The organism is Veillonella sp. KGMB01456 (assembly GCF_023051165.1).
Taxonomy (GTDB): Bacteria; Bacillota; Negativicutes; order Veillonellales; family Veillonellaceae; genus Veillonella_A.
In genome coordinates this window covers 1-54786 of sequence record NZ_JALKIG010000013.1, presented here as the reverse complement: position 1 = coordinate 54786, position 54786 = coordinate 1, and the positions used below count along the sequence as shown (strand labels likewise).

Below are 54786 nucleotides of genomic sequence, written 5' to 3'. Positions count from 1 at the left end.
AGAGGACACGCAACTAGCGTTTCTCTTTAGCGCCCCAAAATAAATTATAGAACCTGTTTTTGTTTATTCTTTTTCGTTCATCTGGGATTCGCCCCAATCATATATGGATTGGAGGGCGGGCATCAATAGCTTGCCCCGTTCCGCAATTGAATACTCAACGGTTGGTGGAATGGTATTGTACTGTTTTCTTGATATCAGCCTATCTTGTTCCAATTCGCGCAAACATTTGGTTAGCATTGTGGCGGTAATGCCGACAACTTTTCGCTCCAGTTCCTTATAGCGAAGTGTTTGGTTTTCGGCGTCGCATATATACCAAAGAATGGGAAGTTTCCATTTTTGGCCGATTATCTCCATGGCATACAGGATGGGACAATCGGTGTCGTAAATGTTTTTATCTTTAGGTAGTGGTTTTTGTGTCATAGAGCCTCCATAGTATACTTTTTATATTGACGAAGAAAAAACATCCTTCTTGTTTTTATGTTGTAAATAATTATAATGTAGATATAGAGAAAAATCAATGTGATTTAATATAATTCATAATACTAAGGAGTGTGAAATTAATGAAAAGTCTTTTTAATACAATTGAATTAAAAAATTTGAAAGCAAAAAATCGTTTGGTTCGTTCCGCTACTTGGGAAGGTTTAGCTAATCGCGACGGCAGTGTGACGGAAAAAGCGTATGAGATTTATGATGAGTTGGCCAAAGGTGGTGTTGGTATCATTATTACCGGGTTTACCAGCGTGGCCGCCAATGATTACTATTTTGACGGGATGATGCGGTTATCCGATGATGCCTTGATTCCGCAATATAAGACACTTACCGACGTAATCCATGCCCAAGATGTGCCGGTGATTACCCAGTTAGCCCTTGGTGCCTATTATCGTGAAACGAACGGTCGCTTTGAGCAGGTTGAACCGGATAATATGACGATAGAAGAGATTCATATGGTGCGCGACCAATTTATTGAAGCCGGTGTCCGTGCGGCTAAAGCGGGCTTTGACGGTGTGCAAATTCATGTGGCCCATTTCTTCTTTTTGAGTCGTTTTGTATCGCCTGCTGTCAATCACAGAACGGATGAATATGGTGGCAGTATTGCCAATCGTACCCGCTTGGTGGTGGAAATCATTAACGGTATTCGTGAAAAAGCGCCACAATTGCATATTACGGCAAAAATTAACAGCAGTGACTTTACCTATGGCGGTTTGGATGAAGCTGAAAGCTTGGTTATGTGCCGCTTACTGGCCGACGCCGGTATCGATTCTATCGAGGTAAGTGGTAATGGTACGTCCGTGGCCGGTATTCGACCACATAAAAACGAAGCCTATTTCTTGAAATTTGCCGATACATTGGCCAAATCCGTGGATACGCCGATTATTTTGGTCGGTGGTTTACGAAGCCTCGATACAATGGAAGAGATACTAAATAAAACTAAAATAGAAATGATTTCTTTGTCTCGCCCCCTTTTGCGAGAACCGGATTTACCCAATAAAATGAAAAGCGGTGAAGCTCTAGAGGCGAAGTGTATTTCCTGTAATGCTTGTTACGCCTCATCCTTCCATCAGTGTATTTTTAGAAAGAGTGATAATGTATGAAGTTTCGTTTGGATGTGCCGACGAAGCGCGGTGTGGTTCTAAACGGCGTTCTTTTCCGTCAAGAAGAGAAGCGGACGTCAGATACTGTGATGATTGCCATCACAGGTATTCACGGTAATTTTTATTCCAATCCGTTTTATTATAATATCGGGGATACCCTTAATAGTGGAAACATTGATTTTATCTATGCCCAGACAAATGATGCATTCGGTGAAATTCCTACCGTCAATGTGAAGACGGGCAAAGAGGAACTTATCGGCTCGTGGAATGAGCGTTTTGCCTATCCGGATGAAGATATTGATGCTTATCTGACCTTTGCGGAGAACGCCGGTTATAAGCATATCATTTTGGCCGGCCACTCCTTGGGAGCCAATAAGGTTATCTATTATCTGTCGCGCCATCATGATGAGCGCGTAGAACGGTTCTTTTTACTGTCGCCCGCTAACCTGACGTATATGATGTCGGGTGTTACAGACTATGAAAAACGATTGATTAAAGACCAAGTTGAGCGTGGTGATGGAGATAAACGATTGCCGTTTCCGTTTATGGGCTGGGTAGAATGTATCGCTCATACGGCGTGGGATTGGCAATTTTCAGGATTACTCAATAATGTGCATACCTCGCCGAAGGGTGATTTTTCACAAGCCGCGAAGCTTACTCATACGGGGGCGTTACTTGTGGGCACCTATGATAATTTTACGGATGGCGATCCGTCGGAGTTTTTACGCAATTTGAATAATCATATGCCAACGGCTGCAGAAAATAAGTTGATTTTTATTGAAAAAACCGGTCATACCTATCAGATGAAACATCAGGAAGTTGCCGACCGTATTCTGGAACAGCTACAAGAATGGAGGGAGCAGTAATGCCGTTTGTAATGGCGAAAGTTAATACACCTGTCAGTCGTGAACAGGAGACAGTTATTAAATCGCGCATGGGCAAAGCTATTGAGCGTGTGCCGGGGTTGAATGAAAATTACTTATTGTTTGGTCTCGAAGCCAATCAGTCACTTTATCTTCGCGGTGACGGACAGCAGAAAATTGCCTATATAGAAGCCAGCCTTTTCGGTAATGAAGCTTATGTCGGCTTTAGTGACTTCGGCGCCGAGATGACGGCTGCCTTTCAGGACGTTCTCGATATTCCGACAGAAAATATTTATATAAAATTTTATGATATTAAGGCGTGGTCGGTGGGTGGTCAGTTTATTGACCGTAACCGATACTGATGAATACTATGAAAAAGATTATCCTTATAACTTTTACGGATCCGATGATGGGTCTTTCCTATGAGCAAGAGCCGGTTTATGAAAAATTGGCTAACCATTTCGGCGAAGAGCTTGTTTTTAAGTATGTAATGAGTGGGCTGGTGCGCGATGTGGCCGATTTTATGTTGCCGCAAGAATTGGCGTTGCCGGCTGAAGACGGGATTCGCGTATATAATAAGCGGTTGGCACAGATTTATAAAAGCGAGGAAAGCATTGGTGGGCTACCCATTAATATGGAGGGGTTTCACCTCTTTGATGCGGACCACCGGTCATCCTATCCGCTGTGCATTGCCTACAAGGCCGCTCAGCTTTGTGACCCCGTGAAGGCTGATGAGTTTTTGCTTCGCTTGCGACGGGCGACGATTGTCGAGACCCGACAGACTACGCGAATCGATGAGTTAGTAGCGGTAGCTAAGGCGTCCGATTTAGATACAGATGAATTTCTTCGCTATTTTGAAAACGGCAGTGCCGCCAAGGCCTTTGAAGAAGATCTCCGCTTGCGACACGCTTTGAATATTCACAGTTTGCCAACCTGTCTTATTGAATATGGTGAAAAGGCGGCACTTGTGAATGGGCTTGCCAATTATGAAGAATTTGTAAATATCATAGAACGCATGAAAGCGTGATTGAATATAAAATGCTAAATGCCGCATCGGGTTCGATGCGGCATTTTTGATGCATAAAATTAAATTTTTATCTGTCTATTGGTCTTCTTCCGGCAATTCTTTAATTACACGAGCCGGTACACCGCCGGCTACGGTATTAGACGGCACGTCTTTGGTTACTACGGCTCCGGCGGCGATGACAGCTTTATCGCCGATAGTTACACCGGGAAGAAATGTTACATTACCACCAATCCATACATCATTACCGATGGTTACCGGTGTGGCCACAGCCATGTGATTGCGTCGTTCTTTGGCGTTTAAGGGATGATTGACCGTGGTAATAAGCGTGTTTGGGCCAATCATGACATTATCACCGATAGTTACCGGCGCAATATCGAGGATAACGCCGTTAAAGTTAATTAGAAAGTTATTGCCTACAGAAATATTTTTACCGTTATCACAAATAAAACGAGGCAATATGACAGGATTTTGGCCGACTTTGCGGAATAATTTGCGAATTACGGTATCCCGTGCTCCATAGTCGGCGGCACTGAGTGCATTGAGTTCTTCACAACCTTTTACGGCATTTAGTTTCAGTGCGTCTACTTCGGGATCCATAAAATTATAAGGCAAACCGGCGTTTAATTTTTCTAATTCAGTCATATGTCCTCCTTTTGTTGTTAGTCAGCATTGGAAATTAACGATAGGATTTTTCAAAAATAGTTAGATAATCTTCGGCGGAGAGTGGTAAAGGATCGGCTGTAACCACAGTATAATCGGCTTTAAAATTACTGACGACGGTAAAACGTAAGATATATAGTGGCAAATCTTAAGATTGATGATATACTAAAAAGAAGCTTATGAAGAACTAGAAAGGTATTAGGCAGCTGATATGGCAAAAAAGCGTAAAGATAAGGATAAATTGAAGAAAGCGAAAAAGAAGCTTTCCAAGAAAACAGAATTGAAAAAGAAGAAAAAATCGAAGAAGAAGCAAAATAAAAAAATTCAGGATAAGAAGCAAAAAAAGGCTAAAAAGAAATTAAACCTACAGCAAACGGATATAGCTATAAAAGGGGAGTCGGCTATGGCGACGGTGGTGAAGGAAGCATCGAAAAGTGAATCGGGAGCAGTACTGACGGCTATGGCAAAAGATGATGCGGCAGTGGCAGTCAAACAAGAGCCCCCTGAATCAATAAAGGGAGAATCAACTACTATGGCTGAAGAGACGATTTCCCCGGAACAGCAAGAACTCAATGAAGCACTTACTCAGTTGGGGGCTGCCTTCATTACAGAACACTGGCCGAAGCTTAGATCATCCGGGGATACTCATCCGGAACGAGCTTATCAATGGCCGGGTAAGGCTGACGAAACCATCATGATTTGCGTTTTTAAAGGTCAGCATATTGAAGAGGCCTTTCATCGTCATGATTTCTTTTTCTTGAATTTTGCCTATCAAGGTGATTATGGGGCGCTCAGTTATACACAGGATAACTATATAAAAGTTAAGGAAAATGAGTGCTATATCGGGCAACCCTATACGGGCTATGCGCTTCAAGGGGGTAGCAAAGAGAAGATCATTATTCTTGGCGTTTTAATTCAAAAAGAGGCGTTCTTTAAGACGTTCTTCCCCATTTTGGCAGCGGATAAAAAGGTGTTTAATTTCTTCTTGGAGCCGCAGAATAATGAATTTTCGGAAAATTTTATCCATCTTCATTTTGAAAAGCCACACTATGTGCGCCGTCTCTTGGAGTTGATGGTGCTTGAATATGCGACGCCGCAAGAGGATACACAGGCAATTTTGCAATCGTTGGTGGCCGCCTTGTTAATGAGCGTGGCGCGGGAGCAAAAATCTCAGCAACAGAGTGCGGAACCAAGTAGCTTAATTGAGCAAATTATGCAATACATCAGTACTCATGTAGATTCGGTGTCTTTAAAGCAGATGGCAGCGGATTTGGCCTACCATCCGAATTATATTTCCAATTTGATTCGTCAAGAAACGGGGCAATCCTTTAGTGAAATCGTGACGGCTCATCGTATGGATAGAGCGGCGTCATTGCTTAAAGGAACTGATTTATCCATTGAAATGATTGCCGGTATGCTGGGCTACAGTAATACCAGTAATTTTTACAAGGCATTTAAAAAACATTTTAATACATCGCCGCGAAGTTATAGTTCAGTAGAATAAAATTCAGGTATGAAAAAACGAGGCTCATAACGAGCCTCGTTTTACTTTGTTATTTTTTAACTTTTTTCAACTTATATGTTACATACAAGAACAGAATCCAGAACGGAATTGCGATTACCGATGGTCGGAAGCTGTCCATTTGATACATAACGACTACAACTACCAACAGGAATAAAATACATAAGTAGTTGATGACCGGATAGAGCGGCGATTTGAATTTCAATTCATCAAGACGGCCTTCTCGAATGAAAGTGCTACGGAATTTCATGTGCGTAGCGATGATGACGAACCAGCTGATTACAAGACCGGCTACTACGAGTGCCAAGAGATGCATGAACACTTCACCAGCTTGCGGATAGAGGTAGGTTGTCAAAACGATAATTAACGCTAACCCGGATGAGAATAAGGTACTGGCCAATGGCACACCGTGAACCGTCAAATAACTGAAAATCTTAGGTGCATTACCTGCTTGTGCCAAACCGTACAACATACGGGAGTTACTGTATAAAATACTGTTGAATACAGATAAAGCCGCTACAAGTACTACGAGGTTCAAAATGTTGGAAGCCGCGGGAATACCGATTTCTTCAAAGATTTGAACGAATGGGCTGGCTTCAAGACCAACTTTATCCCAAGGTGCCAAAGACATAAGTACAACCATGGTGCCAATGTAGAAAATTAAGATACGTAATAATAATTCATTAATTGCGGTTGGTAAGCTTTTTTCAGGATTCTCCGCTTCGCCCGCCGTAATACCGATAAGATCGACACCGCCGAAGGAGAACATAACAACGGCCAAGGAGCAAAGGAAGCCCCAAGAACCATTCGGGAAGAAACCACCGTTATCCCATAAGTTATGGAAGTTATGAGGGAAGGAACCCATGGTGGTGAAAATCAGGTAGAAACCGAATAAAATCATGCTGACGATAGCGCCGATTTTGATGAAGGACGCCCAGAACTCAACTTCGCCGTAGGCCTTAACGTTGATTAAGTTAATGGCCGTGATAGTCACAAGGCATATGAGCGTAGTCAGCCAATGCGGAATGTCCGGGAACCAATAGGCGAGGTACACGGCGATGGCCGCCAGTTCCGCCATGCCGGCGAGCATAAATAAGGTCCAATAATTCCAGCCGGCCAAGTAACCCATAAAACCGTTCCAATATTTGTTGGCAAAATGACTGAATGAACCCGATACCGGTTCGCGTACGGCCATTTCACCGAGCATGCGCATAACGAAGAAAATAAAAAGGCCTGCCAATGCATAGGATGCAATAATACCCGGTCCTACCAATTTGATCGTCGGCGCCGAGCCGTAAAACAGGCCGGTACCTACCGATGCGCCTAAGGCAATCATCTGCATGTGACGGTTTTTGAGACCACGTTTCATACTATGGTCGTGACCTTGATTTGATTTTTCACTCATAAAAAATCCCCCTTTATGTTCGGCTCTTCAAAAATACTCAACTACCGTGTTACGCTGCCGAACCTCTTATATATATTCTCTAATGTTACGTTATATAGTCGTTTTTGGCAAGCTGTTTGCACAATTTTAGGGGACAATTTTAAAAAAATTACTATAATTTCGAAAAATGTATAATAAATATAAAGGAATTTCATATGGTCGCATCGAATACATACAGTAAATTGCGTTTCTGCGCTTTAAAGGAGGCGGTTCATATGAAAGAATATGCTAGTGATTTAATTCGTAATGTGGCTGTTGTATCTCACGATGGTGCGGGCAAAACAGCATTGGTAGAATCTTTGCTTTTAGCTTGCGGCGCTGTTCAATCCGTCGGTAAAGGGCAAGACAACAAACATATTATGGATTTTGAACCTGAAGAAATTAAACGTAATGTTACTATTCAGCTTGGTATGGCACCATGTGAATGGAAAAATTATAAAATTAATTTCATTGATACGCCGGGTTATTCCGAATTCCATGGTGAAGTGCGCGCCGCATTGCGTGCTTCCGACGGCATGCTTATGGTACTCTCCGCTACATCGGGTGTAGAAGTGGACACCATTCGCGCTTGGGATTACGGGGTAGAATTGCAGATGCCGCGCATGGCTTTTATTAACAAAATGGATATGGAAGGGGCCGACTTCTTCGGCACTCTTGAAAAAATGCACGACTTATTCGGCAAAGCCATCATGCCACTGCAGATTCCAATCGGCGAAGGTCCTGATTTTAAAGGTGTTGTTGACGTAGCAAAACGTACGGCTTATGTGTATGAAAACGGCAAGGTTACCGAAGTGCCGGTACCGGCAGAATTGTCTGCCAAAGTAGAAGAAATCCGTGAATTAACGGTAGAATCCGCTGCTGAAGGTGACGATACCTTATTGGAAAAATATTTAGACGGTCAAGAGCTTACTTTGGAAGAAATTCGTCAAGGCCTTCGCGAAGGTATGTTGACCGGTCGCGTATGTGCCGTTATGTGCGGCAGTGCCACTAATAATATCGGCATGGACCAAGTACTCGATCGTATGATTCGCTACATGCCGGATGCGTCTAAACGAGTTATGACTGCTGAAGATGTTGAGACAGGCGAAGAACGCGTTGTTCATGTGGATAAACCGTTTACCGGTTTTGTATTTAAGACCGTTTTAGATCCGTTTGCCGGCAAACAGAGCTTTGTGCGTGTGTTCTCCGGTGAATTAAAAGAAGGGGATAAACTCCTTAATATGAACCAAGGCGTGGAAGAAAAATGGGGTAAAATGTATACCCTCATCGGTAAGCAACAGGTTCCTGTTACGGAAGCTCGCGCCGGTGATATCGTTGTTATTCCTAAATTGGCTGTAACTAAGACCGGTGATACTTTTGCAACGCCTGCGTTCAAAGTTAAATATCGTCAGATTCGCTTCCCACAACCGCTCCATACGGTAGCAATGGTTCCTGAAAAGAAAGGGGAAGAAGAAAAATTAGCCGGCGCATTACAGCGCATTTCGGAAGAAGACCCGACTTGTGTAGTTGTTAAAGACGTAGAAGGGCGTCAGATGCAAGTTCGTTGTATGGGCGAAGTCCATTTGGATCATATCCTCACTAAGATGGAACGTAAATATGGCGTAAAAGCTAAATTGGAAAAACCGTATATTCCATATCGTGAAACGGTTCGCGGCCATGTAGAAGTAGAAGGCAAGCATAAGAAACAAAGCGGCGGTCATGGTCAGTATGGTCATGTTAAAATTGCTATTGAGCCATCCACGGAAAGTGATTTTGAATTTGTAGATAAAATCTTCGGTGGTGCGGTACCTAAGCAGTATATTCCGGCTGTAGAAAAAGGTGCCCGAGAAACATTGGAAAAAGGCTTATTGGCCGGCTATCCTATGATTGGTGTGAAGGTAACCTTATTAGACGGTTCTTACCATGCTGTTGACTCCTCGGAATTAGCATTCAAGGTAGCCGCGGCGCAAGCCTTGAAGAAAGGCGTGCCACAGGCTAAACCGGTACTCTTAGAACCTGTTTACAATGTAAACGTGTTTGCACCGGATGCTTTCATGGGTGATATTATGGGCGATTTGAATAGTCGTCGCGGTCGTGTGCTCGGCATGGAACAGGGTGAACGTGAAGGCATTACTGTGGTAAAAGCACAGGTGCCGTTTGCTGAAATGCTCGATTATGTAACTGTATTGCGCTCCATGACGCAAGGGCAAGGCGTTTTCAACATGGAATTCAACTCCTATGAAGAAGTGCCTCATAAAACAGCGGAAGCAATCATTGCTAAATTTGATGGTACCGCTGATGAAGAATAAAATACTATGTGATTTATAAATAAATGTTTGATTAATAAATAAATGTTCAATACATAAATGGAAGCTTAGCAGTAGCCGAGCTTCCATTTATAGACATTAATTTACAGCTGATTAGTAATAAGAAGGCGTTTAAACAGATAAGAAGGGACATATTGTGATATTTGGTAATGTAAATGTAAATTATAACGGTCTCGGGTATTCGCCCGTGTTGGTACGCGTACTCGATTGGTTGAAGTCTACGGATTTTAAGCAGCTGCCATTGGGGCGTCATGACATTGACGGTGACAATATTTTTGCCATGCTGCAAGAAGTGACGACTAAAAAAATAGCAGATACGCGACCTGAATCACATAAGGACTATTTAGATGTTCAGTTCGTCATCGATGGGCAAGAAAAAATGGGCTTCTTACCGGATTATGGTATTGAAAAGGTAACTGAAGCACATCCGGACAGAGATTTATATTTTTATGCTTCGGAAGTGACCGATGAAGGCTTTGTATTAGCCACACCGGGGACATATGTTATTTTCTACCCGGAAGACATTCATCGACCATGTTGCGCCGTTAATGATGAGCCTGCCAAAGTATTAAAAATTGTTGTCAAAGTAGCTATGAAGTTATTGGCTTGATAAGCTATTTGTGATTGTAGTCACCAACTTATTGGCTTGATAAGCAATTGGCGATTTGTTACAATAGCAGTAAATGAAGGACGACCGGCTTATGGCCGGTCGTTTTTAGTACTTTACTTCGAAGGATGAAAATATGGATAGAAAGTTTTTAATCGGTATCGGTCTGACGCTCATGGGCGGTATTTTATGGGGGTTATCGGGCGCCTCATCACAATTTTTACAACAACAGCGCGGCATCACGCCGGAATGGTTATTGGTCGTACGCTTATTAATCTCCGGTGTTGTCACCGTTATAGCCGCATATTGGCAAGGGCACGGTAAGATTTTTGAAGTGTTTAAAACGCCAAAAGATGTGATTGGTGTTCTGGTGTTCGGTTTGCTCGGCATGGCCTTATGCCAATACGCCTACTTCCGCTCGATTTATTATGCCGGTGCGGGCATTGCCACCGTGTTACAGTACTTAGCGCCGATTATTATTGTACTCTATATGGCTATTCGGTATCTGAAATTGCCTACTTGGGGCGAAGCCATAAGCATCGTGTTGGCCACCATAGGGACGGCTATGATTGCATTACAGGGTAAGTTATCGTTGGCCGGTATTGATGAAAAAGTCCTCTTTTGGGGATTGCTTTCAGCCGTGGCGGTAGCTATCTACAGCGTTCAGCCGGTTTCATTGTTGCGCCGTTACGGCACGGGTCCGATTGTCGGTTTTGCCATGTTGTTTTCGGGCATTATCATAACTCCCTGGGCTAAGCCGCTTGTTGTACCCGGTGAATGGGATATGTGGACCTATATTGCTTTTTTTAATGTGGTTGTGTTAGGCACGATTATTTCCTTCAATGCCTATTTGGAAGGGGTACGCCGCATTGGTGCCGTAAAAGGCTCTGTATTATCTTCGGTAGAGCCGATTTCGGCAGCCCTACTAGGATGGGCTTTATTGGGCAGTGAATTTTTAACTACTGATATTATCGGCTTTGTTCTTATTCTATCGACAATATTTATTTTGGCTCGAGAGAAGAGCAAATAGTATTGAGTGGATAGTTTCAGATTAAATCATTTTATCCTGACGACAGTAAATCGAAATACTTAGGTAATGTATATTGACATATCTCAAAATTAAGATATAATAAAATTATGAGTAATAAAGAATTACAAGATATTTTTAAAGCGCTATCTAATGAAAGCCGCCTAAAAATTTTACAATGGTTAAAAGAACCGTCGAAGCACTTCCCGCCCCAGGGATTTCATATGCCTGAGGAAGACGCGTTTAAAGGAGGAGTCTGTGTAGGGAGTATTCAAGAAAAATTAGGCATTTCGCAATCGGCCGTGTCCCATTACTTAGACCTTATGCAACGGGCTGGGTTATTAGAGTCCGCTCGCTTTGGCAAATGGACATATTATCGCCGTAATGAAAAAGTGATAGAAAGTTTTAAGGCCGAAATTAATAGTACGCTTTAGATAAAAGGCAGTGTTCGCTGCTTTTTATTTTTCATAACATATCTATAATTCGATATATGATGATTTGGTAAAGAAAGCAGGTAAAATAGTATGCAATTTAGTGGCCCTATTGTAAGACCGGCAACCGATGCCGATAGTGTGTTTATTGAAGTAACCGTTGGTTGTACTCATGACGCTTGTACGTTTTGCAATTTTTATAAAGGCTATCCCTTCCGCGTAGTGGATATTGAAAAAATAGAAGGCGATTTACAGGAAGCATCTCGTCTTTATCCGCATGCGAAACGTGCTTGGGCATCCGGTGGTAATCCGTTAGCTCTTTCCATGGATCGTTTGACAGAGATTGGCAAATTATTCAAAAAATATTTGCCAGAAGCTAATATTGCAACTTATGGGCGTATTAATGATTTTTATCAAAAATCGGTAGAAGATTTACGCCAATTAAAAGAATTGGGCTTTAATGATATTGTTATCGGTATTGAAAGTGGTGATGATGAAGTTCTTGAAGCGGTGAATAAGGGCTATACGGCCGAAGATATTGTGCGTGAGTGTAAAAAAATAGAGGAAGCCGGTATGGACTATCGCGTTATTTACTTAGGCGGTTTGGCCGGCCTAGGTAAAGCTGTGATCAGCGCTAAACGGAGTGCCGAAATATGGAATCAAATTCATCCGCATTATATGTATTTAACGACGGTTTCTGTTTTACCGGATACTGAATTGTATGAAGAAATGAAAGCCGGCAAATTTACGGAAGAAACGGAACTAGAACGCATTCAGGAGTTCCGCGAGTTTTTACGTAACCTGAACAATAAAATTACGGTTGATGCGGTGACATCCACAAATGGCGTGACATTCCGTGCTAGATTACCGGAAGAAAAAAATAAACTCATCCAAGAATTGGACAAGTTTATTTTGAATTATTCCAAAGAATATGAAGAAGCCATGCAATGGCGTCGCAGTGTGACTCGTACGGTATAAACTGACGCTTTGGTTAATTGAGTGGAGAAAGTATTTTTAGTATAGATAGGATTGTAATTTAATTCAGAGTTTAAAGCATTTAGTTAATTCACAGGATAAAGCATATAGTTAATTCACAGGATAAAGTATATTTACAATCTTAACTTAAAGTACACCCACACGGCATTGGCTAAGAATAGCAGACCACTGGCCCAGAAGAGGGCGGTAAAGCCGAATTGCCCCATGAAGAGTGCACCGCCGACGGAACCGAGGAAATACCCCAAGAACTGAGTCGTCTGGGTATAGGAAAAGACTTGGCCGGAAACGGTTTTAGGTGCATGAGTGGAAATATACGTGTTGAGTGACGGTAATAGGCCGGCGAGCCCGAGGCCGGTTAAAAAGCGCAAAACGCCAAGTTCCAAGGCCGAAGTGACATAGGCCTGTGGTATGGTAACGAGGGCTACATAAATTAACGAACCGATGAGGATAGGCCGCGGACCGATGTGGTCTATCCATTTGCCTATATAGGAACTGCTCAGCATTTGCGCAAAACCGGTTGAGGCAAAGACGAGCCCTGCCAATAAGGCCAGTTGCGGTGTATCAGGCGGTACAATTTCACTTAAGTACACCGTGATAATCGGCTGCAAGCTCATCAGAGAGAGTGCATAAATAAAAGTAGAGGCCGCTACAATTAACAGCTCGTGGAAGTTCGGTAATTGTTGACGCAACTCTTTAAAATTGTGTGCCACCTTGTTTGGATCCGGTGTAAAGGACTCGTGAACAAAGAAAAACACAAGTAAAAAGGCGGCGCCTAAGAAGCAGGCAATGATGAAAAAGGAGAAACGGACGCCAAACATATCGGCTAAGTAACCGCCGATTAAGGGACCGATGAGTGAACCGGCCAAATTGGATGAGGCCAGCACCGACAGAGCCCAACCCGTTTTTTCTTCCGGTGTTTCCGATGCCACCAGAATGATGGAAGCGGAGAAAAAGCCGGAAACAAGGCCGTGTATAAATCGGACGAACACAAGTTGCAATGGCGATTGTACAAAGCACATGAGCAGATTGCAGAGCATCATCCCAAAACTGGCTCGTAATAAGGATATTTTACGACCTTTACGGTCGGCTAAACGACCCCAATAGGGAGAAACTAATGCGACGACTAAATATGTGATACCCATCGCCAAGCCTGACCAATAGGCTGTTTCGTTTGTTGTGGTGACTCCCAGTTCGTTCATATAAATCGGCAAGAGCGGCGCCAATTGGCTAAGCCCCAAGGCCGATAAGAACGCACCGAAGAAACAAATGTATACAGTACGTTGCCAAGCAAGCATATAAATCCTCCTTTTGAATTTGTTAGTAGATGTTTTAATTATACACTTTTTTTACAAAAAGTGTATATGAAATGACTTGACAAAATGGAGGTACTTCTCTATACTCTAGCTAAGGCAAAATACCATAGCATCTCGCTATGGATATTTTAGTTATAAGAAAATGTTTTATACATATGATAGAATGCGATGACAAAGACGGTTATTTCGGGTAATTCTCAGCGAGCTGACAGATGGTGCGAGGTCAGTGAATGAAGAAATAACGAATCACTTGGGAGCATATAAAGTTTTAACTTTATCGGTGAGCACCGTTATATGCGTGAGTGGCTCTTTATGAGTCAGTAGGGTGGTACCACGGACTATCGCGTTCGTCCCTTCGGGGATGAGCGCTTTTTTTATTAGTTGAGAGGAGAGTATTTATGGATTACGGTAAAACTTTGCATTTGCCTGCAACGGAATTTCCTATGCGCGGCAACTTGCCAAAACGCGAACCTGAGTATTTAAAATTTTGGGAAGACAATAAAATCTACGAAAAACGTTTGGAATTAAGAAAAGGCAACAAGAGCTTTGTGTTGCATGACGGACCTCCGTATGCAAACGGCAAACTTCATATCGGCCATGCCCTTAACAAAACGTTAAAAGATATCATCATGAAATACAAAACCATGCAAGGTTTTTACACTCCATATATTCCCGGTTGGGATACGCATGGTTTGCCAATCGAACATGCCATCATCAAAAACACCGGCCTTAACCGTCATGAAATGAGTCCTTTGGATCTTCGCGCTAAATGTAAAGAATATGCCTTACAGTGCGTGGAAGAACAGAAAAAAGACTTCATCCGTTTCGGTGTGCTCGGCCGTTTTGAAGATCCGTATTTGACATTAAAACCTGCGTTTGAAGTTAAACAGCTTGGTATCTTCGGTGAAATGGCGAAACGCGGTTACATCTACAAAGGTCTTAAAACTGTTTACTGGTGTACGCACTGTGAAACAGCGTTGGCTGAAGCGGAAATCGAATACCATGAAAAGAAATCCTTCTCTATCTATGTAAAATATGCGTATGTAGACGAAGTAAAACGTACGTTACCGGAAGGTGTGGATCCGGCTAAAGCATATGCCGTAATCTGGACAACCACACCTTGGACATTACCTGCATCCCAGGCCATCTCCGTAAACCCTGACCTTGAGTATGCATGGGTACAGGTTGGCGATGAATACTACTTGATGGCCGTAGAACTTGTTGAATCGGCTATGAAAGATGCTCAGGTTGAAGACTACAAAGTAGTTAAAACCTTCCCAGGTTCCGACTTGGAATTGGCTACGTTCAAGCATCCGTTCATTGACCGCGAAGTTAGAGTATTATTGGGCGACCATGTAACACTTGAAGCCGGTACCGGCTGCGTTCATACCGCGCCTGCACACGGCGAAGAAGACTTTGGGATTTTCCAAAAATATAATAAAGAAGGCAAAATCAACACTGAAATTCTTTCCTTCGTTAATGCGACCGGTAACTATGTGGCCGCTGTAGATAACGATCGTTACGGCGATACGGAAGAACCGTTGGCCGGCAAAGAAATTCACGAAGCCGAAGTGCCTATCTTGAAAATTGTAGCTCATAACGGTGCTTTATTACATAAAGGTACGTTGCGTCACCAATATGCACACTGCTGGCGTTGTAAAAACCCGGTAATCTACCGTGCCACCGAACAGTGGTTCTCTTCCGTTGACGGTTACCGCAAAGCAGCTCTTGATGTTATCGACAATCAAGTACAGTGGATTCCTAAATGGGGTCATGACCGCATCTACAATATGATTGCGGACCGCGGGGACTGGGTAATCTCCCGTCAACGTGTATGGGGCGTGCCAATCCCTGTATTCTACTGCGATTCTTGCGGTGATTATGTAGTTAACGACGACACTATCAAATCCGTTCAGGCTTGGGTTGCCAAAGAAGGCTCCGACGCTTGGTGGAATCATACAGCGAAAGAACTATTACCTGAAGGCTTCACTTGCCCTCATTGCGGCCATGGCGAATTCCACAAAGAAACTGACATCATGGACGTTTGGTTCGATAGCGGTTCCTCTTGGGCCGGTGTTTTGGAAAACGAAGGTCTTGAAGTGCCATGCGCTATGTACCTTGAAGGTTCTGACCAGCATCGCGGTTGGTTCAACTCTTCCTTGCTTACGGCAGTGGCCACAACCGGTAAGGCCCCTTACAATTCCGTATTGACTCACGGTTTCGTAGTTGACGGTGAAGGCCGTAAAATGTCTAAATCCGTAGGTAATACGGTAGCACCTTCCGATATCATCGATGTATACGGCGCCGACGTAATGCGTCTTTGGGTATCCTCCGCGGATTACCAGGGCGACGTTCGTTTGTCCAAAGATATCGTTAAACAGTTGTCTGAAGTATATCGTAAGATTCGTAACACATTCCGCTTCTTATTGGGCAACTTGGACGACTTCAATCCGAATACGGATAAAGTGGCTTATGAAAACTTGTCTGAAATCGATAAATGGGCACTCCTTCGTTTGGAAGAAGTTCGCCGCAAAGTTACGGAAGCCTATGAAAACTACGAATTCCATATCTTATATCATACAATCCACAACTTCTGCACCGTTGATTTGAGCTCCTTCTACTTGGATGTAATGAAGGATACCATGTATGCTGAAAAAGCGACTGCACAGGCTCGTCGCAGTGCTCAGACTGCTATGTATGAAATCGTAGCAACCTTGGTACGTATGGTAGCACCGGTTCTATCCTTCACCGCTGAAGAAGTATGGCAGTACATGCCAAAAGAAGACGGTATGCGTGAAAGTGTAATGCTTGAAGATTGGCCTACCGGCAAAGAAGTTCATTATGACGAAGCTTTGGCTGAAAAATGGAGTAAGCTCTTGGCTCTTCGTTCCGAACTTACCAAAGCTTTGGAAACGGCTCGTCAGAACAAAGAAATCGGTCACTCCTTGGATGCATCCATCACAGTATATGCTGACGGTGATGTATTCAAACGCTTGAATGAAGTTAAAGATCAGTTGGCTGTTTTACTCATCGTAAGTGAAGCTCATTTGGTAGAAGGTCGCGATTCGGCTCCGGCTGAAGCGGTGGCTACCGAAGAAGGTCACTTGAGCGTGGTTGTAAAACCAAGTGAATTTGAAAAATGTGAACGCTGCTGGATCCATCGTGAAACAGTAGGGCAGAATGCAGAACACCCTACATTATGCCATCGTTGCGTAGAGGTATTAACTAAATAATTTTCGAGCCTTTGTGCTCGTTAGATGAAAAGGAGACTATGCTCTTCCTTGCTCCCAGCCTACAGCTTCGCTGATAGGAAAGGTCGCATCGGAAGACATAGTCTCCTTTTCTGCTCAGAGTACGATAGCACCGTGGGCTCGGAAATTATTTAGTCAAGGGAAGGCGGGAGGAGATATAGCTTCGCTGATAGGAAAGGTCGCGGCAGAAGGGGTCTTCTGTCTTTCTACTCAGAGAACGCTAGCGGCTTTGCTCAGAAATTATTTAGGAGCGGGGAGAGAAAGAGGTGGAAGCGCTCCCTGCCTGCAGCTATGCTGCAGGCAGGGGGCGCTTTGGAGGATGGTTTATTTTTTTCTCATGGAACGATAGCGCCGTACGCTCGGGAATTATTTAGGCGTAGCCCGCTTTGCTTCGCTCGTTACGGATGTGTTTTTTAGGTGGAGTTTCTTGAAGTATATAAAATAAATATATATCTGTGAGAAATTTTTGTAGTATAATTGAAATAATTATAAGTGATGATATAGAGTGTGGGGAATAGGGGGCGTAAAATGAGATATTTGCGTGTTTGCTTAGCTGTATTTTTATTGCTGGGGATTTTATCGATAGGGAATATTTCGTCTGCCGCCGATTGGTATTATGTTGGTCAAAGTGCTAATAAAGATACTTTTTTAATCGATAATGAAAGTCTTGAAAAGACGAGTTTACAGGCTAAGTTATGGGTTCGAAAAGGTAGTGCTGACGGTACGACTATTTATTATTTGATGGGGATGGATCGGGAGTCGCGCACGGTGAAAGTTATTTCGCGGATTAAGTACGGTGCGTCCGGTGAGGTTTTAGAAGCGGGGGCTGTCAATAGTGAATGGCTTGCTATTGTGCCGGATTCGCCGATGGAATGGGTTTATTCGTTATTGTGGTAAATGTTAAGGTGTGAATTTTGATATACGATTGTTATAGTTGTATGCTAGCTGGCGGAGATTAATACCATGAGATTAATGCGTATATTTTTTATATTTTTTTGTTTATTAGGGCTATTCGGTTTAAACAGTACTTCATTGGCTGTTAATTGGGATTATATTGGCAAGAATGTTAAAGGCACGATGCTGTTTGTTGATACGGATAGTGCTGAAATAAATGCTGAACATGCCAGGGTATGGGTTAAGATGGAGTATCCGGATGGGGCGTCAGATATTTTTCTTGTTGTCATGGCTCGTCGGGCAAAGATTATAAAATATTTCTCTTATGCTGTTTATGATAAAAATGGCGTAATTACCAGTGCCGGAGATTTCTATGACGGGTGGAAACATATAGTGCCGGAGTCGGGCATGGAGGCGGTGTATAAATCGATTTGGCCGTTTTACTAAATAGCGTCTGAGCCGTTATGGGCTCTGGGGAAAAGAAGCATATATCTTCCTCGCTCTCTGCCTACAGCTTCGCTGATAGGAAAGGTCGCTTCGGAAGATATATGCTTCTTTTTGGTGACCGGAGTACGATAGCGCCGTTTCTCAGAGGTTATTTAGTTGCAGTGGCCGAATCGCTTTATACGGGGGAAGGGAGTGTGGAGGTTATTTAGGGCTTCTCCGCATTGCTTCGCTCACTACGGGGGATGTGGTTTTGTATTAGTGCAATGAGCAGTGGTGGCGTGGCTCAGGTGTTATTTAGGGGCTTTCCGCATTGCTTCGCTCGCTGCGGGGGATGTGGTTTTGTATTAGTGCAATGAGCGGTGGTGGCGTGACTCAGGTGTTATTTAGGTGTTCTCCGCATTGCTTCGCTCGCTACGGGGAGTGTGATGGTTTTTAGCGTAATGAGCGGTGGTGGCGTGGCTCAGGTGTTATTTAGGGGCTTTCCGCATTGCTTCGCTCGCTACGGAGTAGTTATCACACACACGCCCCCCTTATCATATCTTAAGTTTGCCGGACTAAATAATTCTAAAAAAGGCTAATGTACTCTGAGTAGAAAAGGAGGCCTATACCTTTCGATGCGACTTTTCCTATCAGCGAAGCTGTAGGCTAGGAGCAAGAAAGGTATAGGCCCCTTTTTTATTAAAGGACTTTGTTTAAGAATTATTTAGTCGGAAGGCACATTAAGATATGCTATAATAAAATTTAAAGGTACTAAGATAAAAAGTAGTTAATAAAGGGATTAAACACTTAATAAGTGTATTTATAAGAAAGAAATTAGAGGAGGTTTTGCATGGCGACGGATATTACAACTTTTGATAAGAGTTTTTTGAAAAAGCCGATTAAGTTGATTGTTTCGGATGTGGACGGAACGCTTGTTGATACGGATAAGCATGTCAGTGATGTGACGGTGCAGGCTATGAAGGAAGCGATGGCTGAGGGTATTACGGTGGCGGTAGCCAGCGGTCGTGCGTTCGGTGAGATGGGCGAGGTGTTGCATCGTTTACCGGAGATTGAGGAATATATTTGCAGTAACGGGGCTGTAGTTGTAGAGCAGAAGAATGGCGAGTCCAAAGTGATTTTCCATCAGTCTTTCAGTAATGAAGAAGGGCTGCGGTTATTGGATGAGTTGTTGCCGTTTGATGTGTATATTGAAGCGTATGGCGGTAAGAATATTTTCGGCACGGCCAATGAGATGGAGGAATTTGCCGCTAATTTATCGCCGCATTTGGTTCCGCTCATGAAGGCCAGTCGTACAATGGTGCCGAATTTGCGCGATTATATTGTGGAAACGGGCATGGATTTGGAAAAAATCCAGTTGTTCTACGGTACGGAAGAGAAAAAGCAGGCTATTCTGAAGCATTTTGAAGGGGACGATCATTTTACGATTATTCAGTCCAGTGAAGGTAATTTGGAGTTTGTACAACCCGGCATCAGCAAAGGCCGTGCGGTGGAAGCGTTGGCTAATAAGTTGGGGATTACGGCCGATGAGGTAATGACTATCGGGGACAGTAACAATGATTTGACGATGCTCGCGTATGCAGGCGTATCGTTTGCCATGGCCAATGGTGAGGCTACGACGAAAGCAACGGCCAAATATTTGGCGCCGACTAATGATGAAGATGGTGTGGCTCAAGTGGTGCGTGCTGTTGTAGCGGCGTCTAAAGAATTGGTGAAATAATGAACAGTAAGGAAGAACTGCCGACCGAACTTAAGGATGCGGTAAGTTGGCGTTTCGTGGTGAATGGTGAGCGATGCGTTAAATGCGGAGCCTGTGCCATGGATTGCCCGGTGCAGATTATCGTGGAAGAACCGCAGCAGTTTTTTATCGGCAGCGGCTGCATCGGTTGCGGCGATTGTTATGAGATTTGTCCCGTTGGTGCTATTGAACGTATCAAAGTTGATAGAGACTAGTATGGTGAATATTTAGTTGAAGTACAAGTTAATATGGATTAGGCGATTAGTAGTGATTTTTAGGGCTTTCGTAAGGTAAATAAGCTTTGCGTGGGAACCTGAGATATGATGCTAATCGCTTTTATTTTTGAGGGGCGTTTTTAGGCATATAGGAGAACGTGTTGGTTTTATAACCGGTGTATTTTCACAGAATACATCGGTTTTTCTTTGTGATAATTATTGTCGGAATGGAGCTTATTTAAATTACTGAGTAGTAATTCAAGAGTTGTTATCTTAATTTTTGAAGTGAAGGTTTACAAACTTAATGATAATGAGATGAAGTTGAATTTTAATTCCTCTTAAGTTGAAGGGTAATTTTGAAAAATAAGATTATATATAGTGTTTTAAAGGAAGTTTTCATGAGTTAGTATTGACAGTTACTATCATTTTATATAAAATAATGTATGCAATAGAAGAATTTTTTCTCAATTCTATAAATTTTAATACATAATAAACGAATGCTAAGTAGCATAGGACAATGTAATATTTGTAGCCAAAAATTTGGCCTCTTTCGACAAGGTTAGCACTGCGCGACGATTTCAGTTGGCTTGAGTAAGCCGATATGTAATAGTACCTCATATTTTCAGGTAAGTGTTATTGGAATCAGGGACGTATACTGTTGACCTGTTTTTATGTCATAACGAAATGAGGGTAGTTGATGAACGATGTCGAATTAATGACACGTCAAGAACGCCTGCAAGAGTTACAGACCGCTACGAAGCATCGAACTGAAACATTGGGCAGTTGGGCCGTACCGGTTCTGACTGCCTTTTTATTATGCGCAATTATAGCCGCAGTAGCCTTGGGCAGTGTAACTATCTCGGCAGAGCAAGTAATGACGGTAATAAGTGCAAAATTAACGGGGAGCGTGGTGCCTGAGTCGGTGCCACCCGCCATGACGGATATTATTTGGGATATTCGCATACCTCGTGTCATATTGGCCGCATTAGTCGGTGCCGGACTGGCTTTATCCGGTGCGATTATGCAGGCGTCGGTGCAAAATCCGCTGGCGGAACCATTTATTTTGGGGATTGCGTCCGGTGCCTCGGTGGGGGCAGTTGTAGCGATTCTGTTAGGTCATTTATTAGGAGCCGCTAATGTAGGGGTGCCGCTGTGGGCTTTTGGCGGTGCCATCGTGGCAACTCTGGCAGTACTTGCTTTGGCCGGTATGGGGCGACGCAGCTCGACGGTCAAGCTCGTCTTGGCCGGTGCGGTTGTGAGTGCCTTATGTACGGCTTTGTCCAATTTTATTATCTACATGGCCGGTGATGCGGAAGGCATGCAAAGTGCCGCGTTTTGGACAATGGGTTCGCTAGCCGATGCGAAATGGTCCATGCTTGGTTGGCCGGCTCTCGTGGTCGGTTGTATGACTGTTTACTTTTTATCCCAGGTGCGTGCCTTGGACGCCTTACTACTGGGCGAAGAAATGGCGGTTACACTGGGGATTAATGCGACGCGTAAACGGTACATCTATATGGCTTGTATGGCGCTTTTAACGGGTGTGCTCGTCTCGCAGTGCGGTATTATCGGGTTTGTGGGGCTCGTTATTCCTCACATGTCGCGTGCCTTTGTAGGTGTCGGTCATAAGCGGTTGCTGCCCGTAGTTGTGTTGGGTGGTGCCATTTTCCTTGTGTTGGCCGATTTACTGTCTCGTGTGCTGTTGCCGGCCGGCGATTTGCCAATCGGCATTTTGACAGCCTTAATGGGGGCGCCGCTCTTTATGAAACTTCTCTTTGGTTCAAGTCGGAATTTTGGCGGTTAGGAGGCTGGTATGAAAGAAATTGTAGTAAAAAATCTTAGCTACCGTGCCGGTAACAATCAAATTCTAAATGATTTATCACTCACCATTCCGGGCGATAAATTTGTAGGACTTATGGGGCCGAATGGGTGCGGCAAGTCGACCTTATTGAAACATTTATACCGAGTCCTTCCCATTCAGCAGGGTGAAATAACCTTTGACGGTACGCCATTGGCGGCGATTCCGCTTCGCGAAGCGGCTCAGCAAATCGGTGTGATGGGACAGTTTCATGCGGTCAACTTTGATTTTACGGTGTGGCAAATTGTAATGATGGGTCGTACGCCATATAAAAAAGGTTTTGACGATGACACGGAAGAAGACGCACAGCTTGCCATGGAGGCCCTCCGAAAGGTTGGAATGTGGGACCGAGCTAAACGAAGCTTTGCTTCGTTATCCGGCGGTGAGCAGCAACGTGTCATGTTGGCTCGTGTGCTTTGCCAACAACCGTCGTACTTAATTTTAGATGAGCCGACGAACCATCTGGATATAACCTATCAATTGGAACTGTTGGAAGTGATTAAAGGTCTTGGTGTTGGCGTCATTGCCGCACTTCATGATTTGAACTTGGCTTCGCTCTTTTGTGATGAGATTTTTATCATGAAAAAAGGACGTCTCGTGAATCACGGTTCCCCGGCAGAACTTATCAGCGAAGAGCTGATTCGTGATGTGTATGATGTGAAAGGGATTGTGTCGGCCCATGACGACGGCACGCCGATTGTGACGTATCGTAGGCAGAGCATGATTGGGAATTCGGGTGATTCGCCATGATGTCCCGGTGGGAGCGATGGAGTCGGCGCTTAATCGGCTTGGTAGCGCTTAGTGCCTTAGTATTAGTCGTGTGGTTTGCGTATACTAACGGTCGCTGGCAACCTGTTGGTGAGGTAAGTGCCAATCAAGGCGGTATCGTTATTCGAAATTTTGACAGTGACGGAAATCCAATGAGTTTTGAATATGAAGAACCGCCGAGTCGTGTGATTATTACGTATCCCGGTGCGACGGAATTACTCATTGATTTGGGCCTCGAGAACCGAATTGTCGGTACGGTAGAGCCTTACGGTGAAGAACCGGAGCGATACCGCGAGACCTATAGTCGTTTGCCTTTGGTAACGAATAGTTATGTGCCCAGCCGTGAACAGGTTATGGCGTTGCAGCCTGACTTACTTATGGGCTGGTCACATCATTTTACGCCGGCCGCACTGGGTGATGTGCGGCAGTGGTATGAACGAAATATCGGTGTATATATTGTGCCTGCTACGATTCGTAAGAATCAGCCGACTATGGAGAGTACAGTATATCCCTTTATTGATGATATGGGACAGCTTTTTCAGGTCCCGGAGCGGGCAAGTGCCTATAAAGAACAATTACAAAAGCGAGTGCAAAAAGTGACTGAACAAGTAAATCAACGGAACTATAAGCCAAATGTCATTATTTTACAAGCCCATGGGCATAGTACTTATAGCTTATACGGACCGGTTTATCTTGTGGATGACATTGTCAAAAAAGCGGGCGGTCATAACCTGACCGACCGACAGATTTCAGTTGTGGGGCCGGAACGTGTGTTGGCGTTCGACCCGGATGTAATTGTGTTTGTGACCGTAAGTCAAGGTAATCGTACGCCAAGTGCTGAGGAGGCGATTGCCGAATTGTTAAAAGATCCGAATTTGCGTAATATGCGTGCTATTCGGGAGCGGCGCATTATAGCCGTGCCGTTTGCGGATGTTAACAATGGTAACGGTCGTGTGGTAGATGCCCTGGAGAGAATTGCTCAGGGATTCGAGGAGGTAAAATAATGAAATTGAATCATCGCAATGGTGTAAGTAAAGCTGTTTTGACAGCTTTGGTAATTACCGCTACGAGCGGCAGTGTGTGGGCCGCCGACTACGATGAAAGCAATTTGCAAGATTTAGGGAAAGTTGTGCTCGTAACAGCCAGTCGTTTATCGGAAGAAAAAGTGGACATTCCGGCGGATACGACCGTTATTACGGCTAAAGAAATTGAACAAGGCAACTACAATAGTGTGTCTGATGCGTTGAAAGCCAATAATGTGCCGGTAGTTCAGAAAGGTTTTGCATCGTACCCTGAACTTAACGGTGACACCCGTGTGCTCGTTATGGTAAACGGCCGTAAAATGAACTGGGATCATTTAATTGTATCCGGTGCCAATAATGCCATCGATATCGACCAGTTCCCGGTTGAAAATATTGAACGTATCGAAGTGGTAAAAGGCCCTAACTCCGCGCTCTACGGTGAACGTGCCGTAGCCGGTGTTATTAACATCATTACCAAAGAAGGTACTATGGGTCAAAAGACGACCGTTAAAGGTGAAGTCGGCAGCTGGGGTTACTGGAAAACCGGTATTACGGCGCAAGGCGGTGATGAAAGTAATGCGTACTTCGTATCCTACAGCAAAACGCGTCAAAAAAATTATCACTATAAAGACAGCAACGGTAATTCTCATGAATTCCCGGACAGTTCCATTAACCGTAATAATGTAACGGCTCGTTTTGACCATTATTTTGATGATGACCGCATGATGGTAGATTTCTCCTATAGCCATCGTAAAGACGGCTTCGGCATTTACCTCAGCGATCCACAAAACGGTGTTGCTTACGGTTCCGGCATGAAGAGTAATACAACCGACATGAGCTATGGCGTGACCTATAACTTCGGTTCCGATTCCGGCACGTTCGTACGTGCTTACCGCAATACTGAAAAAGCGGATGCACCGTTTGCCGGCACACCGTATGAACATGACTTGACTATGTTTGGTTTAGAAGGCCAAAAAACATGGAAACTTGGTGACCATACCTTAATCAGTGGTGCTACTTTTAACAAAGAAGATATCGACGAAACCAATGATGGTGTTTCTTTTAACAAAGGGGCTAAAACGAAGGCGGCTTATGTGGAAGATAAATGGGAACTCGGCAATGGCTGGACCGCTAACCTTGGCACTCGCTATGAACATCACGATACATTCGGCGGTGACTGGGCATCTCATATCGGTTTGAATAAAAAACTCGATGAAAATACCCATGCTTACATTTCTTGGGGCCAGGCCGTTAATAACCCGACTCTTAAGATGTTATACGCTAACTCCCCGTACTGGATTGGTAACCCTGATTTGAAACAGGAAAAATCGTATACCGTAACATTAGGGATTGACAGTCAAGTATCCGATCGTTTACTCGTATCGGCCAGCATCTATGAAAGCAAATTGAAAGATGCTCTTGATTGGGTATGGGATACAAGCATTGCCAAAACAGTGTACTACAACGTAAATAAAGAAAAACGCCAAGGTCTCAACTTGAGCGCTACTTATAAATTGGATGATGCTTGGAAACTTCGTGCATCTTACAACTTCTTGCGTCAACGTGTTGATACCGGTAGCGGTATGACAAATGACGATAAGAACCGTCATCCGAACTCTTATGGCTTGGAAGTAAGTTATGAAAAGAATCGTTGGTACGTATCCAACAACTTCCGTTATGTAACCGGTCGTTCAACCGCTTATTACACGGATTCCTCCTATTTTAACTGGGACTTGAACGTAAGTTATAAATTGAGTGATTCCACGAAGATTTACGCGCAGGGCCTGAACTTAACCAATGAATCCTATGAAGTAGAACCGTATAACTATCCGGTTGGTGCGTATGCTATGCCGGAACGCCATTATGTAGTAGGTGTGGAACATAGCTTCTAAAATTTTTTTGAAAAGGTTAGGTCGTGAAGTTGATGGGCTCGGTAAATTTAAAATTATAAATTATTGGCCGGCACTGTATGTTAAGTGATTTTAAAACGTTAAATGACCGACTTTAAGGCGGTGATTAATAGATTATTTTATTTAAACAAAGGAGTATCTCATGGAACTATTAGAATTATTTCACCAAGGCGGATTAGTAATGTATCCGTTGTTACTTTGCTCGATTATAGCTATCGCTATCTTGGTAGAACGGGTGCGCACCTATCGTGCAGCGCAATCCAATATGAATCGTTTGCGCGAAGAAGTACCTGTGTTAACGGCAGCCAATAATCAAAAAGGTTTGGAAGCTTTGTGTGCCGAAGATGGCGGTGTGGCAGCCGAAATGCTTACGTCGGCTATTTACCGCGACACAGTTAAATCCAAAAATGCCGCGTTACAGGGCGCAGCCGGTGCCATTGCGGGTCGCTTACGTGCTCGCTTGAGTTATTTGGAAACTATCGTTACCTTGGCTCCGCTCCTCGGTTTGCTCGGTACGGTTACCGGTATGATCAGCTCTTTCAGCGTGTTATCTGTATCCGACGGTCAGCCATTCGCTATTACCGGCGGCGTGGGCGAAGCGTTGATTGCTACAGCAACAGGCCTTGTTGTGGCTATCGTAGCCCTCGTTATCCATTCCTATTTGGTGCATAAACAAGACGGTCTTATTACCGATATGGAAGAAATCGGTAATGTGTATATGAATGCGGCCGTTGATGTTGTAGCGAAAGAGGCTTAATGTGAATATCCGAAGCCTTCGTACAACTAATAAACCAAAGCTTATGATTATCCCCATGATTGACATTATATTCTTCCTATTAGTGTTTTTCATGATGAGTATGTTGTCCATGGTCGTGCAAAAATCCATGCCTGTGAACTTACCGACAGCCACAGCCAGTTCGGTTGATTTGCAGCGTAAGATTCCGATTACCATCACGGCGGATGGCAAAATTTATGTAGAGCAGGATGCGTACGACTTGAACGGTATGGCCAAACGTCTTGAAGCTGAAAAAGCTAAAGGCGGTGATTTAACGATTATTCTCAGAGCCGACCAACGTGCGCAGTATGGTGAATTTGTTCAAGTTTTGGATACGCTCAAAAATATGCAGCTCAATAAGATTGCCGTAGCTACCGAAAGTAAGTAGGTGATAGTATGAGTGAAAACGTACAAGAGGTAACGCAAAAAACGTCGCCGTTTGCTCATATTTATAAAAATCGCTGGCGCATGGCGATTACGACGTCCGTGATTATCAATGTGGCGTTGATGAGCGGTATGGTGTGGTCGTTTTTGCAAAAAACGGAACTCGTGCCCGATAAGACGCCGATTACCATCAGTGTAGTCGGAGATGCGGGTCCTTCGGCGGGGCCGGCTGTAGCAGCGCCGCAAAAGTCGACGGTACAACCGCCGGCACCGTTAACCGAAGAGCAGATTGCGGATATTAAAAACGGTGTGCCCGTAGAACAGGTAATCAAAAAAGATACACCGCAAGTACCGGCGGCACCGGTAGCACCGGCTGCAACCGGTTCGTATGCCGGTGAATCATCCGGTTCGGGCGGCGGCAGTGGCAGTGAAGCCGGCGAAGGAACCGGTAGTGGCGGCGGTAGCGGTCAAGGCGGCGTTGCCGGCGGCGAAGGTACTGAACCGGCCGGAGATATCGTCATTGATGCGGAATATTTAGGACCCCGTTCATTACCGGGTAAAGGTAATGTCGTGGTATATGTATTGATCAATGAAGCGGGTCGAGCTGTGGATGTAGATATTATCAGCAGCAGTGGTAACGGTTCGTTAGATCGCTGGGCGTTGCAACAGGCGCGCAGCAGTGCATACCGCCCTAAAACGGTGAACGGTGAGCCGGTTGTTTCCGAAGGGAAAATTGAGTTTGGCAGCTAGTTAAAATCTAATGAGCAACTGAATTAGTTTGGCAGGATGGTTTTAAGACAGTTGCTAGTAAAGGAAGCCGTAACAGGAGGGCAGGTAGGTCGCTCTCCTGTTTTCCGTTCTTATACTATAAAGTTGAATTTCAAGTTCCGAATATGAAATTTTAATAGCAATTAGTGATGCTAAGTTATATTGATTGTTAAAAGACGATTGTGGTTTTGTGTGCAGTATAGTTATACGGTGTTGTATAGCTTGAGTTTTGAGAGAGGAGACCTCGGTAATGAAGACAAATGGTGTGCGTGTGAAAAAAGGCCAAGCCGTACTGGCCGGTCGTGTGTTGGGCGCCTTAGTATTAGGCGGTTTATGGACTGTTGCGGCCGGTAATCAGGTAGAGGCGGCCCGTGATTACAGTAATTTGCAGGACTTGGGTAAAGTTACGTTAGTGGAAGAAAAGAAAGAGCCTGTAGTAGAGCAGGCGGAGCCAGAAACAGCGTCTGAAGACACTTATGCCGGCGGTCAGGTATCTCGTAAGAGCAGTATTGGCGTTTTGGGCAAAAAAGACTTCATGGAAGTGCCGTTTAATGTAATTTCCATTTCCGAAGAAACGATGCAGAACCAGCAGGCTAGCAATATTATCGACGTAGTGGCGAACGATCCGTCGGTTACGGATTTAACCTTGTCCGGAGCGTCCAATGCATGGAGTATCCGCGGTTTTAAAACGACCCAGCAGGATGTGCAGTTGAACGGTATTTACGGCGTTGCACCGCGTTACTATACGGGTATTGAGTACCTTGAAAATGTAGAAATTCTAAAGGGCCCGAGTGCGATGCTCAGCGGCATGGCACCAAATGATACGGTAGGCGGCGTTATTAACTATGTAACGAAACATGCCGGTGATGAGCCGAAAAATACCGTGACGTTGACCTACGGTGAGGGCCATCAGTTCACACAACAACTCGATATGAGCCGCCGTTTTAACGACGGTAAATACGGGGTTCGTCTCAACATCTTAAACCGTGGCAGCCAGGAAGATGCATACAAGAATGAATCTAACAGTGCCAACACCGTATTTATGGGTTTTGACGCCAAAGGGGAACGTTGGCGTACTTCCCTCGACATGGGCTATATTTATAACGATATTGAAAATCCTCAGTATCAGGTAACCATGTCTCAGGCTACGGCCAATAAGCTTACAGCCTTGCCGAGTGTGAGCGATGACGCTACGTTCGGGGCACCGGATACCTATCGTCGCGTGACTGAGAAATTTGCCCTTTGGAAAGGGGAATATGACCTTAACGATGATTGGACCGCTTGGGCCGCCTTTGGTATGCGTAATACCTCTCAGGACGGCTTATCTAACCGTTTCTTATTGAACAATGTAAACGGTAATGCTCGCGTTAGTTACGTACACAATCGCCAGATTAATAAGGCTATTTCCAGTGAATTTGGCGTTCGCGGTCATTTGCAAACCGGCTCTTTGTCTCATGAAGTAAGTATCGCCGCATCCCAAGTTCGTTACAAAGTATACGAAGATAAACCGTCCGTAACGCCAACGTACACAACTAATGTTTATAGTCCTTCTTGGCAAACGTATACCGACGGCAGCTATGGTCCGTACTTGATTCGTGATAATCGCGTGCAGCAAAGTGTAGGTATTAACGATATTATCTCCACGGCCGATAACCGTTGGAACTTTATTCTCGGCGGTCGTATTCAGCAGGTAAAAGACACCTCTTACAGCTACAGTGGCAGCACGTTGAAGAGCACGAACCGTTATGATGAAACGGCCTTTACGCCAACTTTTGGCATCGTTCATAAAGTGACTGATCGCATGTCCTTTTATGCGAACTATGCGCAGGGCTTATCCTTAGGTGAAACGGCGCCGGATGGCACGGAAAATGCAGGTGAAACGTTTGCACCGTATAAAACGACGCAGTATGAAGTGGGGGCTAAATTTGATTTTGGCAAAATCGCCACTACCATCAGTGCCTTTACCATGAAAAACCCAAGCTTTATCACCACGGATGACAACTATTATTCTTTAGCCGGTGAACAGCGTAACCGCGGTGTGGAACTTAGCGTATTCGGTGAACCTCGTGAAGGTACGCGTATTTTGGGCGGTATTACCTTCATGGATGCTAAATACATTACCTTGGCCTCTTCCTATGCCGGTTACGAAGGCAATCAGGCTACGGGGGTACCGCGTTGGAGTGGCGTTATCGGCGTAGAACAGGACATTAAGAGCGTGGAAGGCTTGTCCGTTAATACACGCTTGACCTATAACGGCAAGGCCTATGTAAATATGGCCAATACCCTCAGCACGAGCCCATGGGTTCGTTGGGACTTGGGTGCTCGTTATAAATTTACTTGGGACAAAACCCCGTTAACTGTACGCGCCAACGTGTACAACGTACTCGATACCGTTAAATGGCATGCCCTTCAAGGCAGCACGACGAATGCTATCTACTTAGGCAAAGGCCGTACCTTTACCTTATCCGTTTCTGCTGATTTCTAATCGAGGTAATACATGAATTGGAATCGAAGACCCTGGCTATTGGGCCTCTTATTGCTAGTCGGGCTAGTGCTGTTGGCGAGTTATTCACTCACCGTGGGAGCACGCCATATTCCTTTGCCGACAATATGGAAGGCGCTGGTAAACTATGACCCTTCACAGGTAGACGAGTTATTGGTGCAAACCTTGCGCGTACCGCGACTCCTGTTGGCCGTGGCCTGCGGTATCAGTTTTGGCGTAGCCGGGGCTTTGATGCAGGGGATAACGAATAATCCCATGGCCAGTCCGTCTATAATGGGGGTCAACTCCGGTGCTGCCTTAGGTTTGGCGGTCGCTATGATTTTGTTGCCGGACAGTAGCTTAAATGTAGCCGTATTATTTGCCTTTGGCGGCGCCGCTTTGGCGACGGTCATCATTATGGCACTGGCCAATCGCAACGGCAGCCGGATGTCGCCGGTTTTTCTCGCCTTAGCCGGTACGGCTGTGAGCGCCGTATTATTGGCCATTACACAGGCCTTGGTAGTCTATTTTGATGTGGCGCAGGACTTGAGTTATTGGACCGCCGGTGGCATCAGTGGCGTGCGTATGCCACAAGTTCTCTTGTTATGGCCGTGGACTTTGATAGGTGTAGTCATGGCAGTTAGTTTGTCAAAATCCGTAACCCTTCTTAGCTTCGGCGAGGAGATGGCTATCGGTCTTGGTGGCCACATGGGACGCATTCGCTTTTTGGCCGGTGTAGCGGTATTAATCCTTTGCGGATCCGCCGTGGCTATTGCGGGGCCTATTGGCTTCGTCGGCCTCGTGACACCGCATATGGCTCGCCAATTGGTGGGCATTGATTATCGCAAGGTAATTCCCATTACGGCTTTATTGGGGGCCATTTTATTGGTTGGGGCCGATTTGGTAGTTCGCAGTGTGGCAGCTCCCTTTGAAATACCGTTAGGTGCCATTACAGCGCTCATCGGCGTACCGTTCTTCCTCTACTTAGCGAATCGAAAGGGGGCACGGTAATGACACTTCGTCAAAAACAGTTCGCAGTATATAGCACCGTATTTCTGGTGCTCTTATTGCTGTTCTTCTTTCTCCATGTGAGTACCGGCTTTACCTATTATTCGCACAGCCATTTATTGGCTATTCTGTTAGGGGGCGGTACGGCGGAAGAAAATACGGTAGTCTTCGATTTTCGCTTGGTACGAGCGGTACTCGCTGTTTTAATCGGTATGGGCTTAGCCTTGTCGGGGGCTGTATTTCAGCAACTCACCCGTAATGAATTGGCCGGCCCGGGACTTCTTGGTGTCAATGCAGGGGCCGGTCTCGGTGTCATGATATTAATTTTTCTTACACCGATTGACCAAGGTCTTCCCATATGGTCATTGCCGATCGTGGCAGTCATGGGGGCTCTCGTGGCGGCCGGGAGCATCTACGCTTTGGCTATGCGTAAAAACGAAGCGGGCGGTACTTATGCGTTGGTGCTCAGCGGCATTACCTTGACGGCCGGTATTCATGCCTTGCAAACGTTACTAATAGTTCTTTTGTCGCCTGAAAAGTTTAATCAGGTCAATACTTGGATTATCGGGAATATTGCGGGCAACACCTGGGCGCATGTGTTAATTTTAGGAGCTGTGGTCGTCGTATTGGCGATTATACTCTATGCCAATCGGACAACCCTTAATATTCTTACGCTCCGCGATGAAACAGCCATCGGTCTTGGGGTGTCGCTCAAACGCAGTCGTCCGGGCTTCTTAATTTTGGCTGTTATTTTAGCCGCCACCTGTGTGGCCATTGGCGGCAGCATCGGCTTTATCGGGCTCGTGGCACCACATATTGCCCGGCGTTTAATCGGAGCCGATTGTACCTATGTATTGCCACTGACGGCGTTAATCGGAGGATGGCTTTTGGTAACGGCCGACTGGGTTGGCCGCGTTATTATTGCACCGGATGAAATGCTGGTGGGCATCGTGGTAGCTCTCATCGGAGCGCCGTATTTTCTATTTATTTTGGCACGGAAACGGGGGTAAGTCATGGATCATTCTGCAATGAACCGGTCTGCAATGGAGCAATCTGCAATGAGTCAATCTGGCATGAACGAATCTTCAATGGATTATTCTAAAAAAACGGATATTCAGATAGAAGGGTTGCGCACGGGTTATGACAAAACGGTCATCATCGACAATTTAAACCTTACCATTCCGCGTGGCAAAGTAACGGCTTTAATCGGTTCGAACGGTTGTGGCAAGTCGACACTTCTGAAAACAATATGTCGTATTATTACACCTATGAGTGGTACGGTGTATTTGGACGGCCAAGATATTCATAAAGAAAACACGAAGGTGTTGGCAAAAAAGATTGCTATTTTGCCACAGCATCCGACGGCACCGGAAGGGCTGACCATTCGTGAGCTCATCGCTTATGGCCGAGCGCCGTATAAGAACGGTGTTTTCACGCGGATGAAGCGGGAAGACCGAGATATTATTAACTGGGCTCTTAAAGTAACGCATTTGGAAGACTTGGCGGACAGACCGATTCATCGTTTATCCGGTGGGCAGCGGCAACGAGCATGGATTGCCATGGCTATTGCACAGGATACGGAAATCCTCTTCTTAGATGAACCGACCAGCTTTTTAGATATTGCGCATCAATTGGAAGTGTTGCAATTAGTGGCTGAACTCAATAAGACATATGGCAAAACCATTATCATGGTGCTTCATGAACTGAATCAGGCAGCTCGCTTTGCGGATCATATTATTGCCATGAAAGATGGCTCGGTGCGTTTTGAAGGCTCGCCGGAAGCGGTGTTTACGGCCGAAATGTTGGCTGATGTGTTCGGCATAACCGCCATGATTATAAAAGACCCGCTTACACGCTTGCCGTTTTGCATTCCACAAAACGTGGGAGGCTCTTTATGAGACAGTTGAAAACGTTGATGCGAGCCGTAACCGGGCGCAGACGATTGAAACCGTTAATGCAATCCATAACCGGATGTAGTAAATATTCCTTGGAACAAATCGTATCGGAAGCGAATGTGCGCAAGGTACAGCCTATAACTTGGCGAAAGGCTGCTATGGTAATGGCATTTTTACCTATATTGCTCGTGGCCGGATGCAGTTTTGAGGATGTGAATTGGTCTATCAAACCAAGTTTGGCGGCGGTAACGGCGAAGGCGAAGCCTTTATTCGACCCGAATGTGCTTAGAAGTGATGCATCGGCGGCGATTGATGCGGAACTGGCAAAGCGAAAAGTACAAGTTCAAAAGAAGGCGGACGCTCTTTTCACGGAACAGGATGGGCAGCTTATCTTAAAGCATAAATACGGTACCACCGTAATTCCTAAAGAGGCCAAACGGGTTGTGGTGATTCGTTTGGAGGATCCTATGGCGGCCTTGGGGGCGCCTATGGTGGGGGCGTATAATCCGCCGACTTTTTACCTCCATGACGAATTGACGGCCGAGGGTGTGGAACCCATCAGCATTAATGAAAATATCAAGGCCATCAACATGGAACAGGTGCAGGCGTTAAAGCCGGATTTGATTCTGTTGCGTGATTTTTTTGACCGTAATACTTATGTGGCGCTCAGCAAAATTGCACCCGTAGCGGCGTTAAGATTGCAAGATACGGAGGTCACGTTGCTCGCACTAGGTCGTATTCTTCATCGTGAAAAACAGGCTGAAGACCGTTTACACCTCTATTATGACCGCGTCAAAGAAGCTCGCATGGAGATTAAGGCTCATATTGGGAATGCACCGGTAGCATTGCTACGCGTTATGCGCAAAGAAGTGCGCCTGTATCCGTATTCGACGAACGATATTAATCGCTTCATGTATGAACTCTTGAATTTGCGACCGGACCCGATGTTGGTGGCGCAGGATTCTGGGGATACGAATGTGGTATCCCTCGAAATGTTGCCGGAGCTTAAGGCTGAGTACTTGATTGTAGCCAGTGGCTACGGACCAAGCAGTAGCGGTAATGCGGGGGCTGCTCAAAAGTACTATGAAGAACTGCAAGCGGATCCCTTGTGGCAAACCATTCCGGCCGTTAAAGACGGCCATATCCTAAACGTAAATCCGGTCCTTTGGAATGCCCACGGCATTATTGCCAAAGAGCGGGCCATTGAAGATTTGCGGCGCTATCTGACGACGGTGAAGTAAAATTTAATTTCACGGAACGTTATTTTATGAATTGTCAATGAGTCATTTTTAATATAAAATATAATCATGATTAGACCTTTTTGACATTCAATCTTAGGGACGATTGATACAGCAATGAATTGTTTAGGGATACTGTATTAGAGGTGACTTATGAAACGAATAGTAGCTTTTCTTATGATGATTCTGTCAGTAGTAATCATCGCCGGTTGCAGTAATGAGACGGCAACGACTAATACGACGCATACGAGCATTTTCACGGACCCGGAAATTATTACGAAAGCCATGGCTGATCTTCGTGAAATGCCGGAGCTCAAGGGTAAAGATTTGAAGCTGTTCCAAGATGTGACTGTATCGGACATTGATGGTGAAGGGAATGTCATTGACCTTGATGTGCTAAAGCCGGATACGACCGACAAGGTTGACCATTATACCTATATTAATGGCAAGTGGACTGGTCCGGAACCGGTGCAGCTCACCGGTGACGGCAATATGGACGATAATATCATGCCTATTAAAAGCATCGATTTTTCAAAAGTAACACAAATTTACAAGATTGCTGATGAAAAGGCCAAGGCGATTGAACAGGGGCAAGTCAATAAGAGTGTAATCTATGAATTCGATGTGGATGCGCATATGTACCGAGCTCATATTCATATTGAGGGAGCTCGTGAAAAATACACCGGCATCTTTGATGCCAATGGTAATTTGCTCATGATGCGGAAAGACTGATTTGAAAAGTGAAATAGGACGTAAAACCAAAGAGCGGTTCAATTTGTCCTATAAATCTAAAACTGCAATAATTGGACATGAATACAAAAAAGGTACATAAAATATGCAACATAAATCATGCATATTTTATGTACCTTTTGTTTTTGATTAGTGCTATACTATATTTCGAGAGTTATTAACGTGAGTTAGGTTCATCGCCATGAAAGGCGGTGATACTATGACTGTATATGAAGCCTTATCTTTAATGATAGCTTTTGCTACACTTGTGGTATTAATTATTTCTTTTAAAAGATAAGAAATAAACCTAACGTAAAAGAAGTATTAGCGGTACTTCACACGTTAGGTTTATCATTTCAAAGCATTTAGATGAGCCTAACGCTAGCTACACGTTAATAACTCTCTTTGTACGTTAAGTATAACACAAGTAAGCTATAAAATCAAAGTCGATAGTGGTGGAAAAGCCTTTTAATTCGCGGTTTTATTCTTATTTTACGGCGCTATTTTTACAACTTGTCATAGGGGTCTTTACAAATCGAAAGTTTTAGATTATAATATATCTAGTTAGATACATCTAATTAGATATAATTGAAACATATCTATATAATCTAATGTAATTTATATGTCCACCTCGTCGGAGAAGGGGGGATTGAATCCCACGGCTCCAAAGGTTGACGAAATAGTATTTTTAGCAAAACATCGTATGAAGGGGTTGATGCTTTGAAGAGTTTAGAAATGAGAGCGTTAGTAGGCCTTCACCGAAGTGTCAATATGCTCGATAAACTGACGGCGGACCTGGCAGCTAAGTATGAAGTGACGTTTAGCCAGTTCATGGTGCTGGAAGCCTTGTACAGCAAGGGCGATCTTACGGTGGGTGCCGTGCGTGAGCACATTTTGAGCAGTGTCGGTACAATTTCGGTTATTGTTAATAATTTAGTAAAAATGAAGTATATTGAGCGCTTGACGGATAAAAATGACCGCCGCGTATCAATCCTGCATTTGACTGAAGCAGGTCACAAAATTATCAGTCAATTGGCACCGGAAAACATAACTATGATAAAGGATGTACTTTCCGTGCTTGATGAAAAAGAAAAAGAAGATTTAGTAGCAATTTTAAGAAAAATTGGAGGTAAGACGGATGAAAAGAACCGTTAAAACAACAGTAAAAGGCTTTCAGACAATTGACGGAGCCGGTGTAAAATTAGTGCGTGTATTAGGCAATCAGACAATTAAAGAGTTTGATCCGATTTTAATGTTGGACTCGTTTGATAGTGTAAATCCGGACGACTATACGGCAGGTTTCCCAATGCATCCGCATCGTGGCATTGAAACAATCAGTTATGTATCACGCGGTAAAATGGTGCATAAGGACAGCCTCGGCAATGAAGAAGCCGTTACGGATGGCGAAGTGCAATGGATGAACTCAGGTTCCGGTATTTTGCACGAAGAATTAGTACCGGCGTCCGAACGCTTATTGGGCGTTCAACTTTGGCTCAACTTACCGCAAAAAGATAAAATGAGCAAACCAAGCTATCATGGTATTAAGCGAGCAGATATTCCGGAAATTCCGATTGAAGGCGGCATACTTCGCTTGTTAGCCGGTTCGTACAAAGAGCATCAGGGCTATGTGGGTGAACATTTACCGCTCAACTACTATGATCTCCAGCTCGAAGCAGGCGCTGAAATTACGTTGACCATGGGCAAAGATGAATCGGTTATGCTTTTCACCTTGATTGGCGATATTGAAGTAGACGGTCAACATATTGAAGAAAAAACCGCCGTTAAATTAACTGAAGGCGATAGCGTTACGATTAAAAACGGCGATAAACCGGCGCAAGTATTGTACATCGCGTCTAAGGCTTTGAATGAACCGGTTGCTTGGGCGGGTCCGATTGTAATGAACACGGAAGACGAAGTTAAACAGGCCTTTGTTGATCTTAGAAATAATACCTTTGTTAAAACAAAAGTGGATTATTAATTAGCTGAAGACACAATTTAAAAATTGTCTAGTCTTAGTATTAATTAGTGCGTAATTGGCCGTTTTTACAGTATAATAAATAGTAGAGAGTAGTTAAATTTTAATATCCTAAGTGGGAGTTTGGCCGTGTGACAGAATTATAGGAGGATTGTATGGCTGAAAAAACATATGAAACTGAAAGTTTAGTGATTCATTGGAAGCCTGATTTATGTCAGCATGCAGCTAAATGTGTAAATGGGGCGCCCGATGTTTTTGATGTGAGTCGTAAACCGTGGATTATGCCGGAAAACGGTACGACCGAAGAGATTAAAGCGGTTATTGATCAGTGTCCGTCCGGTGCACTTACGTATACGGAAAAATAAGATTTTTATACCGGCTATTAGTCTTTAGTCTTAAATACAACAGGAGGTTCGTAAATGATTAAAATTGTACATGAAGCGGATAAAAACAGAGCCGCTGCCTATGATGGTGACAAAAATATCGGTGAAAGCACCTATTCGCCATCCGATAAATTCTGGATTATCGACCACACCTTGGTAGATGAAAACTACGGTGGTCAAGGCATTGCCGGCCAATTAGTGGCTGAAATTGTAAAACAGGCACGCGAACGGGGCTTGAAAATTATGCCGCTATGCCCATTTGCCAAAAAAGAATTTGACCGTCGTCCTGAGTATGCCGATATCCGCATGTAAGGGCATTTACATGCAAATCGTAGTGATTAATACATAAAATTGAAGTTGGCTTTAGAATTTGCTAATTTTTATATATAGTTGTTTTTTACAAAAACCTGTACTATAATGTAAGAAATACACAAAAAAGCTAGGGGAGCCTTATGGCTGAGAAAAGTGCGTGAACACTTGACCCTTGACCTGATTCGGATAATGCCGACGTAGGAAAGCTGTACAGGACTTTTAAAGCTCATCCGCGTGGATGAGCTTTTTATTTTGGCTTTTTTGCGTATAACCTATTTTAGGAGATATCTTTTTAATATATTTCCATGGATTCGCGCTTAGGTATAGCGCAGAGGAGGCTAAAATGAATAGTTCGAAATTTACAGTAAACATGCAGGATGTACGCTTGGCAAAAAGTGAGGAGTACACGACGCAGATGGATGCGGCGCGTCGCGGTTTGGTGACACCGCAACTTAAAGCGGTGGCTGAAAAAGAACAGATGCGGTTGGACGATTTGATGGCTCTCGTAGCATCCGGTCAGGTAGCGATTCCGGCTAATAAAATGCACACCAGTTTGTCGCCGGAAGGGGTAGGTAAGAACTGCCGCACTAAAATTAATGTAAACCTTGGCGTGTCGCCGGAACACAATAATTTGGACGAAGAATTGGAAAAAGTGCGCAACGCCATTGCCATGAAGGCAGAAGCTATCATGGACTTGTCGAATTTTGGCAAAACCCAAGAGTTCCGTCGTAAGTTAGTCGATATGTCGACGGCGATGATTGGTACTGTGCCGATGTATGATGCGGTAGGTATGCTCGATAAAGATTTGAAGGATATTACGGTAGATGAATTCTTTGCCGTTATTGAACAACACGCTAAAGATGGCGTGGACTTCATGACCATTCACTGCGGTATGAACCAAAAAACGGCACAACGTATCAAAGACAATCCGCGTTTGACTAATATAGTATCCCGTGGTGGCTCCTTACTCTTTGCTTGGATGGAAATGAACAAGCAGGAAAATCCGTTCTACGAATATTATGACCGTTTGCTCGAAGTTTGTGAAAAATACGATGTAACCTTGAGCCTTGGTGATGCATGTCGTCCGGGCTGTACCCACGATGCCACTGATGCAGCTCAGATTGAAGAACTCATCACTTTGGGTGAACTCACTAAGCGGGCTTGGGAACATAATGTGCAGGTTATGATTGAAGGTCCGGGTCACATGGTGCTCAATGAAATTGCGGCCAATATGACCTTGGAAAAACGCCTTTGCCATAATGCCCCGTTCTATGTGCTGGGACCGTTGGTTACAGATATTGCGCCGGGCTATGATCATATTACGAGTGCTATCGGTGGTGCCATTGCCGGTTCGTGTGGCGCCGATTTCCTTTGCTATGTAACCCCGGCTGAACATTTACGTTTGCCAACCGTTGAAGATGTGAAAGAAGGCATCATTGCTACGCGCATTGCCGCTCATGCAGCGGATTTGGCTAAAGGCATTCCGGGCGCTCAGGCTTGGGACGATGCCATGAGTAAAGCCCGTGCGGAAGTGGATTTTGATACCATGATTTCATTGGCTATCGATCCTGAAAAAGCTCGCCGTTACTATGAATCCAGTAAACCGGAATGCGAAGGCACTTGTACCATGTGCGGTAAAATGTGCCCGGCTCGCACCATGAAACATATCTTGGCCGGGGAAGACGTGTCGATTCGATAGAGGTTTGTGATATAATCTATGTATAAGCAGAAATAAGAGGACGGAACGGGCAGCCGTCGCCGGATAAGGTGTAAGACCTTTGAGTAGGAGATGTGGGAGTGTCGCCCCACCTTAGTTTAAAATAGAGGTAACTGTAACTGCGGTTATGATTGCCTCTATTTTTGTTTGTCTGTGATGGACTAAACTGAGAATTTATTTTTTATAAGTTAGGCGAGACCTTGCTTTCTATGGTATAATAGATTGAATAAATACGTAATAGAACTATTTAAATGTAGCTATGAATATGATTTTGAAGTTTTGACAAAAGCGTAAACATAGGCAGTTGTTACATTAATGGAGGGCATAATGAACCAAAAAGAGCTTATTATCGTTGTCGATTTTGGCGGTCAGTACAATCAGTTGATTGCACGTCGCGTTCGTGAAAACCACGTTTACTGCGAAGTGTATCCATATGATAAAGCGGTTGCTAAAATTAAAGAATTGAACCCGATGGGCGTAATTTTCACAGGCGGCCCTAACAGTGTTTACGAAGAAAAATCGCCTCGCATTGAAGCGGAAGTGTTCGAATTGGGTATTCCGGTACTCGGCCTTTGCTACGGTATGCAGCTTATGGCACACACTTTGGGCGGCGAAGTTAAATCCGCTGATGCTCGCGAGTTTGGTAAAACCCCGGTAACAGTGAATACCGAGTCCCCATTGTTCAAAGGTCTCAGCGAAAACGAAACCGTATGGATGAGCCATGTTGACTATGTAGCATCCGTGCCGGAAGGTTTTGAAATCGTTGGTCATACGGCTAACTGCCCAGTTGCGGCTATGCAGAACGTGGAACGTAAATTATACGCTATGCAATACCATCCGGAAGTGCTTCACAGTGAACACGGCAAGGAAATGATTCACAACTTCTTATTCGAAGTATGCGGTTGCCATGGCGAATGGACAATGGCTAACTACGCTAAAACCGCGGTTGAAGACATTCGCAAAACTGTTGGCGACGGCAAAGTATTATTGGCTTTGTCCGGTGGCGTAGACAGCTCCGTAGCGGCAGCACTTATTTCTAAAGCTGTAGGCAATCAGTTGACTTGTATCTTCGTTGACCATGGTTTGATGCGTAAAAACGAAGGCGACGAAGTAGAAGCGGCGTTCAAAGACTCCGGCATGAACTTCATTCGTGTAGATGCATCCGACCGTTTCTTAGGTCGCTTAGCAGGCGTTGAAGAACCGGAACAAAAACGTAAAATTATCGGCGAAGAATTCATTCGCGTATTTGAAGACGAAGGCCGTAAAATCGGCGCCGTTGACTTCTTGGCACAAGGCACCATCTATCCGGACGTTATCGAATCCGGCGCGGGCGATGCTGCAGTTATCAAGAGTCACCACAATGTAGGCGGTTTGCCTGCAGTTGTTGACTTCAAAGGCCTTATCGAACCACTTCGCAACTTGTTCAAAGACGAAGTACGTGAACTCGGTTCCGAACTTGGCTTAGCCGACTATTTAGTATGGCGTCAACCATTCCCAGGTCCTGGTCTAGCCATTCGTGTAATGGGCGAAATTACGCCTGAAAAACTCGACATCCTTCGTGATGCAGATGCAATTTTCCGTGAAGAAATTGCGAACGCAAAACTCGATCGTTCCATCAATCAGTACTTTGCCGTATTGACCGGTACGCGTACTGTTGGCGTTATGGGTGATTTCCGTACTTACGATTACACCTTGGCACTTCGCGGTGTAACCACCACTGACTTCATGACAGCTGACTGGGCACGCATTCCGTATGATGTGTTGGACAAAATCTCCGTACGTATCATCAACGAAGTAAAACATATTAACCGTATCGTGTATGATATTACTTCTAAACCACCGGCTACCATTGAGTGGGAATAAGAGATAAATAACTTTATAATTGATATCTGAATGATAAGTTTGGATATATTAAAACCCTCGGTTCTTGAACCGAGGGTTTTGTGTTGTGTAAAATGATATGAATATAAGTTAATAATTAGGTTTGTATTTTTAAAAAGGTAGATTTTAAAAGAATAGCGAAAGTGAATAGTAGATTTTTCATGGAGATGAAGAATAATATGGAAGAATAAAATTTTGATATTCAAATAAATTGTGCTATCATACATAAATTTGCTACACTATTCTTATAATTTTGTATGTTATTGTTATCAGGTTAACCCTTGCTGATTTTTTATTATTTAAAGCAATGAGGTGAAAAGATGAATTGGACAAATTTTCAAACTTATAATGAGGCTCCAACTGAAGCATTTGAAACCCTATGCAATCAACTTTTTGAGAATTGGTGCAAAGAAACTTATGATAATGAACTATCTTCGTTTAGAGTGGTGAATGGTGCCGGAGGAGACGGTGGGGTAGAGTCTTATGCAGTTCTCTCTGATAAAAAAATGGTCGGTCTTCAGGCAAAATGGTTTACTAATAGTATTAATAGTAATCAAATGCAACAGATTAAAAATTCTATTAATACAGCATTAAGAGTTAGACCTACTATTGCTCGCTATATCGTGTGTATTCCTAGAAATCTAGGCTCTTTGACGGTTAATAGTAATAATACAGAAGCTAGTCGTTGGGAAAAAATAAAAAATGAAGTATTAAAGGATTATCCTGATCTTATAATAGATTTATGGGATGAAAACCGTTTGCTTCAAGAACTACAAAAACAATGCTCTGCTGGAATATTTAAGTTTTGGTTTGAACGAGGTGAGATTTCAGAAGAGAATATAGAATTTGCTTTTGAGAAGAGTAAAAATAGTTGGTTGAAAACTAAATATATTCCGGAATTAAATACTTTTGGTTATATCCATGATTCTATTACTTCTTATTTAGGCACGCCCGAATGGCGGATTAAATCGAAAAAAGTTTTTGAACATTTACGTAATTTATGTAATGAGTTTTATTCTGAATCAGAAAAACTAATTAATGTGTGTGGAGAAGTAGATGCTCAAACTGTAATGTTATTGAATGAGTTAAGAAAACAATTTCAATCAATAACAAATGAAATAGAAAATATTCAATTATGGCTAAGTAATGAGTCTATTATTCAGGCTACTTTTGATGAGAATTTTTTTGGTATAAATTTTTTTGCTATTATATCAAGACTTAAAGAAAGTAAAGCATCACACAGTCATTATTTTCATTTTTCTGCTGTTTTAAAGATTTTAGAGCAAATGAGTAATATACCAATTCAAGCGGAACTTGATTTACTCAATAAAGGGATTGACCGGAGAAGTATACTTTTCCTGGGAGAACCCGGGGTGGGAAAAACGCATGGGATAGCTGCTGAAGTAGATAATTTATTAAAAGAAGGATATCATGTTGCGATATTAATTCAGGCCCGAGATATTGCTGTAACAGATACATGGAAAGACATTATAAGCTCTAGCTTAGGATTATCAAACGAATGGAGTGAAGAAGAAATATGGCAAGGCCTAATGTCATTGGCAAGCCGAAAAAAATTTCATGCACTAGATAAGTCTGATGAGGTATTCGTTTTGCCTAAAATTGCAATTTTCATTGATGGACTTGATGAATCATGGCCTTATGAAAAGTGGATAGAACGAGTGCAAAGTACGAATGCGATTGTTAAGAAATATCCTTTGATTAGGTTTATCTTTACATCAAGGCCACATGTTTTTAGTGATAATAATATTGAAGGCAAGATAGTTAATATTGGTATAAGTGGTGATACTGCGACATGTAAATTGATTGATAGATATCTTAAAGCATATAATGTTGATATTTCGAATACTGAATGGATAAAAAGTGCATTGAACACGCCTTTGGCATTAAAGATTTTTTGTGAGATTAATCAAGATAAGGTAGTAGAATATCATTCAAGTGCAGATATTTCTATTTCTGCTTTATTAAGAGAAAAAATTAAACTGATTGAAATAGAGTTTTGTAAACAGGTGATTGATGCTACAAAAGCTGATCAATACATTTTTAAGTCAATTTTAAGATTAGCTAATTTATTCAAAAATAATTCAAGATTGAAAAGGGAAAATTTAATTAACACATTGAGGCAGGAATTGTCTATCGAGTTAAGTCTAGCTAAAAGTATAATTGAGTACCTTGAAAACTACGGAATATTACATCAATCTTGTGAGCATGAAAATGGAGTTCTTCCTCTCGATATCTATTATTGCGAGCCGGGAATCCAAGGCTATTTTGACTATGCAATGGCTTTGATGCTTATAGATGAGTATGAGAGACCACAAGATATTGACTTTAGCTCGTGTAAGGCATTGGAACACAATGCATATTATATATTAGCTATAATTTCAATTCAGAAATTTTCTTTTTTAATTACAGATAATCTATCTATTGACGCGACAATAAGTAATTCTTTTAAGACTGAGCTAATGTTTTTGGCATTACGCTTTACAAGGAAATCAGATGGAGAAAGTTATAAACTCCGCTTGTTTCAGATGATGACAGAGAACGCTGAAATTTTAAGAGCTATTACTAATTATATAGTATTGCCATTAGCTAGGGAATCGCAACATCCATTAGGAGTTTCACTTTTAAATGAGTTTTTACTTAGTTTTGAATTCCCGGCAGAGCGGGATATTTTATGGTCAGTACCTTGTAATTTAAGGGGATCTTATGGCGATAAGTGGTATTCTAGTTCGGAATTAAAACTAGAGCAAGACATGAATTTTTTAATAGATACTGACACGGCAGAAGGTCTGCCAACGGTTTATGCATGGGCTCTATCGACAGTGAATAATGTTATGCGCCAAAACTATAGGATAGCGCTTATGAAATGGGCAATTCAAACACCTGGAGAATTCTATAAATTATTTCTCAAATTTTCTTCTGTTAATGATCCGCAAATTCGAAACGATATATTTTCAATTTTAATGAGTCTATTATTTGAAAAAGACTATCCAGAATTACTTAAAGCTTCTGCTGATTGGTTAATGCAGAATATTTTAGGACTAGACCAGATTGAAAAAAATCGTGATATTGCAATAAGATATTATTCGACTTCAATTATTCGTAAAGCAATGGATAGTGGGGTGATTACTTCGAAAGAAGCAGATAATTATTTGCCACCATTTAATGCTACATCTACTTATATTGAATTAAGCGAAGAGGCGTTAAAAGGGACTCGTATGAGTGGCTATAAAGGCATTACATATGATTTGAGTCGATATGTTTTAATAGATTATTTAGACTATTATTTTTGTGATAGAAATAGAAAATTAGATATTAATTATAATACACTAATTGAAAATATTGCTAAGAATCAACCTAAATATATTAATATATCATCAGATCAGTTTATTTTATCTGCAGCATTTCAATTTATTACATCATGTGGTTGGAATGAAAGGGACTTTGAGTATTTTGATGTGGAGAATCATAAAGTATATGGAGTTGATTTTGCTATTAGTCAATCTTATAACCCTAATACTCATGGAAGTCAAAGCAGTGTAATGACTATTTGTGAAAAATATGTTTGGCAAGCGAGAAATTATATTAGTGGCTTTTTATCAGACCATATTTTATGTCATGAAAATAATGCTGCTTTCTATGTTTATGATTATAGTTTATTAGATAATTTTTATATTCCTGCATTAGAAATAGAGCCATTAGATTCTGAAAGAGTAAGAAATCTTTATTCATGGCATATTCCCGAAATGGAAGCGGTAATAATTTCAGGGAAATCTAATTCTCTTGATGAGGTAAAAAAAGCTGTTTATAATTCACCGGATATTACTTGGGAAAAATGGATACAGATAGATAATTTTCAACAACAATTTCCTATTGGAGAAGATGAATTACTTGTATTAAGTGGATATTCTCACTTTGAGGGTGAAGCAGGAGTAGAGACTAATCTTTATATAAATTCTATTTTAATAGATGAGGCTGATTTTGACAGTTTTATTCGTTTAGTGGAAACAGATATTAATATAGCTACTAGTATAGCAAATCCTGTTGATTGGTATGGTGGGATTAGTTTAAATAATGCTATTACACCTAAAGAAATATGTTGGATGCCTTGGAAGAAGAGATATGATAGTTCACTTACAAATCAACTACCAAATTTAAATATAAATTCTGCTGTAGATGAATGTATTTGTAATTTTCCTCAAATTGGTGATGTGAGTTATGATCTGCCATCTTTTCTAATTAGAAAAATATTACAAATTAATAATACTAATGGCTACGAATTTTATAGTGATGATAATAAGGTTAAGGCGATTAATATTATAATGGGAGAGAAATGGAATACAGAACAAGAGAATTTGCTTGTTACACGTTCTCTTTTAAAGCAGCTATTAGAAAAAGGGAAAAAACTAATATGGATTATGCGAGAGAATAGGCGAGAGACAAGAAAAGCTAGAGAGCGATTTGGCAATTTTGAGGTAGACAAGGATTATAGTTGTATAGGCTTTTTTTGTGATGAAGTTTTTTATGTAAAGCAGATTAAAAACAAAAATAGAAATAGAAATAGAAATACTATAATCAATGATTGAGATGCACTTTAGCAATTAAAATTTCTATATATAGGATAGGCGGAACTTGTTAAATTAATAAGTTAAGGGAGTGGATCTAATGCCGTATGACCATAACAGTATACCTAAAAACTTAATGCGCATGAGTAAATTCGTTAGTATGGTTCTGCGCCATAAACCTCAGGAAATTGGTCTTAAGCTTGATGAACATGGTTGGGCTGATGTGGCGGAACTACTGGAGAAAATGCAGCCGCGTCATGCCATAACTATGGAAATACTTGAAGAAATCGTACGGACGAATAATAAGCAACGATTCTCTTTCGACGAAAGTCATACTAAGATTCGTGCCAACCAAGGCCATACGATTGATGTAGATGTTGAGTTACAGGAGGCAATCCCTCCGGATATTTTATATCATGGAACCGGTGAAAAATCGGTAGCAGCTATTGATGAAAAAGGTTTATTGCCTATGAAGCGCTTGCATGTGCATTTATCAGGGGATGAAGAGACAGCTACACGAGTAGGTAAAAGGCACGGCAAACCGGTTATATACAAAGTAAAAAGTGGCGAGATGAGCCGTGACGGTTATATTTTCTATCTATCCGTAAATAATGTGTGGCTTACCAAGGAAGTGCCGGTTAAGTATCTGGAACGATAATTTTTTTGGAAGATTCCGATGAATAAGGAGTTTTTATGCCTAAAAAAATTTTAGTAAGTGCCTGTTTATTAGGAAATAACTGTAAATACAATGGTGGTAATAATTTCAATCAAGCTCTGGCCGAGTATATTGCTAAGCAAAAGAACCTTGATGCGGACTTTGAAGTAATCCCTGTTTGTCCTGAAGTATTGGGTGGTCTTTCGACACCGCGTATTCCGGCCGAGATTGTAGATGGCGTGGTAATAGATAAGAACGGTGTATCTGTAGATCAGGAGTTTCGGCATGGTGCTGAAAGAGCCCTTGATATAGCTAAAGAAAATAAAGTAACAATCGCCGTTTTACAATCACGCAGCCCATCTTGTGGGCCTAAAGAGATTTACGATGGAACGTTTAGTAAAAAGCTAATCGCGGGAGAAGGTATTTTTGCTAAACGCTTGCGTGAAGCGGGTGTCACGGTGATTGATGTGGAAGATTTGGAGACTCTTTTGAAGAATGAGCAATTATAACGGAGAAATTATAAAAGAATATCCGATTCTTTAGTGGCAAGATAAATAGGCACGATTAAACCTACAGGAGGTGTAGCAATGGCAATAGATATAACGAAGGAACTTTTAGCATTACAGGATTTAGCATATAAAGAATATACGGGCAAGGTTAATCCGGCGGTGCCACAGGAGAAGGTAATTGGCATCCGAATTCCTAAATTGCGTCAGTTGGCCAAGATGCTTTTGAAAGAGGCCAAACAGGCAGATAAATCAGAGCCGACACAGGTTAAATCTTTTTTTGCTGACCTACCTCATAAATATTTTGAAGAAAACTTATTGCATGCCATTTTGTTTTCCGAAATGCATGATTTTGATCAATTAATTGAAGCGGTGGAACGTTTCTTACCATATGTAGAAGATTGGGGAACTTGCGATACGATTTCACCTAAAATCTTTGCTCAACATACAAAAGAATTGGAACCGTTAGCCTTTAAATGGCTGAAAGATTCACATCCGTATACGATTCGCTTTGGGATTTGTGTCTTCATGTCCTATTTCTTGGGTGATTTGTTTAAACCGGATCAGGCTGATGCGATTGCAGCGATTCGTAGTGACGAGTATTACGTAAATATGATGACCGCTTGGTATTTTGCCACAGCTCTGGCGTTCAATTACGATGAGGCGGTGCCGTATTTACAAACGCAGCATTTAGATGATTGGACTCATAATAAAGCTATTCAAAAAGCGGTGGAAAGTCGCCGGATTACACCGGAACAAAAAGTGTATTTAAAATCGCTACGTATTCCGGCTAAGAAAAGCATAGGAAGTAAGTAGAATAGCAATAATTTTAAAAAGGCGATGAAACAAAAAGCCCTCGAGCCGTATCTCAAGAGATACGAGCCGAGGGCTAATTTTTTAACATAAACCGCAAGTTTTAAACTTAGGCGGTTATATCCATTTAGTTGTAAATTACAACAAGAATGATTGGATGTGTTCGATGAAGTTATGACCAAAGTAGGAAATAACGCCATTGGCCACGATGAAGATGATGAAGTATTTTAATACGGACACCATGATTACGTTGGCTTTAATGCTATCACGCAACTGAGTTGCTTTAGCAGCGTCAACTTTGTTGCTTTCGATATAAGCATCTAATGCAGGAGCAACGGCGCCGATAGCGATGGCGATACTCTGAGGGGAGAACATTTTACCAATACCGGCTGCACCGGAGTTAATAGCAGCCAACCAGAGTGGTAAGTCTTTGTATTCAGGAGCCAAGTCATGAGCAGCTGCCAACTGCAATGGCCCAAAGAGTACGTTCGCATTTGTACCGGAACCGGTCAAGAAGGCACCAAGCGCACCAACGAGTGGAGCAAAGGCCGGATACAAGGAACCGGTAGCAGCTACTAAAGCTTTTGCAATATCGGTAGTCATACCGGAGTAAGTCATCAATTTAGCAGTAACTACTACGGAGATAATGGTTAAGTACGTGAATTTCAAGTTAGCAAATGTTTTGCTCAATACGCCAAACATTTCACCAAAGCTGGATTTCTGAACAGAACCGCCGATGAAAGCTGCGATGAAAATCATGATACCAGGGGTTGCAACCCACATGAAGGTGTAAGGTTTAGCGCCAGGACCTTGGTAAATCGGTACAGCCGTTTTAATCGTGGAAAGCGGACCGTTAATAGCCGGTACCAATTTGGAAGTTAAAATCAAGAGAATTACGATTAAGATGAATGGTAAAGCCGCAACGAAGCCGTCTTTTGCGCTTACAGATGTTGTTGCTGTAGATTCAACTTTGTATTCAGGGTCATTAGTAGGTAAGTATTTAGCACCTAAGATAATAACGCCCATGATGATAACGGAAGAAACCATTACAGATAATTCAGGGCCGGCTGCTGCATTGATTAATAACTCAGGCACAGCTAAAGCCAAACCGGATAATAAGGTAATGGTGAAAACGCCTTTTAACGCTTTGAAACCGCCACCGATGATACCAACAACGAAGAATGGAGCAATTACGTTAAGAATAAATAATTGCGAGGAAATGAAGGTACCGAGATGAACCGGATCAAGGTTGGTTAAGGATGCCAACGTCGTTGTCGGAATCGCGATGGAACCGAAAGTTGTCGGTACGGAGTTAGCTACGAGACAAGCTAAGATGGATTTGAGCGGGTCAAAGCCTACAGCTACCATCATAGCCGCCGGAATCGCTACGGCAGTACCGAAGCCGGCCATACCTTCCATGAATGCGCCGAAGCCCCAAGCCAATAATAAGGCGAGGATACGGGTATCGGAAGTAACAGAGGATAACATCAATTTAATGGTTTCCATAGCTTTCGTATGAACCACTAAGTTGTAAGTGAAAATAGCAGCGGTAATAACGAGTAAAATAGGCCATACCGCAAGAGCAACACCTTCTAAGGCGCCGGAGAACATAACGCCTGCACCTTTTTCAAAGTAAGTGATAGCAAGAATAAAAGAGCCGATAGCGGCGATACCGCAGGCTTTCCAAGCCGGCATTTTAAGAATGGCTAATGCGACGATTAACCATAAGATTGGCAGTAATGCTAAAAATGTTGTCAACATTGGTGCAATCATCCTTTCACGCTTAAACGCAGAGGGTAACTTACTTAAAGTAACAAGTTATACTAAGCATTTTATTAAGATTAGCGTCTATATAAGGCCTTACGTGTATATTATGAAATAAATTCCTAAAAGGCTTATATCTACAAATTAAAATAATAACGTATGATAAAAAAATTACTTAGTATTGAAAACCTATCTTTTAAAGAATTGTGTCGTACAAAAACAATATAGTTAAAAACTTATACAGTTTGCATACATTCGGTTAAAACAAAACGTTAGACTGTTGGGGGACCTCCTTTTTACAAAATGATAAGAGTATAAACAATGGCAAGGCACCTTGTAATATAGGTATCATATTACATAATAGTTGGGGACTAATCTAGGTGATTTCCTTGTGATTGTGTACACTCTATAGAAAAGTTTGTCAGATTAGGATAATGTCAGTATAGCATAGAAATCAAAGAATTGGAATACTGCACTATTCAGATTAGTTATAATGTATGCATGATAATACCAAATGGGCATTGAAAATAGACTTTTTACAATTTCTGATTTCTGACATAAGACTTTCTAATATGATTTATTGTGAATCAATGTGATTTTTATTGATTGATTATGAGCGTTTTATATGATTATCATGCTTCAAAGTGTGATATAATATAACTCAAATAAGAGATTTTCGGTAACAGGCAATTTTAGAAGAGATTTAAGAATATTTTTAACCGGATACTATAAAGTAGTTATGTAAAATATAATATTATAGTAAAAATATAGTAAAGCATAAAAATTGCAGAAAATAGGAGATATATTATGAGAGTTACAAAAATGCATGGCCTTGGCAATGATTTCGTGATTATTACGGAGCTTGCCGGTGGCAATAAAGATTATAGCGAGCTGGCTAAGCGTCTTTGCCATCGTCAAACAGGCATCGGTGCAGACGGTTTGATGGTGGTAGTGTCTTCGGATATTGCCGATATACGCATGCGCATTATTAATGCCGACGGCAGTGAAGCAGAAATGTGCGGTAACGGAATTCGTTGTTATGCTAAGTATGCGTATGAACACGGCATTATGACAAAAGAAACGTTTACCATTGAAACGTTGGCGGGCATCATGAAACCGACATTACATATCAAAAACGGCAAGGTTGAACAGGTAACCGTTGATATGGGCAAACCAAGTTTTGCCGCCAAAGATATTCCTATGGATACCGATTTGCCGGAAGTTATGAATTTCCCGATTACGGTGGATGGCGTGGAATATAAAGTGAGCTCTGTGCTTATGGGCGTACCTCATACGGAAGTATTTGTAGAGGATGTAACGAAGGTGCCTCTTTTGACATTAGGTCCTAAGATTGAGAAACATCCGTTATTTCCGCAAGGCACGAATGTTAACTTTGTTGAAGTAGTGGATGATACTCATATTAAAGTGCGCACCTGGGAACGCGGTGCGGGCGCAACCCTTGCTTGCGGCACCGGTTGTTGCGGTAGTGTGGTTATGGCACATCAGAATGGTTTTACCGGTCGCGAAGTCGACGTGGCAGTATATTTAGGGACATTGCATATTCGGTATGCTGATGACGGTACCGTATTCATGACGGGGCCGGCGACCGAAGTGTTTGAAACCGACATTGAACTTTAAAGTGTAAGAACGATTGCGGAGGAACGATATGGAGCAGGTAACACTCAAAGGGATTTCCGGAGCACGCGGTGTTGGCACCGGTACAGTGTATGTGTATAAGCAAGAAGCCATTGTAATTGAAAAACGTGTGATTACTGCAGCCGAAGTGGAGGCTGAAATCAGCGCCTTGGAATCGGCTATTCAGTTGACAATTGAACAGTTGAAAGCCATTGAAGAGCATGCCCGAGCTACAATGGGGAAGGATGAAGCCGCCATTTTTGAAGCGCATGGTTTAATCGTGCAAGATCCGACCCTCAGTGACAGCATTAAAGGGCAGATTAAAGATGGCTTGCAATCGGCCGCAGCTGCTGCCGAACAGACAATCAATACCTTTGCGGATATGTTCCTGGCCATGGAAGATCCATACATGCGTGAACGCGGTGCCGATATTAAGGATATTGGCGATCGGTTAATGCGTAATTTACTTGGCATGAGCCCGCGTGGCTTAGCTCATTTGACCGGTGAAGTGATTCTGGTGGCCGAAGATTTAACACCATCCGATACGGCGGCGTTGAATAAAAATATCGTTAAAGGTTTGGTGACGGCCAGTGGTGGCCCGACCAGTCATGCCGCTATTATGGCACGTACGTTGGAAATCCCGGCCGTTATGGGCTTAGGGGACATTTCTGTTTTTGAAAACGGTGAAAAAGCGGTTGTTAAAGGCACGGAAGGTGAAGTGTTGCTCCACGTGAGTGATGCCGATTTTGAAACATACACCGCCGAAGCTAAGGCATATCGTGAGCATCTCCAAGTATTAAAAGAGTCGGCTACCTTACCGGCCGTAACCAAAGACGGCAAAGAAATTTTGCTCTTCGGCAATGTAGGCAAGGCGGAAGATGCATCCCATGCCTGCCATTTAGGTGCTGAAGGCATCGGTTTATTCCGCACCGAATTCTTATATATGAAAAACGATGAACTGCCATCTGAAGAGATGCAGTTTGAAGCGTATAAAAAAGCGGTTGAACGCCTTGGTGGGCGTCCGGTTATTATTCGTACTATGGATATCGGCGGTGACAAGGAACTTAAATGCTTACAGTTGCCGAAAGAAATGAATCCATTCCTCGGCTATCGTGCCATTCGTATCAGTTTAGATCGGACGGATATTTTTAAAACACAATTGCGCGCAATTTTGCGTGCCAGTGCGTTTGGCGATGCTCAGATTATGTATCCGATGATTGCCTCGGTAGAAGAAATTAAAGCCGCTAATGCGGTTGTGGAAACGGCTAAAGAAGAACTGCGAGCTGAAGGTATCGCCTTTAATGAAGATATTCAAATCGGTATTATGGTTGAAATCCCGGCGGTGGCTGCAGCGGCCGAATTATTCACGCCGCATGTGGATTTTTTCAGTATCGGCACCAATGATTTATGCCAGTACACCTTAGCGGTGGATCGTATGAATGAAAATATCGGTCACTTATATCAGCCGTTGCATCCGGCCGTATTGCGCCTCATTAAACATACGATCGAAGCCAGTCATGAGGCGAAACAGATTACCGGTATGTGTGGTGAAATGGCCGGTGATCCGGTGGCGACTATGATTCTTTTGGGACTTGGCCTCGATGAATTCAGTATGAGTGCCTCGGCGATTCCGGTAGTTAAGAACATTGTTCGTTCCGTAACTGTTGAAGAATGTAAAGCCGTTGCAGAAAAAGCACTGACTATGAGTACCGCTTCCGAAATTGTGGCTTACGCCAAATCGATTTTGGCTGAAAAAGGCTTATAAAAATAAAAACATTGCTATAATGGCAAAATTTATATTAAGATATAAGGGAAGAAACCTATTACTGTCCCTTGTTGATTTTACTGAAGGAAGGTATCCGATATGACTGAAAAAGTAGTAGTTATTACCAATGAATCCGGTTTACATGCGCGCCCTGCCACGCTTTTTACGCAACTGGCCGCTAAATTTTCTTCGAAGATTACGATTTCTTCCGGTGAAAAACAAGCTGATGCTAAATCTATTTTGACTGTATTAACTTTGGGCGCTACTAAAGGTTCTGAAGTAGTGTTAAAAGCTGATGGTCCTGATGAAGCTGAAGCTGTTGAAAAATTAGCTGAGTTCTTAACTTCTCATAACGACTAATTTTATATTTCAAATATAAAAATTTTTGCAAAAATCAGAAAAAATTTTAATAATTATATATTGTTAATTAGTAAGACGCTGTTATAAAACAGCGTCTTTTTTTGTTTGTTTTGAATTATGCTATATATAAAAACTTCGATTTATGAATTTTAACTGATATTATATCGATTATAAAACTAATAGTTGCTAAAAATGAATTGATTATGAAAATGTGATGTCGACACGGATAGTGATAATTATAAAAATTCTCAAAAGTGAGTATAAAAATACATAAAACTTTATATTCAATAGATTATGGTAGTGTGAAAACGGGGTTGTTTATCGATAAATATGTACTTGAGAAGTAATATTTGATGGCTGAGGTTTAGTATGACAAGACATCACAATAATTATATAATATTAAAGTTTAATTTATAAGGGTTTTATGGATTTAAGATGAAAAATGAATTTTTATCTCAAGAATATACATCGTTCTAATTGATAAAATATTGACTGTCTCTTTGTAGAAGACTGATAAAAATTTATGTAATGTGTAATTTTGAATATAAAAATAAAATATATCATTAATAAATTGCCGTTTAAACCTATTGTTATCGTACATTTTAGATGTTTTGAGTTTATAAAAATTATAACAAAATAAAAAATAAAGTTGACGGTGAAAAATTTAGTCTTTTGTAGTTGAATATGAAAATGAAAGGTGATAAAATGAATATAGAATTAAGATGTGTATAGTATAAATTTAGGGAAAGTTAAATGAGATAAATAATAATCGATTGGTTAAATAGGGTTATATATCTCATGAAAGTATTTTGAAAGGGGATGGTAGTAATTGAATATTTATTTATATATAAATAATAGGATTAACTGACATATATCAACACAAGATGTGATAAATATATGTTGATAATCAAATAAATGGTATTTTTTTATTTTTAAGGGAAAGATTATTAACGAATTATGGATGATTTGTGGGAGCCAATCATCCGAAATAGTTAGGAAGCGATGTAATTTTATATTAATTTTTGGGAATAATTTTTTGAAAAATATCGCTACAAACTAGTAATTAGGGTTGTGTGTGGGTAGGTAAAGGAGTTACAGAGTATGAATAAGGTATTCAAGGTAGTATGGAGCAAGACAAAGGGTATGTATGTAGTAGTGTCTGAATTGGCTAAAAGCCATCAGAACGGTAGCACAAAACGAATTAAGGGTGTAGTGTTGTGAACCGACCCCTTAAAGTTAGACCTAAAAATCTAATTTTAAGGAGGTCGGTTTT

The 54786-nt window shown here is 42.5% G+C and carries 47 protein-coding genes and 1 riboswitch; of the genes, 42 read left to right on the top strand and 5 right to left on the bottom strand.

Annotation, left to right across the window (positions count from 1 at the left end; all coding sequences use genetic code 11):
- Positions 1-63 precede the first annotated feature (63 nt).
- Positions 64-420 carry a helix-turn-helix domain-containing protein gene (locus MXE28_RS05545; RefSeq protein ID WP_021840437.1) on the bottom strand — a complete coding sequence of 119 codons (357 nt, stop codon included), beginning with the start codon at positions 418-420 and terminating at the stop codon, positions 64-66.
- Between the two features lie 140 nt (positions 421-560).
- Between MXE28_RS05545 and MXE28_RS05540 the strand changes: the two genes are divergently transcribed.
- Genes MXE28_RS05540 through MXE28_RS05525 form a run of 4 tightly spaced genes read left to right on the top strand, consistent with a single transcriptional unit; the run spans position 561 to position 3482 of the window.
- Complete coding sequence (locus tag MXE28_RS05540) at positions 561-1592, top strand: NADH:flavin oxidoreductase (protein ID WP_021840438.1); 1032 nt, start codon at positions 561-563, stop codon at positions 1590-1592.
- Positions 1589-2458 carry an alpha/beta hydrolase gene (locus MXE28_RS05535; protein ID WP_021840439.1) on the top strand — a complete coding sequence of 290 codons (870 nt, stop codon included), beginning with the start codon at positions 1589-1591 and terminating at the stop codon, positions 2456-2458. The genes MXE28_RS05540 and MXE28_RS05535 overlap by 4 nt, the downstream gene beginning before the upstream one ends.
- Positions 2458-2817 (top strand): hypothetical protein, encoded by a 360-nt coding sequence (locus MXE28_RS05530; RefSeq protein WP_247239915.1) that lies wholly within the window; start codon positions 2458-2460, stop codon positions 2815-2817. The genes MXE28_RS05535 and MXE28_RS05530 overlap by 1 nt, the downstream gene beginning before the upstream one ends.
- A gap of 8 nt (positions 2818-2825) precedes the next feature.
- A complete protein-coding gene (locus MXE28_RS05525; protein WP_247239914.1) occupies positions 2826-3482 on the top strand; it encodes a DsbA family protein in 657 nt (218 codons plus the stop codon).
- 75 nt (positions 3483-3557) lie between these two features.
- Here the strand turns inward: MXE28_RS05525 and MXE28_RS11560 are convergent, their stop codons facing one another.
- On the bottom strand, positions 3558-4124 hold the full coding sequence (locus tag MXE28_RS11560; protein ID WP_281493528.1) for a sugar O-acetyltransferase: 567 nt from the start codon (positions 4122-4124) through the stop codon (positions 3558-3560).
- 229 nt (positions 4125-4353) lie between these two features.
- On the opposite strand from MXE28_RS11560, the gene MXE28_RS05510 reads away from it, so the two are divergent.
- Positions 4354-5646 carry an AraC family transcriptional regulator gene (locus tag MXE28_RS05510; protein ID WP_226974297.1) on the top strand — a complete coding sequence of 431 codons (1293 nt, stop codon included), beginning with the start codon at positions 4354-4356 and terminating at the stop codon, positions 5644-5646.
- Between the two features lie 49 nt (positions 5647-5695).
- On the opposite strand, the gene MXE28_RS05505 is transcribed toward MXE28_RS05510, so the two are convergent.
- Positions 5696-7069 carry an amino acid permease gene (locus MXE28_RS05505; RefSeq protein ID WP_226974298.1) on the bottom strand — a complete coding sequence of 458 codons (1374 nt, stop codon included), beginning with the start codon at positions 7067-7069 and terminating at the stop codon, positions 5696-5698.
- Positions 7070-7323: 254 nt separating this feature from the next.
- Here MXE28_RS05505 and fusA point away from each other — a divergent pair, with 254 nt between their 5' ends.
- From fusA to MXE28_RS05480, 5 genes are all read left to right on the top strand, one after another.
- Positions 7324-9396 (top strand): elongation factor G, encoded by a 2073-nt coding sequence (fusA, locus tag MXE28_RS05500; RefSeq protein WP_127057967.1) that lies wholly within the window; start codon positions 7324-7326, stop codon positions 9394-9396.
- Positions 9397-9550: 154 nt separating this feature from the next.
- Entirely contained in the window at positions 9551-10024 is a 474-nt protein-coding gene (locus tag MXE28_RS05495; RefSeq protein WP_164726524.1) for a YhcH/YjgK/YiaL family protein, read from the top strand.
- Positions 10025-10157: 133 nt separating this feature from the next.
- On the top strand, positions 10158-11051 hold the full coding sequence (locus MXE28_RS05490; protein ID WP_226974299.1) for a DMT family transporter: 894 nt from the start codon (positions 10158-10160) through the stop codon (positions 11049-11051).
- Positions 11052-11158: 107 nt separating this feature from the next.
- Positions 11159-11482 carry a metalloregulator ArsR/SmtB family transcription factor gene (locus MXE28_RS05485; protein WP_127057964.1) on the top strand — a complete coding sequence of 108 codons (324 nt, stop codon included), beginning with the start codon at positions 11159-11161 and terminating at the stop codon, positions 11480-11482.
- Positions 11483-11572: 90 nt separating this feature from the next.
- Positions 11573-12457, top strand: a complete 885-nt coding sequence (locus MXE28_RS05480) for a radical SAM protein (RefSeq protein ID WP_127057963.1) — start codon at positions 11573-11575, stop codon at positions 12455-12457.
- A gap of 131 nt (positions 12458-12588) precedes the next feature.
- Here MXE28_RS05480 and MXE28_RS05475 read toward each other — a convergent pair whose 3' ends face one another.
- Positions 12589-13770, bottom strand: a complete 1182-nt coding sequence (locus MXE28_RS05475; RefSeq protein WP_226974300.1) for an MFS transporter — start codon at positions 13768-13770, stop codon at positions 12589-12591.
- A 416-nt stretch (positions 13771-14186) separates the two neighbouring features.
- Here MXE28_RS05475 and ileS point away from each other — a divergent pair, with 416 nt between their 5' ends.
- From ileS to MXE28_RS05335, 28 genes are all read left to right on the top strand, one after another.
- Complete coding sequence (gene ileS, locus MXE28_RS05470; RefSeq protein WP_226974301.1) at positions 14187-17021, top strand: isoleucine--tRNA ligase; 2835 nt, start codon at positions 14187-14189, stop codon at positions 17019-17021.
- A 546-nt stretch (positions 17022-17567) separates the two neighbouring features.
- Positions 17568-17936 (top strand): hypothetical protein, encoded by a 369-nt coding sequence (locus MXE28_RS05465; RefSeq protein WP_127057960.1) that lies wholly within the window; start codon positions 17568-17570, stop codon positions 17934-17936.
- Between the two features lie 66 nt (positions 17937-18002).
- A complete protein-coding gene (locus tag MXE28_RS05460) occupies positions 18003-18380 on the top strand; it encodes a hypothetical protein (protein ID WP_226974302.1) in 378 nt (125 codons plus the stop codon).
- 829 nt (positions 18381-19209) lie between these two features.
- Positions 19210-20097 carry an HAD family hydrolase gene (locus MXE28_RS05455; RefSeq protein ID WP_127057958.1) on the top strand — a complete coding sequence of 296 codons (888 nt, stop codon included), beginning with the start codon at positions 19210-19212 and terminating at the stop codon, positions 20095-20097.
- Positions 20097-20330: a 4Fe-4S binding protein gene (locus MXE28_RS05450; RefSeq protein ID WP_127057957.1), complete on the top strand. Its 234-nt coding sequence runs from the start codon at positions 20097-20099 to the stop codon at positions 20328-20330. Before MXE28_RS05455 ends, MXE28_RS05450 begins: the two co-directional genes overlap by 1 nt.
- A gap of 697 nt (positions 20331-21027) precedes the next feature.
- Positions 21028-22131 carry an iron ABC transporter permease gene (locus MXE28_RS05445; RefSeq protein ID WP_226974303.1) on the top strand — a complete coding sequence of 368 codons (1104 nt, stop codon included), beginning with the start codon at positions 21028-21030 and terminating at the stop codon, positions 22129-22131.
- Between the two features lie 9 nt (positions 22132-22140).
- Entirely contained in the window at positions 22141-22935 is a 795-nt protein-coding gene (locus tag MXE28_RS05440; protein WP_127057956.1) for an ABC transporter ATP-binding protein, read from the top strand.
- The gene (locus MXE28_RS05435) at positions 22932-23957 is read left to right on the top strand and encodes an ABC transporter substrate-binding protein (RefSeq protein ID WP_206512516.1); all 1026 of its coding nucleotides are present in this window, start codon (positions 22932-22934) and stop codon (positions 23955-23957) included. Before MXE28_RS05440 ends, MXE28_RS05435 begins: the two co-directional genes overlap by 4 nt.
- On the top strand, positions 23957-25867 hold the full coding sequence (locus tag MXE28_RS05430) for a TonB-dependent receptor (protein ID WP_247239913.1): 1911 nt from the start codon (positions 23957-23959) through the stop codon (positions 25865-25867). The genes MXE28_RS05435 and MXE28_RS05430 overlap by 1 nt, the downstream gene beginning before the upstream one ends.
- 160 nt (positions 25868-26027) lie before the next feature.
- Complete coding sequence (locus MXE28_RS05425; protein ID WP_226974305.1) at positions 26028-26642, top strand: MotA/TolQ/ExbB proton channel family protein; 615 nt, start codon at positions 26028-26030, stop codon at positions 26640-26642.
- Position 26643: 1 nt separating this feature from the next.
- Positions 26644-27048, top strand: a complete 405-nt coding sequence (locus MXE28_RS05420; RefSeq protein ID WP_021840787.1) for a biopolymer transporter ExbD — start codon at positions 26644-26646, stop codon at positions 27046-27048.
- An 8-nt stretch (positions 27049-27056) separates the two neighbouring features.
- Positions 27057-27794, top strand: a complete 738-nt coding sequence (locus MXE28_RS05415; protein WP_247239912.1) for an energy transducer TonB — start codon at positions 27057-27059, stop codon at positions 27792-27794.
- Between the two features lie 268 nt (positions 27795-28062).
- On the top strand, positions 28063-30297 hold the full coding sequence (locus MXE28_RS05410; RefSeq protein WP_127057951.1) for a TonB-dependent siderophore receptor: 2235 nt from the start codon (positions 28063-28065) through the stop codon (positions 30295-30297).
- A 12-nt stretch (positions 30298-30309) separates the two neighbouring features.
- On the top strand, positions 30310-31305 hold the full coding sequence (locus MXE28_RS05405; RefSeq protein ID WP_226974306.1) for an iron ABC transporter permease: 996 nt from the start codon (positions 30310-30312) through the stop codon (positions 31303-31305).
- Complete coding sequence (locus MXE28_RS05400; protein ID WP_127057949.1) at positions 31305-32312, top strand: iron ABC transporter permease; 1008 nt, start codon at positions 31305-31307, stop codon at positions 32310-32312. The genes MXE28_RS05405 and MXE28_RS05400 overlap by 1 nt, the downstream gene beginning before the upstream one ends.
- A 3-nt stretch (positions 32313-32315) precedes the next feature.
- Positions 32316-33200, top strand: a complete 885-nt coding sequence (locus MXE28_RS05395) for an ABC transporter ATP-binding protein (protein WP_247239911.1) — start codon at positions 32316-32318, stop codon at positions 33198-33200.
- Positions 33197-34438 (top strand): ABC transporter substrate-binding protein, encoded by a 1242-nt coding sequence (locus tag MXE28_RS05390; RefSeq protein WP_247239910.1) that lies wholly within the window; start codon positions 33197-33199, stop codon positions 34436-34438. Before MXE28_RS05395 ends, MXE28_RS05390 begins: the two co-directional genes overlap by 4 nt.
- 150 nt (positions 34439-34588) lie before the next feature.
- The gene (locus tag MXE28_RS05385; RefSeq protein WP_127057948.1) at positions 34589-35167 is read left to right on the top strand and encodes a hypothetical protein; all 579 of its coding nucleotides are present in this window, start codon (positions 34589-34591) and stop codon (positions 35165-35167) included.
- 717 nt (positions 35168-35884) lie between these two features.
- Positions 35885-36319, top strand: a complete 435-nt coding sequence (locus tag MXE28_RS05380) for a MarR family transcriptional regulator (protein ID WP_127057947.1) — start codon at positions 35885-35887, stop codon at positions 36317-36319.
- Positions 36303-37142: a pirin family protein gene (locus MXE28_RS05375; RefSeq protein WP_226974310.1), complete on the top strand. Its 840-nt coding sequence runs from the start codon at positions 36303-36305 to the stop codon at positions 37140-37142. The genes MXE28_RS05380 and MXE28_RS05375 overlap by 17 nt, the downstream gene beginning before the upstream one ends.
- Before the next feature lie 152 nt (positions 37143-37294).
- Positions 37295-37504 carry a (4Fe-4S)-binding protein gene (locus MXE28_RS05370; RefSeq protein ID WP_127057945.1) on the top strand — a complete coding sequence of 70 codons (210 nt, stop codon included), beginning with the start codon at positions 37295-37297 and terminating at the stop codon, positions 37502-37504.
- 54 nt (positions 37505-37558) lie between these two features.
- Positions 37559-37834, top strand: a complete 276-nt coding sequence (locus tag MXE28_RS05365; RefSeq protein WP_021842360.1) for a GNAT family N-acetyltransferase — start codon at positions 37559-37561, stop codon at positions 37832-37834.
- 119 nt (positions 37835-37953) lie between these two features.
- A riboswitch (TPP riboswitch) is annotated at positions 37954-38055 on the top strand.
- 122 nt (positions 38056-38177) lie between these two features.
- Complete coding sequence (gene thiC, locus MXE28_RS05360) at positions 38178-39533, top strand: phosphomethylpyrimidine synthase ThiC (protein ID WP_206512514.1); 1356 nt, start codon at positions 38178-38180, stop codon at positions 39531-39533.
- A 345-nt stretch (positions 39534-39878) separates the two neighbouring features.
- On the top strand, positions 39879-41414 hold the full coding sequence (gene guaA, locus MXE28_RS05355; protein WP_127057944.1) for a glutamine-hydrolyzing GMP synthase: 1536 nt from the start codon (positions 39879-39881) through the stop codon (positions 41412-41414).
- 338 nt (positions 41415-41752) lie between these two features.
- Entirely contained in the window at positions 41753-46036 is a 4284-nt protein-coding gene (locus MXE28_RS05350; protein WP_226974311.1) for a hypothetical protein, read from the top strand.
- Between the two features lie 79 nt (positions 46037-46115).
- Entirely contained in the window at positions 46116-46673 is a 558-nt protein-coding gene (locus MXE28_RS05345) for an RNA 2'-phosphotransferase (RefSeq protein WP_127057941.1), read from the top strand.
- A 35-nt stretch (positions 46674-46708) separates the two neighbouring features.
- Positions 46709-47179 carry a DUF523 domain-containing protein gene (locus tag MXE28_RS05340; protein WP_127057940.1) on the top strand — a complete coding sequence of 157 codons (471 nt, stop codon included), beginning with the start codon at positions 46709-46711 and terminating at the stop codon, positions 47177-47179.
- 78 nt (positions 47180-47257) lie between these two features.
- Positions 47258-47992: a DNA alkylation repair protein gene (locus MXE28_RS05335; RefSeq protein WP_206512513.1), complete on the top strand. Its 735-nt coding sequence runs from the start codon at positions 47258-47260 to the stop codon at positions 47990-47992.
- Between the two features lie 135 nt (positions 47993-48127).
- Here MXE28_RS05335 and MXE28_RS05330 read toward each other — a convergent pair whose 3' ends face one another.
- A complete protein-coding gene (locus MXE28_RS05330; protein WP_021840110.1) occupies positions 48128-49750 on the bottom strand; it encodes an L-lactate permease in 1623 nt (540 codons plus the stop codon).
- Positions 49751-50560: 810 nt separating this feature from the next.
- On the opposite strand from MXE28_RS05330, the gene dapF reads away from it, so the two are divergent.
- From dapF to MXE28_RS05310, 4 genes are all read left to right on the top strand, one after another.
- Positions 50561-51391 carry a diaminopimelate epimerase gene (dapF, locus tag MXE28_RS05325; RefSeq protein WP_021840111.1) on the top strand — a complete coding sequence of 277 codons (831 nt, stop codon included), beginning with the start codon at positions 50561-50563 and terminating at the stop codon, positions 51389-51391.
- 28 nt (positions 51392-51419) lie between these two features.
- Entirely contained in the window at positions 51420-53153 is a 1734-nt protein-coding gene (gene ptsP / locus MXE28_RS05320) for a phosphoenolpyruvate--protein phosphotransferase (protein WP_226974312.1), read from the top strand.
- 99 nt (positions 53154-53252) lie between these two features.
- Positions 53253-53513, top strand: a complete 261-nt coding sequence (locus MXE28_RS05315; RefSeq protein WP_021840113.1) for an HPr family phosphocarrier protein — start codon at positions 53253-53255, stop codon at positions 53511-53513.
- Between the two features lie 1101 nt (positions 53514-54614).
- The gene (locus MXE28_RS05310; protein WP_226974313.1) at positions 54615-54734 is read left to right on the top strand and encodes an ESPR domain-containing protein; all 120 of its coding nucleotides are present in this window, start codon (positions 54615-54617) and stop codon (positions 54732-54734) included.
- Positions 54735-54786: the final 52 nt, after the last annotated feature.

Excerpts from the sequence above, each read along its gene's own strand:
- MXE28_RS05545 (WP_021840437.1), bottom strand. The coding sequence starts at position 420 with ATGACACAAAAACCACTACCTAAAGATAAAAACATTTACGACACCGAT.
- MXE28_RS05540 (WP_021840438.1), top strand. The coding sequence starts at position 561 with ATGAAAAGTCTTTTTAATACAATTGAATTAAAAAATTTGAAAGCAAAA.
- MXE28_RS05535 (WP_021840439.1), top strand. The coding sequence starts at position 1,589 with ATGAAGTTTCGTTTGGATGTGCCGACGAAGCGCGGTGTGGTTCTAAAC.
- MXE28_RS05530 (WP_247239915.1), top strand. The coding sequence starts at position 2,458 with ATGCCGTTTGTAATGGCGAAAGTTAATACACCTGTCAGTCGTGAACAG.
- MXE28_RS05525 (WP_247239914.1), top strand. The coding sequence starts at position 2,826 with ATGAAAAAGATTATCCTTATAACTTTTACGGATCCGATGATGGGTCTT.
- MXE28_RS11560 (WP_281493528.1), bottom strand. The coding sequence starts at position 4,124 with ATGACTGAATTAGAAAAATTAAACGCCGGTTTGCCTTATAATTTTATG.
- MXE28_RS05510 (WP_226974297.1), top strand. The coding sequence starts at position 4,354 with ATGGCAAAAAAGCGTAAAGATAAGGATAAATTGAAGAAAGCGAAAAAG.
- MXE28_RS05505 (WP_226974298.1), bottom strand. The coding sequence starts at position 7,069 with ATGAGTGAAAAATCAAATCAAGGTCACGACCATAGTATGAAACGTGGT.
- fusA (WP_127057967.1), top strand. The coding sequence starts at position 7,324 with ATGAAAGAATATGCTAGTGATTTAATTCGTAATGTGGCTGTTGTATCT.
- MXE28_RS05490 (WP_226974299.1), top strand. The coding sequence starts at position 10,158 with ATGGATAGAAAGTTTTTAATCGGTATCGGTCTGACGCTCATGGGCGGT.
- MXE28_RS05485 (WP_127057964.1), top strand. The coding sequence starts at position 11,159 with ATGAGTAATAAAGAATTACAAGATATTTTTAAAGCGCTATCTAATGAA.
- MXE28_RS05480 (WP_127057963.1), top strand. The coding sequence starts at position 11,573 with ATGCAATTTAGTGGCCCTATTGTAAGACCGGCAACCGATGCCGATAGT.
- MXE28_RS05475 (WP_226974300.1), bottom strand. The coding sequence starts at position 13,770 with ATGCTTGCTTGGCAACGTACTGTATACATTTGTTTCTTCGGTGCGTTC.
- ileS (WP_226974301.1), top strand. The coding sequence starts at position 14,187 with ATGGATTACGGTAAAACTTTGCATTTGCCTGCAACGGAATTTCCTATG.
- MXE28_RS05465 (WP_127057960.1), top strand. The coding sequence starts at position 17,568 with ATGAGATATTTGCGTGTTTGCTTAGCTGTATTTTTATTGCTGGGGATT.
- MXE28_RS05460 (WP_226974302.1), top strand. The coding sequence starts at position 18,003 with ATGAGATTAATGCGTATATTTTTTATATTTTTTTGTTTATTAGGGCTA.
- MXE28_RS05455 (WP_127057958.1), top strand. The coding sequence starts at position 19,210 with ATGGCGACGGATATTACAACTTTTGATAAGAGTTTTTTGAAAAAGCCG.
- MXE28_RS05450 (WP_127057957.1), top strand. The coding sequence starts at position 20,097 with ATGAACAGTAAGGAAGAACTGCCGACCGAACTTAAGGATGCGGTAAGT.
- MXE28_RS05445 (WP_226974303.1), top strand. The coding sequence starts at position 21,028 with ATGAACGATGTCGAATTAATGACACGTCAAGAACGCCTGCAAGAGTTA.
- MXE28_RS05440 (WP_127057956.1), top strand. The coding sequence starts at position 22,141 with ATGAAAGAAATTGTAGTAAAAAATCTTAGCTACCGTGCCGGTAACAAT.
- MXE28_RS05435 (WP_206512516.1), top strand. The coding sequence starts at position 22,932 with ATGATGTCCCGGTGGGAGCGATGGAGTCGGCGCTTAATCGGCTTGGTA.
- MXE28_RS05430 (WP_247239913.1), top strand. The coding sequence starts at position 23,957 with ATGAAATTGAATCATCGCAATGGTGTAAGTAAAGCTGTTTTGACAGCT.
- MXE28_RS05425 (WP_226974305.1), top strand. The coding sequence starts at position 26,028 with ATGGAACTATTAGAATTATTTCACCAAGGCGGATTAGTAATGTATCCG.
- MXE28_RS05415 (WP_247239912.1), top strand. The coding sequence starts at position 27,057 with ATGAGTGAAAACGTACAAGAGGTAACGCAAAAAACGTCGCCGTTTGCT.
- MXE28_RS05410 (WP_127057951.1), top strand. The coding sequence starts at position 28,063 with ATGAAGACAAATGGTGTGCGTGTGAAAAAAGGCCAAGCCGTACTGGCC.
- MXE28_RS05405 (WP_226974306.1), top strand. The coding sequence starts at position 30,310 with ATGAATTGGAATCGAAGACCCTGGCTATTGGGCCTCTTATTGCTAGTC.
- MXE28_RS05400 (WP_127057949.1), top strand. The coding sequence starts at position 31,305 with ATGACACTTCGTCAAAAACAGTTCGCAGTATATAGCACCGTATTTCTG.
- MXE28_RS05395 (WP_247239911.1), top strand. The coding sequence starts at position 32,316 with ATGGATCATTCTGCAATGAACCGGTCTGCAATGGAGCAATCTGCAATG.
- MXE28_RS05390 (WP_247239910.1), top strand. The coding sequence starts at position 33,197 with ATGAGACAGTTGAAAACGTTGATGCGAGCCGTAACCGGGCGCAGACGA.
- MXE28_RS05385 (WP_127057948.1), top strand. The coding sequence starts at position 34,589 with ATGAAACGAATAGTAGCTTTTCTTATGATGATTCTGTCAGTAGTAATC.
- MXE28_RS05375 (WP_226974310.1), top strand. The coding sequence starts at position 36,303 with ATGAAAAGAACCGTTAAAACAACAGTAAAAGGCTTTCAGACAATTGAC.
- MXE28_RS05370 (WP_127057945.1), top strand. The coding sequence starts at position 37,295 with ATGGCTGAAAAAACATATGAAACTGAAAGTTTAGTGATTCATTGGAAG.
- MXE28_RS05365 (WP_021842360.1), top strand. The coding sequence starts at position 37,559 with ATGATTAAAATTGTACATGAAGCGGATAAAAACAGAGCCGCTGCCTAT.
- thiC (WP_206512514.1), top strand. The coding sequence starts at position 38,178 with ATGAATAGTTCGAAATTTACAGTAAACATGCAGGATGTACGCTTGGCA.
- guaA (WP_127057944.1), top strand. The coding sequence starts at position 39,879 with ATGAACCAAAAAGAGCTTATTATCGTTGTCGATTTTGGCGGTCAGTAC.
- MXE28_RS05350 (WP_226974311.1), top strand. The coding sequence starts at position 41,753 with ATGAATTGGACAAATTTTCAAACTTATAATGAGGCTCCAACTGAAGCA.
- MXE28_RS05345 (WP_127057941.1), top strand. The coding sequence starts at position 46,116 with ATGCCGTATGACCATAACAGTATACCTAAAAACTTAATGCGCATGAGT.
- MXE28_RS05340 (WP_127057940.1), top strand. The coding sequence starts at position 46,709 with ATGCCTAAAAAAATTTTAGTAAGTGCCTGTTTATTAGGAAATAACTGT.
- MXE28_RS05335 (WP_206512513.1), top strand. The coding sequence starts at position 47,258 with ATGGCAATAGATATAACGAAGGAACTTTTAGCATTACAGGATTTAGCA.
- MXE28_RS05330 (WP_021840110.1), bottom strand. The coding sequence starts at position 49,750 with ATGTTGACAACATTTTTAGCATTACTGCCAATCTTATGGTTAATCGTC.
- dapF (WP_021840111.1), top strand. The coding sequence starts at position 50,561 with ATGAGAGTTACAAAAATGCATGGCCTTGGCAATGATTTCGTGATTATT.
- ptsP (WP_226974312.1), top strand. The coding sequence starts at position 51,420 with ATGGAGCAGGTAACACTCAAAGGGATTTCCGGAGCACGCGGTGTTGGC.
- MXE28_RS05315 (WP_021840113.1), top strand. The coding sequence starts at position 53,253 with ATGACTGAAAAAGTAGTAGTTATTACCAATGAATCCGGTTTACATGCG.
- MXE28_RS05310 (WP_226974313.1), top strand. The coding sequence starts at position 54,615 with ATGAATAAGGTATTCAAGGTAGTATGGAGCAAGACAAAGGGTATGTAT.